Annotated in this window: 56 protein-coding genes and 2 pseudogenes (1 of these 58 cut by a window edge); 43 read left to right on the top strand and 15 right to left on the bottom strand. The window is 70.4% G+C overall.

Annotated elements, in window-relative coordinates; all coding sequences use genetic code 11:
* From MKW14_RS32220 to MKW14_RS32110, 23 genes are all read left to right on the top strand, one after another.
* On the top strand, positions 1-175 hold the final stretch of the coding sequence (locus tag MKW14_RS32220) for a homoserine dehydrogenase (RefSeq protein ID WP_240868680.1). 1,118 nt of this gene lie to the left of the window's left edge; 175 of the gene's 1,293 nt are visible here — the last part of the coding sequence; its start codon lies off the left edge, out of view; the stop codon is at positions 173-175.
* Between the two features lie 6 nt (positions 176-181).
* Positions 182-1,240: a threonine synthase gene (gene thrC, locus MKW14_RS32215; RefSeq protein ID WP_240868677.1), complete on the top strand. Its 1,059-nt coding sequence runs from the start codon at positions 182-184 to the stop codon at positions 1,238-1,240.
* A 283-nt stretch (positions 1,241-1,523) separates the two neighbouring features.
* On the top strand, positions 1,524-2,441 hold the full coding sequence (gene thrB, locus MKW14_RS32210) for a homoserine kinase (RefSeq protein ID WP_240868675.1): 918 nt from the start codon (positions 1,524-1,526) through the stop codon (positions 2,439-2,441).
* Positions 2,442-2,846: 405 nt separating this feature from the next.
* On the top strand, positions 2,847-4,868 hold the full coding sequence (gene rho / locus MKW14_RS32205) for a transcription termination factor Rho (protein ID WP_240868672.1): 2,022 nt from the start codon (positions 2,847-2,849) through the stop codon (positions 4,866-4,868).
* A gap of 136 nt (positions 4,869-5,004) precedes the next feature.
* Positions 5,005-6,810 (top strand): trypsin-like serine protease, encoded by a 1,806-nt coding sequence (locus MKW14_RS32200; protein WP_240868670.1) that lies wholly within the window; start codon positions 5,005-5,007, stop codon positions 6,808-6,810.
* A gap of 206 nt (positions 6,811-7,016) precedes the next feature.
* Positions 7,017-8,150, top strand: a complete 1,134-nt coding sequence (locus MKW14_RS32195; RefSeq protein ID WP_240868667.1) for an LCP family protein — start codon at positions 7,017-7,019, stop codon at positions 8,148-8,150.
* A 123-nt stretch (positions 8,151-8,273) separates the two neighbouring features.
* On the top strand, positions 8,274-8,498 hold the full coding sequence (gene rpmE / locus MKW14_RS32190; RefSeq protein WP_019753312.1) for a 50S ribosomal protein L31: 225 nt from the start codon (positions 8,274-8,276) through the stop codon (positions 8,496-8,498).
* Positions 8,499-8,607: 109 nt separating this feature from the next.
* Positions 8,608-9,684 (top strand): peptide chain release factor 1, encoded by a 1,077-nt coding sequence (gene prfA, locus MKW14_RS32185; RefSeq protein WP_240868664.1) that lies wholly within the window; start codon positions 8,608-8,610, stop codon positions 9,682-9,684.
* A 40-nt stretch (positions 9,685-9,724) separates the two neighbouring features.
* Entirely contained in the window at positions 9,725-10,570 is an 846-nt protein-coding gene (gene prmC / locus MKW14_RS32180) for a peptide chain release factor N(5)-glutamine methyltransferase (protein WP_240868662.1), read from the top strand.
* Between the two features lie 61 nt (positions 10,571-10,631).
* Complete coding sequence (locus MKW14_RS32175; protein WP_240868660.1) at positions 10,632-11,279, top strand: L-threonylcarbamoyladenylate synthase; 648 nt, start codon at positions 10,632-10,634, stop codon at positions 11,277-11,279.
* The gene (locus tag MKW14_RS32170) at positions 11,276-11,956 is read left to right on the top strand and encodes an arsenate reductase/protein-tyrosine-phosphatase family protein (protein ID WP_240868657.1); all 681 of its coding nucleotides are present in this window, start codon (positions 11,276-11,278) and stop codon (positions 11,954-11,956) included. Before MKW14_RS32175 ends, MKW14_RS32170 begins: the two co-directional genes overlap by 4 nt.
* A 70-nt stretch (positions 11,957-12,026) precedes the next feature.
* A complete protein-coding gene (glyA, locus tag MKW14_RS32165; protein ID WP_240868654.1) occupies positions 12,027-13,268 on the top strand; it encodes a serine hydroxymethyltransferase in 1,242 nt (413 codons plus the stop codon).
* 150 nt (positions 13,269-13,418) lie between these two features.
* Positions 13,419-14,771: an MraY family glycosyltransferase gene (locus tag MKW14_RS32160; RefSeq protein WP_240868652.1), complete on the top strand. Its 1,353-nt coding sequence runs from the start codon at positions 13,419-13,421 to the stop codon at positions 14,769-14,771.
* A gap of 300 nt (positions 14,772-15,071) precedes the next feature.
* Positions 15,072-15,509 (top strand): Cg1360 family ATP-synthase-associated protein, encoded by a 438-nt coding sequence (locus tag MKW14_RS32155; protein ID WP_240868649.1) that lies wholly within the window; start codon positions 15,072-15,074, stop codon positions 15,507-15,509.
* A gap of 225 nt (positions 15,510-15,734) precedes the next feature.
* Entirely contained in the window at positions 15,735-16,553 is an 819-nt protein-coding gene (atpB, locus tag MKW14_RS32150) for a F0F1 ATP synthase subunit A (protein ID WP_502628185.1), read from the top strand.
* Between the two features lie 76 nt (positions 16,554-16,629).
* Entirely contained in the window at positions 16,630-16,869 is a 240-nt protein-coding gene (atpE, locus tag MKW14_RS32145; protein ID WP_046591560.1) for an ATP synthase F0 subunit C, read from the top strand.
* Between the two features lie 39 nt (positions 16,870-16,908).
* Entirely contained in the window at positions 16,909-17,457 is a 549-nt protein-coding gene (locus MKW14_RS32140; protein WP_240868647.1) for a F0F1 ATP synthase subunit B, read from the top strand.
* A complete protein-coding gene (locus MKW14_RS32135) occupies positions 17,454-18,269 on the top strand; it encodes a F0F1 ATP synthase subunit delta (RefSeq protein ID WP_240868644.1) in 816 nt (271 codons plus the stop codon). Before MKW14_RS32140 ends, MKW14_RS32135 begins: the two co-directional genes overlap by 4 nt.
* Before the next feature lie 154 nt (positions 18,270-18,423).
* Entirely contained in the window at positions 18,424-20,013 is a 1,590-nt protein-coding gene (gene atpA / locus MKW14_RS32130) for a F0F1 ATP synthase subunit alpha (protein ID WP_240868643.1), read from the top strand.
* Between the two features lie 21 nt (positions 20,014-20,034).
* Positions 20,035-20,952: a F0F1 ATP synthase subunit gamma gene (locus MKW14_RS32125; RefSeq protein WP_240868641.1), complete on the top strand. Its 918-nt coding sequence runs from the start codon at positions 20,035-20,037 to the stop codon at positions 20,950-20,952.
* A complete protein-coding gene (gene atpD, locus MKW14_RS32120; protein WP_240868639.1) occupies positions 20,952-22,388 on the top strand; it encodes a F0F1 ATP synthase subunit beta in 1,437 nt (478 codons plus the stop codon). The genes MKW14_RS32125 and atpD overlap by 1 nt, the downstream gene beginning before the upstream one ends.
* A gap of 195 nt (positions 22,389-22,583) precedes the next feature.
* Positions 22,584-22,958: a F0F1 ATP synthase subunit epsilon gene (locus MKW14_RS32115; protein WP_240868637.1), complete on the top strand. Its 375-nt coding sequence runs from the start codon at positions 22,584-22,586 to the stop codon at positions 22,956-22,958.
* 152 nt (positions 22,959-23,110) lie between these two features.
* Positions 23,111-23,557 (top strand): DUF2550 domain-containing protein, encoded by a 447-nt coding sequence (locus tag MKW14_RS32110; protein ID WP_133044681.1) that lies wholly within the window; start codon positions 23,111-23,113, stop codon positions 23,555-23,557.
* An 18-nt stretch (positions 23,558-23,575) separates the two neighbouring features.
* On the opposite strand, the gene MKW14_RS32105 is transcribed toward MKW14_RS32110, so the two are convergent.
* Entirely contained in the window at positions 23,576-25,402 is a 1,827-nt protein-coding gene (locus tag MKW14_RS32105) for a glycosyl hydrolase family 18 protein (protein ID WP_240868634.1), read from the bottom strand.
* Positions 25,403-25,591: 189 nt separating this feature from the next.
* Between MKW14_RS32105 and MKW14_RS32100 the strand changes: the two genes are divergently transcribed.
* The 6 genes from MKW14_RS32100 to MKW14_RS32075 all read left to right on the top strand — a co-directional run bounded on the left by MKW14_RS32100 (position 25,592) and on the right by MKW14_RS32075 (position 29,044).
* On the top strand, positions 25,592-25,873 hold the full coding sequence (locus tag MKW14_RS32100; RefSeq protein WP_240868631.1) for a type II toxin-antitoxin system Phd/YefM family antitoxin: 282 nt from the start codon (positions 25,592-25,594) through the stop codon (positions 25,871-25,873).
* Positions 25,874-25,880: 7 nt separating this feature from the next.
* Positions 25,881-26,150 carry a type II toxin-antitoxin system RelE family toxin gene (locus MKW14_RS32095; RefSeq protein ID WP_240868630.1) on the top strand — a complete coding sequence of 90 codons (270 nt, stop codon included), beginning with the start codon at positions 25,881-25,883 and terminating at the stop codon, positions 26,148-26,150.
* Positions 26,151-26,216: 66 nt separating this feature from the next.
* The gene (locus MKW14_RS32090; RefSeq protein WP_240868625.1) at positions 26,217-26,903 is read left to right on the top strand and encodes a response regulator transcription factor; all 687 of its coding nucleotides are present in this window, start codon (positions 26,217-26,219) and stop codon (positions 26,901-26,903) included.
* 34 nt (positions 26,904-26,937) lie between these two features.
* Positions 26,938-28,401, top strand: a complete 1,464-nt coding sequence (locus MKW14_RS32085; RefSeq protein ID WP_240868623.1) for a sensor histidine kinase — start codon at positions 26,938-26,940, stop codon at positions 28,399-28,401.
* Between the two features lie 53 nt (positions 28,402-28,454).
* Positions 28,455-28,856, top strand: coding sequence for a hypothetical protein (locus MKW14_RS32080; protein ID WP_240868621.1), 402 nt, complete (start codon positions 28,455-28,457; stop codon positions 28,854-28,856).
* Complete coding sequence (locus MKW14_RS32075; protein WP_240868619.1) at positions 28,826-29,044, top strand: hypothetical protein; 219 nt, start codon at positions 28,826-28,828, stop codon at positions 29,042-29,044. Before MKW14_RS32080 ends, MKW14_RS32075 begins: the two co-directional genes overlap by 31 nt.
* Positions 29,045-29,153: 109 nt before the next feature.
* Here the strand turns inward: MKW14_RS32075 and MKW14_RS32070 are convergent, their stop codons facing one another.
* Positions 29,154-29,726 carry a cob(I)yrinic acid a,c-diamide adenosyltransferase gene (locus MKW14_RS32070; protein ID WP_240868617.1) on the bottom strand — a complete coding sequence of 191 codons (573 nt, stop codon included), beginning with the start codon at positions 29,724-29,726 and terminating at the stop codon, positions 29,154-29,156.
* Positions 29,727-29,871: 145 nt separating this feature from the next.
* On the opposite strand from MKW14_RS32070, the pseudogene MKW14_RS32065 reads away from it, so the two are divergent.
* The 4 genes and pseudogenes from MKW14_RS32065 to MKW14_RS32050 all read left to right on the top strand — a co-directional run.
* Positions 29,872-30,293: pseudogene (locus tag MKW14_RS32065) on the top strand (TetR/AcrR family transcriptional regulator); the annotation flags it as partial.
* Between the two features lie 136 nt (positions 30,294-30,429).
* A complete protein-coding gene (locus MKW14_RS32060) occupies positions 30,430-31,278 on the top strand; it encodes a 3-hydroxyacyl-CoA dehydrogenase family protein (RefSeq protein ID WP_240868615.1) in 849 nt (282 codons plus the stop codon).
* Between the two features lie 169 nt (positions 31,279-31,447).
* Positions 31,448-31,771, top strand: a complete 324-nt coding sequence (locus MKW14_RS32055) for an STAS domain-containing protein (protein WP_240868613.1) — start codon at positions 31,448-31,450, stop codon at positions 31,769-31,771.
* 252 nt (positions 31,772-32,023) lie between these two features.
* The gene (locus tag MKW14_RS32050) at positions 32,024-34,552 is read left to right on the top strand and encodes a P-loop NTPase family protein (protein ID WP_240868611.1); all 2,529 of its coding nucleotides are present in this window, start codon (positions 32,024-32,026) and stop codon (positions 34,550-34,552) included.
* 76 nt (positions 34,553-34,628) lie between these two features.
* On the opposite strand, the gene nucS is transcribed toward MKW14_RS32050, so the two are convergent.
* Complete coding sequence (gene nucS / locus MKW14_RS32045) at positions 34,629-35,300, bottom strand: endonuclease NucS (protein WP_133044690.1); 672 nt, start codon at positions 35,298-35,300, stop codon at positions 34,629-34,631.
* Positions 35,301-35,556: 256 nt separating this feature from the next.
* Here nucS and MKW14_RS32040 point away from each other — a divergent pair, with 256 nt between their 5' ends.
* The gene (locus tag MKW14_RS32040) at positions 35,557-35,949 is read left to right on the top strand and encodes an SCO5389 family protein (protein WP_208778005.1); all 393 of its coding nucleotides are present in this window, start codon (positions 35,557-35,559) and stop codon (positions 35,947-35,949) included.
* Between the two features lie 88 nt (positions 35,950-36,037).
* On the opposite strand, the gene MKW14_RS32035 is transcribed toward MKW14_RS32040, so the two are convergent.
* A complete protein-coding gene (locus tag MKW14_RS32035) occupies positions 36,038-37,066 on the bottom strand; it encodes an LLM class flavin-dependent oxidoreductase (RefSeq protein WP_240868608.1) in 1,029 nt (342 codons plus the stop codon).
* 222 nt (positions 37,067-37,288) lie between these two features.
* Between MKW14_RS32035 and MKW14_RS32030 the strand changes: the two genes are divergently transcribed.
* On the top strand, positions 37,289-37,630 hold the full coding sequence (locus MKW14_RS32030; RefSeq protein ID WP_240868606.1) for an Rv1322 family protein: 342 nt from the start codon (positions 37,289-37,291) through the stop codon (positions 37,628-37,630).
* Between the two features lie 36 nt (positions 37,631-37,666).
* On the opposite strand, the gene MKW14_RS32025 is transcribed toward MKW14_RS32030, so the two are convergent.
* The 7 genes from MKW14_RS32025 to mce all read right to left on the bottom strand — a co-directional run bounded on the left by MKW14_RS32025 (position 37,667) and on the right by mce (position 47,577).
* A complete protein-coding gene (locus tag MKW14_RS32025) occupies positions 37,667-38,542 on the bottom strand; it encodes an ABC transporter permease (RefSeq protein ID WP_240868604.1) in 876 nt (291 codons plus the stop codon).
* A complete protein-coding gene (locus MKW14_RS32020; RefSeq protein WP_240868602.1) occupies positions 38,539-39,873 on the bottom strand; it encodes an ABC transporter ATP-binding protein in 1,335 nt (444 codons plus the stop codon). The genes MKW14_RS32025 and MKW14_RS32020 overlap by 4 nt, the downstream gene beginning before the upstream one ends.
* Positions 39,874-40,009: 136 nt before the next feature.
* Entirely contained in the window at positions 40,010-40,780 is a 771-nt protein-coding gene (locus tag MKW14_RS32015) for an ABC transporter permease (protein WP_240868601.1), read from the bottom strand.
* Between the two features lie 2 nt (positions 40,781-40,782).
* Positions 40,783-41,736: an ABC transporter ATP-binding protein gene (locus MKW14_RS32010; protein WP_240868599.1), complete on the bottom strand. Its 954-nt coding sequence runs from the start codon at positions 41,734-41,736 to the stop codon at positions 40,783-40,785.
* A gap of 181 nt (positions 41,737-41,917) precedes the next feature.
* The gene (locus MKW14_RS32005; protein ID WP_133044698.1) at positions 41,918-42,853 is read right to left on the bottom strand and encodes a coiled-coil domain-containing protein; all 936 of its coding nucleotides are present in this window, start codon (positions 42,851-42,853) and stop codon (positions 41,918-41,920) included.
* A gap of 194 nt (positions 42,854-43,047) precedes the next feature.
* Positions 43,048-46,926, bottom strand: coding sequence for a polarized growth protein Scy (gene scy, locus MKW14_RS32000; RefSeq protein WP_240868597.1), 3,879 nt, complete (start codon positions 46,924-46,926; stop codon positions 43,048-43,050).
* Between the two features lie 210 nt (positions 46,927-47,136).
* Positions 47,137-47,577, bottom strand: coding sequence for a methylmalonyl-CoA epimerase (gene mce, locus MKW14_RS31995; RefSeq protein ID WP_058923120.1), 441 nt, complete (start codon positions 47,575-47,577; stop codon positions 47,137-47,139).
* Between the two features lie 180 nt (positions 47,578-47,757).
* Here mce and MKW14_RS31990 point away from each other — a divergent pair, with 180 nt between their 5' ends.
* The 3 genes and pseudogenes from MKW14_RS31990 to MKW14_RS31980 all read left to right on the top strand — a co-directional run.
* Positions 47,758-48,960: an acetyl-CoA C-acetyltransferase gene (locus MKW14_RS31990; protein WP_240868594.1), complete on the top strand. Its 1,203-nt coding sequence runs from the start codon at positions 47,758-47,760 to the stop codon at positions 48,958-48,960.
* Positions 48,961-49,021: 61 nt separating this feature from the next.
* A complete protein-coding gene (gene meaB, locus MKW14_RS31985; RefSeq protein WP_240868591.1) occupies positions 49,022-49,978 on the top strand; it encodes a methylmalonyl Co-A mutase-associated GTPase MeaB in 957 nt (318 codons plus the stop codon).
* A 111-nt stretch (positions 49,979-50,089) separates the two neighbouring features.
* A pseudogene (locus tag MKW14_RS31980) lies at positions 50,090-50,364 on the top strand (MFS transporter); the annotation flags it as partial.
* A gap of 271 nt (positions 50,365-50,635) precedes the next feature.
* Here the strand turns inward: MKW14_RS31980 and MKW14_RS31975 are convergent.
* The 4 genes from MKW14_RS31975 to MKW14_RS31960 form a co-directional block, all read right to left on the bottom strand.
* Positions 50,636-51,112: a MarR family winged helix-turn-helix transcriptional regulator gene (locus tag MKW14_RS31975; protein ID WP_240868589.1), complete on the bottom strand. Its 477-nt coding sequence runs from the start codon at positions 51,110-51,112 to the stop codon at positions 50,636-50,638.
* A gap of 92 nt (positions 51,113-51,204) precedes the next feature.
* Complete coding sequence (locus MKW14_RS31970; RefSeq protein ID WP_240868791.1) at positions 51,205-52,002, bottom strand: AIM24 family protein; 798 nt, start codon at positions 52,000-52,002, stop codon at positions 51,205-51,207.
* Positions 52,003-52,004: 2 nt separating this feature from the next.
* Positions 52,005-52,655 carry an AIM24 family protein gene (locus MKW14_RS31965; protein ID WP_240868789.1) on the bottom strand — a complete coding sequence of 217 codons (651 nt, stop codon included), beginning with the start codon at positions 52,653-52,655 and terminating at the stop codon, positions 52,005-52,007.
* Position 52,656: 1 nt separating this feature from the next.
* Positions 52,657-53,289, bottom strand: coding sequence for an AIM24 family protein (locus tag MKW14_RS31960; RefSeq protein ID WP_240868786.1), 633 nt, complete (start codon positions 53,287-53,289; stop codon positions 52,657-52,659).
* 182 nt (positions 53,290-53,471) lie between these two features.
* Here MKW14_RS31960 and MKW14_RS31955 point away from each other — a divergent pair, with 182 nt between their 5' ends.
* The 5 genes from MKW14_RS31955 to MKW14_RS31935 all read left to right on the top strand — a co-directional run bounded on the left by MKW14_RS31955 (position 53,472) and on the right by MKW14_RS31935 (position 56,313).
* On the top strand, positions 53,472-53,816 hold the full coding sequence (locus MKW14_RS31955) for a DUF3817 domain-containing protein (RefSeq protein ID WP_240868588.1): 345 nt from the start codon (positions 53,472-53,474) through the stop codon (positions 53,814-53,816).
* Positions 53,813-54,106: an MTH1187 family thiamine-binding protein gene (locus tag MKW14_RS31950; protein WP_240868586.1), complete on the top strand. Its 294-nt coding sequence runs from the start codon at positions 53,813-53,815 to the stop codon at positions 54,104-54,106. The genes MKW14_RS31955 and MKW14_RS31950 overlap by 4 nt, the downstream gene beginning before the upstream one ends.
* 142 nt (positions 54,107-54,248) lie before the next feature.
* Entirely contained in the window at positions 54,249-55,010 is a 762-nt protein-coding gene (locus tag MKW14_RS31945) for an SRPBCC family protein (protein WP_240868585.1), read from the top strand.
* Positions 55,007-55,687 (top strand): DUF4166 domain-containing protein, encoded by a 681-nt coding sequence (locus tag MKW14_RS31940; protein WP_240868580.1) that lies wholly within the window; start codon positions 55,007-55,009, stop codon positions 55,685-55,687. Before MKW14_RS31945 ends, MKW14_RS31940 begins: the two co-directional genes overlap by 4 nt.
* A complete protein-coding gene (locus tag MKW14_RS31935; protein WP_240868577.1) occupies positions 55,684-56,313 on the top strand; it encodes a TetR/AcrR family transcriptional regulator in 630 nt (209 codons plus the stop codon). Before MKW14_RS31940 ends, MKW14_RS31935 begins: the two co-directional genes overlap by 4 nt.
* Positions 56,314-56,572: the final 259 nt, after the last annotated feature.

Here is a 56,572-nt window from a genome sequence, read left to right as displayed (position 1 = left end):
CGAGCACGGGGTGTCGATCGACACCGTTCGGCAACAGGGCAAGGACGGCGAGGCCTCTCTCGTCGTCGTCACCCACCGCGCGTCCGACGCCTCCCTGTCCGGGACCGTCGAGGCGCTGCGCAAGCTCGACACCGTGCGGGGTGTCGCCAGCATCATGCGGGTTGAAGGAGAGTAACCAGCAATGACCCACCAGTGGCGCGGAATCATCGAGGAGTACCGGGACCGGCTGCCCGTCTCCGACACCACGCCGGTCGTGACGCTCCGCGAGGGCGGCACGCCCCTCGTGCCCGCGCAGGTGCTCTCCGAGCGCACGGGCTGCGAGGTCCACCTGAAGGTGGAGGGCGCGAACCCGACCGGGTCCTTCAAGGACCGCGGGATGACCATGGCCATCAGCAGGGCCAAGGAGGAGGGCGCGCAGGCAGTCATCTGTGCCTCCACGGGCAACACCTCCGCCTCCGCGGCCGCCTACGCCGTGCGCGCGGGCATGGTCTCGGCCGTGCTCGTGCCGCAGGGCAAGATCGCGCTGGGCAAGATGGGACAGGCGCTGGTGCACGGCGCCAAGATCCTCCAGGTCGACGGCAACTTCGACGACTGCCTCACCCTCGCCCGCTCGCTGAGCGACAACTACCCGGTGGCGCTGGTCAATTCGGTCAACCCGGTGCGCATCGAGGGACAGAAGACGGCCTCCTTCGAAATCGTCGACATGCTCGGCGACGCGCCCGACATCCACGTCCTGCCGGTCGGCAACGCGGGCAACATCACGGCCTACTGGAAGGGCTACACGGAGTACGCCGCCGACGGCGTGGCCAAGCGGAAGCCCCGGATGTGGGGCTTCCAGGCCTCCGGCTCAGCGCCCATCGTGCGCGGCGAGGTGGTCAAGGACCCGTCGACCATCGCCACCGCCATCCGCATCGGCAACCCCGCGTCCTGGCAGTACGCGCTCGCCGCGCGGGACGAGTCCGGCGGGGCCATCGACGAGGTGACGGACCGTGAGATCCTGCGCGCCTACCGGCTGTTGGCCTCCCAGGAGGGCGTCTTCGTGGAGCCCGCCTCCGCCGCCTCCGTGGCCGGTCTGCTGAAGGCCGCCGAGCAGGGCAAGGTCGACCCGGGCCAGACCATCGTGTGCACCGTCACCGGCAACGGCCTCAAGGACCCCGACTGGGCCGTCGCCGGCGCCCCGCAGCCGGTCACCGTCCCGGTCGACGCGGCCACCGCCGCGGAGCGCCTCGGCCTCGCCTGACCGGGGACCGACCAGGACCCCGACCGGGAACTCCTCAGCGACTCCGGGGGTTGTCCCTACGGGGGTGCACAGGGGGCTTACGACACGCATCGTGCGCCTCCTGTGCGCCCTATGTCGCCACAGAACCTTCCTTCGATAGGCTGTACCGAACCCGCCCGCCGCATATGCCCTCGCATCTGGCGGGTACCGCGCCGTCTCCACGGCCCGCAGGGTCTTCGTACGTCATCGAATGTCAATCGAATGCCATTCGACAATCACGCAGCTCAAGGAGAGTCGTCGAGCGATGGCCGGTCCAGCGTTCCGCGCCGCCGCCGTGCGGGTGCGCGTCCCCGCCACCAGCGCCAACCTCGGCCCGGGCTTCGACGCCCTGGGTCTGTCGCTGGGGCTCTACGACGACGTCGTCGTGCGGGTGGCCGACTCCGGGCTGCACATCGACATCGCCGGCGAGGGCAGCGAGACGCTGCCACGTGACGAAAACCACCTTCTCGTACGGTCCCTGCGCACCGCCTTCGATCTGCTGGGCGGACAGCCGCGCGGCCTGGAGATCGTGTGCGCCAACCGCATCCCGCACGGCCGCGGCCTGGGCTCCTCCTCCGCCGCCATCTGCGCCGGGATCGTCGCCGCGCGCGCCGTGACCATAGGCGGCGAGGCCCGGCTCGACGACACCGCGCTGCTGGAGCTCGCGACCGAGATCGAGGGCCACCCCGACAACGTGGCCCCCTGTCTGCTCGGCGGCTTCACCATCGCCTGGATGGAGGCGGGGGCCGCCCGGGCGATCAGGCTGGAGCCCGCCGATTCCATCGTTCCGGTGGTTTTCGTGCCCGGAAAGCCGGTCCTGACCGAGACCGCGCGCGGACTGCTCCCGCGCTCCGTGCCGCACGTCGACGCCGCCGCCAACGCGGGCCGGGCGGCCCTGCTCGTCGAGGCCCTGACCAGGCGCCCCGAGCTGCTGCTGCCCGCCACCGAGGACCGGCTGCACCAGGAGTACCGCGCCCCGGCCATGCCGGAGAGCGCCGCGCTGGTGGAGCGGCTGCGGGCCGACGGGGTCCCGGCGGTCATCTCCGGAGCCGGGCCCACGGTGCTGGCGCTGGTCGACGCCGACAGCGCCGACAAGGTGTCCCATCTGGCAGGCGAGGGGTGGGCCGCCAACCGGCTCGACCTCGACGCCCGGGGAGCGAGCGTGCTGCCGCTTGCGACCTGACACACGGTTGCCGGATTTCGAGAGGGGGAATGTTTGTTGGATCCGGTAGTGTTAACCTCAAGTCTGCACCCGACCCCACCATGGCGAGGTGCTTCGTGTCCCCGTCCGGGACAGACATTCTTCCGGGAGCCTCCCAAGCCGCACTGTGGTCCGTACGACGTACGTGGGCAGTACCTCGTACGCGGGCACTGAGCGACTTGCCGGGCACGCTCCGGAATCGGTGCGACCAGGTCATGTGACACCGGCACTCGGTGCCACGGCTTTGGGAAGCGCCATCCCAGATATCGCCTCCGCCATCTTTGGCGGACCACCGCCCCGGCGCGGTCCACACACCAAGGACCAAGCCGGAAGCACAACCGGTCGCCGAGCCAGAAGGCCGACGTCCGCTCCAGGGAAGGACCCTTCGTGAGCGACACCACCGATCTGATGGGCGCACGTGTCGAGGAGACCGCTGCCGCGCCCGCCACGGACGCCTCCGCGCCTGCCACCGGTGCCGGCTCCCGGCGGCGCCGCGGTACCGGCCTCGAGGGCATGGTGCTGGCCGAGCTGCAGCAGGTCGCCTCGGGCCTCGGTATCAGGGGCACCGCGCGGATGCGCAAGAGCCAGCTGATCGAGGTCATCAAGGAGGCGCAGGCGGGAGGTGGGGCCCCGGCTGCCAAGGCCGACGCCGCCGCCGAGACCAAGCCGAAGCGCCGGGCCACCTCCAAGGCCCGTACCGGCGACGACGCCGCTCCCGCCGCCGACAGGAAGTCGGCCGAGGCGCCCGCCGAGACGGCCGTGGCCCAGCAGCAGATCGAGATTCCCGGCCAGCCCGCGAGCGAGGACGCGCCCACCGAGCGCCGTCGTCGCCGGGCCACCGCCGAGGCCGGCGCCCCCGCGTCGAACAGCGCCGAGACCATCGTCGCCGAGGCCAAGAGCGAGCCGAAGGCCGAGAACCCGGCCCAGGCGCAGCCGCAGGGCGAGGCCAAGGGCGACGCCGGTGACGGCGAGGGCCGTGGCCGCCGCGACCGCAGGGACCGCGGCCGTGACCGCGGCGACCGGCAGGACCGCGGCGAGCGCGGGGACCGGCAGGACCGCGGTGACCGTCGCAAGGGCGACGACCAGCAGGGCCAGCGTCAGCAGCAGAACCAGCAGCAGGGCGGCGGCCGTCAGGACCGGGGCGCCGGTCCGCAGGACGACGACGACTTCGAGGGCGGCCGTCGTGGCCGCCGGGGCCGTTACCGGGACCGTCGTGGCCGTCGCGGCCGTGACGAGATGGGCGGCGCCGAGCCGCAGCTCGCCGAGGACGACGTCCTGATCCCGGTCGCGGGCATCCTGGACATCCTGGACAACTACGCCTTCATCCGGACCTCCGGCTACCTCCCGGGTCCCAACGACGTCTACGTCTCCCTCGCCCAGGTCCGCAAGAACGGCCTGCGCAAGGGCGACCACGTCACCGGTGCGGTCCGCCAGCCCAAGGAAGGCGAGCGGCGCGAGAAGTTCAACGCCCTGGTGCGGCTGGACTCCGTCAACGGCATGGCGCCCGAACACGGCCGTGGCCGCCCGGAGTTCAACAAGCTGACCCCGCTCTACCCGCAGGACCGCCTCCGTCTGGAGACGGACCCGGGCGTGCTGACGACCCGCATCATCGACCTCGTGTCGCCGATCGGTAAGGGCCAGCGCGGTCTGATCGTGGCCCCGCCGAAGACCGGCAAGACCATGATCATGCAGGCGATCGCCAACGCGATCACGCACAACAACCCCGAGTGCCACCTGATGGTCGTCCTGGTCGACGAGCGTCCGGAAGAGGTCACCGACATGCAGCGGTCGGTCAAGGGCGAGGTCATCTCCTCGACCTTCGACCGCCCGGCCGAGGACCACACCACGGTCGCCGAGCTCGCCATCGAGCGGGCGAAGCGTCTGGTGGAGCTGGGTCACGACGTGGTCGTGCTGCTCGACTCGATCACCCGTCTGGGCCGTGCGTACAACCTCGCCGCCCCGGCCTCCGGCCGCATCCTGTCCGGTGGTGTCGACTCGACCGCCCTGTACCCGCCGAAGCGCTTCTTCGGTGCGGCCCGCAACATCGAGGACGGCGGCTCGCTGACCATCCTCGCCACCGCGCTGGTGGACACGGGGTCCCGCATGGACGAGGTGATCTTCGAGGAGTTCAAGGGCACCGGCAACATGGAGCTCAAGCTCGACCGGAAGCTCGCCGACAAGCGCATCTTCCCGGCGGTGGACGTGGACGCGTCCGGCACCCGTAAGGAAGAGATCCTGCTCGGCAACGAGGAGCTGTCCGTCGTCTGGAAGCTGCGCCGGGTGCTGCACGCGCTCGACCAGCAGCAGGCGATCGAGCTGCTCCTCGACAAGATGAAGCAGACCAAGTCGAACGTCGAGTTCCTGATGCAGATCCAGAAGACGACGCCGACCCCCGGCAACGGAGACTGAGCGCTCCCCGCGCCCCTGAGGGTGTCAGGGCCGGCCCCCGTCACGAGAGTGACGGGGGCCGGCCCTTTGGCGCTGATAGGAGGGGGCGTGCTCGCAACGCCCCCTCCTGTCACTTGTGTCCCCTGGGGGAACCTCCTTGTCCACATCCCTGTCCGGCGGGCGTCACAGACGCCGGATTCGTTTCGGGCTGCCCGTCGCCGCCGCGGGCGTCGCCGCGGCCGTCGGGATCGCGCTGTCCACCGCGTCGGCGAACGCCGCGACCCCGGTGCCCACGCCCACCGCCAAGCCGGCCACCCGCTCCGTGCCGGTCGCCGAGCTGACCAAGCGCATCGCCGGCGCGCTCACCACCGAGCCCAGCGCCGCGAGGTCGTCCTACAGCGCGAGCACGACCGGCTCGACCGTCTCGCCGCAGGTCATCGGCGGCACCGACACCACCCTCACCACCGCGCCCTGGATGGCGCAGCTGTGGTACTACGACGACTCCGACAGCAGCAACGTCGTGAGCTTCTTCTGCGGCGGCACCGTCGTGGCGCCGACGAAGATCCTCACCGCCGCGCACTGCGTCAAGGACGAGAACGGCAAGGCCTACAACTGGAAGGCCTACGGCGCCGTCCTGACCGGCACCTCGCAGACCCCGACGACCGACAGCTCGGGCAACACCGACCTGCACGGCGGCACCGTCTCGCTGCCGCTGCGGCAGTGGAACCACCCGTCGTTCAGCCCGACGACCGTCAACAACGACATCGCCGTCCTCACCCTCGCCGCGCCGGTCACCGCCACGCCCCTGCGGATGACGACGTCCGGCGACACCGCCTCGTACGCCGGCGGCACCCCCGCCCGGCTCTACGGCTGGGGGCGCACCAGCTCCAGCAGCAGCGACATCTCCCAGACGCTGAAGTCGGCCGCGCTGACCATCCACGCCGACACCACCTGCTCCGCCGCCTGGGGCTCCCTTTACGTCAAGGGGCACATGATCTGCGCCGGCACGCAGAGCGGCACCGACAGCGGGACCAAGGCCTCCTGCAACGGTGACTCCGGCGGGCCGCTGGTCGTGAACAACCGGATCGTGGGCGTCGTCTCCTGGGGCGTCGAGAACTGTGTGAAGAAGGGCTACTACAGCGTCTTCACCAAGGTCAGCAGCTACGTCGGCGCCGCCTACGCGAACGTCGACGACACCAACCTCAGCTCCACGGACGGCAAGGCCGATCTGTTCGTGCGCAACTCCTCCACCAAGGAGGCGTTCGAGAAGGACTCCACCGGCTCCGCGTTCGCCGCCCGGGTCTCCCTGGGGTCGTACGACGGGGTCAACGTCGTCCTGCAGACCGATCTGAACCGGGACGGCTACCAGGACCTGGTGCTGCGCCAGAGCTCCACCGGCGACGTCTACTGGCTGCACTACGTGCCCTCCAGCGACTCCTGGGCCAGGACGAAGATCTTCAGCGGCTGGACGACCCGGACCCGGATCGTCACCCCGGGCGACGTCACCGGCGACTACCTGCCCGACCTGCTGTCCGTCGACTCCGGCGGCACGCTGTGGATCTACCCGGGCAAGGGCAACGGCACCTTCGCCGCCCGGGTGAAGGTCGGCGGTGGCTGGAACCAGTACGACGTCCTGCGGGGCAAGGGCGACTTCACCGGCGACGGCAAGGCCGACCTGCTCGCCCGCAACCGGAGCACCGGGGACCTGTACCTCTACAAGGGCACCGGAAAGTCCGGTACGGGTGCCTTCTCGGCCCGGACCAAGGTGCGCAGCGCCTGGACCGGCTACAACGCCTTCGACGCGATCGGGGACGTCAACGGCGACGGCCGGGCCGACTTCCTCGCCCGCACGCCCGGCGGCACCCTGTATCTCTACAAGGGCACCGGTAAGGCCACGAGCGAGATCTTTGCCACAAGAGTCTCGGTCGGTGGCGGTTTCCAGCAGTACGACCTCTTCGGCTGAAACCCCTGGTGACGGCGGTACGCCCGTCAACCTCAGTGACGCTCTGTGCCCAACCTTCCACGGGTTGGGCACAGTGCGTTGTGCAACCCTTTCCCGAGTTTCCCCGTCTGACCGGACGGAGCGACGATGGAGCGGTACCAGCCGCGCCGATCCAGGCCTGTCCCTGAAAGCAGGGGGTAACCGACCGTACGAGATTCGAGGAGCACATGTCAGCCGAGAGCACTCCGGACCCCGGTATACCGGGTGACACCGGGACCAACGGTCCGCGCCGTCGCGCCAAGGGGCGTCGCCGCAAACCGCGCAGCGAGCACCACAAGGCCCTGATCCTGATGGCCTGGACCGCCGCGGGGATCGTCGTGCTGGGCGGCACCGGAGCCGGCTACCTGTACTTCAAGCTCAACGGCAACATCAAGAGCGTCGACATCAACCAGGCCCTCGGCACCGACCGGCCGACCAAGGTCGCGGGCGGCTCCGAGAACATCCTGGTCCTCGGTTCGGACTCGCGCTCGGGGAGCAACAAGAAGCTCGGCGGCGGCGCCGACGACGGCAGCGCCCGCTCGGACACCGCGATGATCGTGCACGTCTACAAGGGCCACAAGAGCGCCGGCGTGGTCTCCATCCCCCGCGACACCCTCGTCGACCGCCCCGAGTGCACCGACACCAAGGGCCAGAAGCACGACGCCGCCTCCGGCGTGATGTTCAACTCCGCCTATTCCACGGGCGGGGCGGCCTGCGCGGTGAAGACCGTGGAGTCGCTCACCGGGCTGCGCATGGACCACTACCTCGAGGTCGACTTCCAGGGCTTCGAGAAGCTCATCGACGAACTCGGCGGTGTCCCCGTCACCACGACGAAGAACATCGACGACAAACAGAGCCACCTCGACCTCAAGGCCGGCACGCACACCCTCGACGGCAAGCAGGCCCTGGGCCTCGTCCGCACCCGGCACGGCGTCGGCGACGGCTCCGACCTCGGCCGCATCCAGCTCCAACAGGCGTTCATCAAGGCCCTGGTCGACCAGGTCAAGCACGTCGGCATCTTCACCAACCCCAAGAAGCTGTACGACCTCGCCGACACCGCCACCAAGTCCGTCACCACCGACTCCGACCTGGGCTCGGTCAACTCCCTGATGTCCTTCGCGAACGGTCTGAAGGGCATCGGCTCCTCGAAGATGCACATGGTGACGATGCCGGTCCGGTACGACCCGGCGAACCCCAACCGCGTCATCATCGAGAAGGCCAAGGCCCAGCAGGTCTGGGACGCCCTGCGCAAGGACCTGCCGATCCCGGCGAGCGCCACCAAGGACACGGCGTCCGGCGAAGCCCGGGGCGTCGTGGAATAGATCGCCCAGGCCCCCGGTTTTGGGGGATGGCCCCAGTCCTGGCAGACTGGTACGTCGGCTCCGGTTCACGCCTGTCGCATCCCGCGGCGGCGACCCGGCGCCCTCCCGGAACTAGGAGACACCTTGAAGCGCGACATCCACCCCGAGTACGTCGAGACGCAGGTCAGCTGCACCTGTGGCGCGTCGTTCACCACCCGCAGCACGATCTCCAGCGGCACCATCCGCGCCGAGGTCTGCTCCGAGTGCCACCCGTTCTACACGGGCAAGCAGAAGATCCTCGACACCGGTGGCCGTGTGGCCCGCTTCGAGGCCCGCTTCGGCAAGGCTGCGGCCGGCTCCAAGAAGTAGCGAGCTCCAATCCGCCGGTCCACGGCCGCGCCCTTCCACAGGCGCGCCGGGACCGGCGTTTTTGGTCGCCCGCCTTCCCCTTTTCGTTCGCAGTATCAGGAGCCCAGAGATGTTCGAGGCCGTCGAGGACCTCGTCGGTGAGCACGCCGACCTGGAGAAGAAGCTCGCCGATCCGTCGGTCCACTCCGACCAGGCCAACGCGCGCAAGCTGAACAAGCGGTACGCCGAGCTCACCCCGATCGTCGCCACGTACCGCTCCTGGAAGCAGACCGGCGACGACATCGAGACCGCCCGTGAACTCGCCGCCGACGACCCGGACTTCGCCGCAGAGGTCAAGGAGCTGGAGAAGACGCGCGAGGAACTCACCGAGAAGCTGCGGCTGCTGCTCGTCCCGCGCGACCCGAGCGACGACAAGGACGTCATCCTGGAGATCAAGGCGGGCGCGGGCGGCGACGAGTCGGCCCTGTTCGCCGGCGACCTCCTGCGGATGTACCTGCGCTACGCCGAGCGCGTCGGCTGGAAGACCGAGATCATCGACGCCACCGAGTCCGAGCTGGGCGGCTACAAGGACGTCCAGGTCGCCGTGAAGACCAAGGGCGGCCAGGGCGCCACCGAGCCCGGGCAGGGCGTCTGGGCGCGGCTGAAGTACGAGGGCGGTGTGCACCGCGTGCAGCGCGTGCCGGCGACCGAGTCCCAGGGCCGTATCCACACCTCCGCCGCCGGTGTGCTGGTCACGCCCGAGGCCGAGGAGGTCGACGTCGAGATCAACCCCAACGACCTCCGCATCGACGTCTACCGCTCCTCCGGCCCCGGCGGCCAGTCCGTCAACACGACCGACTCCGCCGTGCGCATCACGCACATCCCCACCGGAGTCGTCGCCTCCTGCCAGAACGAGAAGAGCCAGCTGCAGAACAAGGAGCAGGCGATGCGTATCCTGCGCTCCAGGCTGCTCGCAGCGGCGCAGGAGGAGGCGGAGAAGGAGGCCGCCGACGCCCGCCGTAGCCAGGTCCGCACCGTCGACCGCTCCGAGAAGATCCGCACGTACAACTTCCCGGAGAACCGCCTCTCGGACCACCGCGTCGGCTTCAAGGCGTACAACCTGGACCAGGTCCTGGACGGCGACCTCGACGCGGTGATCCAGGCCTGCGTCGACGCGGACTCGGCGGCGAAGCTGGCGGCCGCCTAAGAGGTACCGACGCACGACCCAGTACGACACGGAGGAATGCGTGAACCTGCTGCTCGCAGAGGTGGCACAGGCCACCCAGCGGCTGGCCGACGCCGGCGTGCCCTCGCCGCGCAACGACGCGGAGGAGCTCGCCGCGTTCGTGCACGGCGTGAAGCGGGGCGCGCTGCACTCCGTCAAGGACGCGGACTTCGACGCCCGGTACTGGGAGGTCATCGCCCGGCGCGAGCAGCGCGAGCCGTTGCAGCACATCACCGGGCGGGCCTACTTCCGCTACCTCGAACTCCACGTCGGGCCGGGCGTGTTCGTGCCGCGGCCGGAGACCGAGTCCGTGGTCGGGTGGGCCATAGACGCCGTACGCGCGATGGACGTCGTCGAGCCGACCATCGTCGACCTGTGCACCGGCTCCGGCGCCATCGCGCTCGCCCTCGCCCAGGAGGTCCCGCGCTCCAAGGTGCACGCCGTGGAGCTCTCCGAGGACGCCCTGGTCTGGACCCGCAAGAACGTCGAGGGCTCGCGGGTCGACCTGCGGCAGGGCAACGCGCTGGACGCCTTTCCCGACCTCGACGGACAGGTCGACCTGGTCATCTCCAACCCGCCGTACATCCCGCTGACCGAATGGGAGTACGTCGCCCCCGAGGCGCGGGACTACGATCCCGAACTCGCCCTGTTCTCCGGTGAGGACGGCCTCGACCTCATCCGCGGTCTGGAACGGACCGCACACCGGCTCCTGCGCCCCGGCGGGGTGGTCGTCGTCGAACACGCCGACACCCAGGGCGGCCAGGTGCCGTGGATCTTCACCGAGGAGCGGGGCTGGGCCGACGCGGCCGACCACCCCGACCTCAACAACCGCCCCCGGTTCGCCACGGCCCGCAAGGCACTGCCGTGAGCACCGCCCAGAGAGCTTGTCTGGATCCCAGGAACACGTTGTACGAGGAGGCCCGCTAGATATGGCACGGCGATACGACACCAACGACGCGACCGACCGCACGACCGGTCTGCGTGAGGCCGCGTCCGCCGTCCGCCGTGGCGAGCTGGTCGTCCTCCCGACCGACACGGTGTACGGCATCGGCGCGGACGCGTTCTCCTCGGAGGCCGTCGCCGATCTGCTGGAGGCCAAGGGGCGGGGCCGCAACATGCCCACGCCCGTCCTCATCGGCTCCCCGAACACCCTGCACGGCCTCGTCACGGACTTCTCCGAGCCGGCCTGGGAGCTCGTCGACGCGTTCTGGCCGGGCGCGCTGACGATCGTCGCCAAGCACCAGCCGTCGCTGCAGTGGAACCTGGGGGACACCCGGGGCACCGTGGCCGTCCGCATGCCGCTGCACCCGGTCGCCATCGAGCTGCTGACCGAGGTCGGCCCCATGGCGGTGTCCTCGGCGAACCTGACCGGGCACCCGGCGCCGGAGGACTGCGACGCCGCGCAGGAGATGCTCGGCGACTCGGTCTCCGTCTACCTCGACGGCGGCCCCACCCCCGGCAACGTCCCGTCCTCCATCGTCGACGTCACCGGCCCGGTACCGGTGCTGCTCCGCGAGGGCGCGCTGTCCCCGGAGGAGCTCCGCAAGGTCGTCCCCGACCTCGAGGTGGCGAATTGACAGCCCCTGACGCGGGGCGTGGCATAGGCAACGGGGAAATCGCCGCGGAGATCACGACGACGTTCGTGGGGCTTCCGCGTGATGTCTTCCGGATCCTCCACGTCAGCACCGGCAACGTGTGCCGCTCGCCCATCACCGAGCGGCTGACGCGGCATTACGTGAAACAGCGGCTCGGGATCCTGGGCAGTGCGCTGATCGTGGAGAGCGCGGGGACCTGGGGTCACGAGGGCGCGCCCATGGAGGCCAACGCGGAAGCCGTGCTGGCCGAGTTCGGCGCGGACGCCTCCGGGTTCACGGGCCGGGAGCTGCTGGACGAGCACGTGATCATGGCGGATCTGGTCCTGACGGCCACCCGCGACCACCGCGCCCAGGTCATCTCGATGGGCCACTCGGCCGGCCTGCGCACCTTCACGCTGAAGGAGTTCACCCGTCTGGTGCGCGCGATAGACCCGGCCACGCTGCCTCCGCTGGAGGAGGGCGTGGTCGTCCGCGCGCGTGCCCTGGTCCGCGCCGCGGCCGCTCTACGCGGGTGGCTGCTCGCGCCCACCGCCGAGGCGGACGAGGTCTACGACCCCTACGGCGCACCCCTGACGTTCTTCCGGTCGATCGGCGACGAGATACACCAGGCGCTGGATCCGGTCGTCACGGCGCTCACGGGTGTCCCCGCGAGGATGTAAGAACCGAGCACCCCACAGGTCCCAGGCCTACATTGGTCGTACGTCATCGCCGACGCCCCCGGAGCCCACCATGCCGGTCACCCACACCCTCGATGCCGCCGACGTCCTGCGGCGGCAGGACCCCGAGCTGGCCGAGATCCTGCTCGGGGAACTCGACCGGCAGTCGACGACGCTGCAACTCGTCGCCGCCGAGAACTTCTGCTCCCCGGCCGTGCTGGCCGCGCTCGGGTCGCCGCTGGCCAACAAGTACGCCGAGGGATATCCGGGCGCCCGGCACCACGGCGGCTGCGAGATCGTCGACGTCGCCGAACGGCTCGCCGTCGACCGGGCCAAGGCGCTGTTCCGGGCCGAGCACGCCAACGTCCAGTCGCATTCCGGGTCCAGCGCCGTACTGGCCGCGTACGCGGCCCTGCTGCGCCCCGGTGACACCGTCCTCGCCCTCGGCCTCCCGTACGGCGGCCACCTCACCCACGGCTCACCCGCGAACTTCTCCGGCCGCTGGTTCGACTTCGTCGGCTACGGCGTGGACGCGGAGACCGGGCTCATCGACTACGACCAGGTGCGGACGCTCGCCCGCAACCACCGGCCCAAGGCGATCGTGTGCGGCTCCATCGCCTACCCCCGGCACATCGACTACGCCCTCTTCCGCGAGGTCGCCGACGAGGTGGGCGCGTATCTCATCGCCGACGCCGCGCACCCCATGGGGCTCGTCGCCGGGGGAGCGGCGCCCAGCCCGGTGCCGTACGCCGACATCGTCTGCGCGACCACGCACAAGGTGCTGCGCGGGCCGCGCGGCGGGATGATCCTGTGCGGCGCCGAGCTGGCCGAGCGCGTCGACCGGGCGGTGTTCCCCTTCACCCAGGGCGGCGCGCAGATGCACACCATCGCCGCGAAGGCCGTCGCGTTCGGCGAGGCGGCGACCCCCGACTTCACCGCGTACGCCCGTCAGGTGGTCGCCAACGCGAGGGTCCTCGCGGCCGGGCTGGCCGCCGAGGGGCTGGTGGTGACGACCGGAGGGACGGACACGCACCTGATCACCGCCGATCCCGCGCCGCTCGGCGTCGACGGCCGCGGCGCGCGGGGCCGGCTCGCGGCGGCCGGGATGGTGCTGGACTGCTGCGCCCTGCCGCACGGCGACGCGCGCGGACTGAGGCTCGGCACGGCGGCCGTGACCACGCAGGGCATGGGCGAGGAGGAGATGGGCCTTATTGCCGGTTTGTTCGGGAACGTGCTGCGCGGCGAGGTCGAAAGTCAGAGGGCGCGTGATCATGTGCGCGAGCTGACCGGTAGATTCCCGCCGTATTCGCGCTGAGCGGGGGTAGGCGCAGCTGCGTACACCTGGTTGCAACCTGAGGACACAGACACACGTGCAACCATCGTCGCTACCCGGCAGTCCCCACAGTTATGCGCACATCGCTAGGGTGTGGGGCTGAGATGGCCAGCGAGACCTGTGGGGAAGCCCGTGCGTGAATACCTGCTGACGCTCTGCGTCACGGCCGCGGTGACGTATCTGCTGACAGGGCCGGTACGGAAGTTCGCGATCGTGGCCGGAGCGATGCCGGAGATCAGGGCCCGTGACGTGCACCGGGAACCGACTCCGCGGCTCGGCGGTATCGCGATGTTCTTCGGGCTGTGCGCCGGTCTGCTCGTCGCGGACCATCTGACCAACCTCAACGAGGTCTTCGAGAAGTCGAACGAGCCGCGGGCGCTGCTCTCCGGCGCCGCGCTGATCTGGCTGATCGGCGTCCTGGACGACAAGTTCGAGATCGACGCCCTGATCAAGCTCGGCGGCCAGATGATCGCGGCCGGCGTGATGGTCATGCAGGGCCTGACGATCCTGTGGCTGCCCATCCCGGGCGTCGGCAACGTGGCGCTGACCCAGTGGCAGGGCACCCTGCTGACGGTCGCCCTCGTCGTCATCACGATCAACGCGGTGAACTTCGTCGACGGTCTCGACGGCCTCGCCTCCGGCATGGTGTGCATCGCGGCCGCCGCGTTCTTCCTGTACGCCTACCGCATCTGGTACTCGTACGGCGTCGAGGCCGCCGCCCCGGCCACGCTGTTCTCGGCGATCCTGATGGGCATGTGCATCGGCTTCCTGCCGCACAACATGCATCCGGCGCGGATCTTCATGGGCGACTCCGGCTCGATGCTGATCGGGCTCGTCCTGGCCGCCGGCGCGATCTCCATCACGGGACAGGTCGACCCGGACGCGCTGAAGCTGTTCGTCGGCTCCGAGAAGGCGGCCGTGCACCAGACGGTGCCGGTCTACATCCCGCTGCTGCTGCCGCTGACGATCATCGCGGTGCCCACCGCCGACCTGGTCCTCGCGATCGTGCGCCGCACCTGGCGCGGTCAGTCGCCCTTCGCCGCCGACCGCGGCCATCTGCACCACCGGCTGCTGGAGATCGGCCACTCGCACAGCCGGGCCGTGCTGATCATGTACTTCTGGTCGGCGCTGATCGCCTTCGGGGCGCTCGCCTACTCGGTCAACTCCGCGTCAATGTGGATCGTGCTCGGCATCGTGTTCCTCAGCGCGATCGGTCTCGTGCTGCTTCTGCTGCCGCGCTTCACGCCGCGTGCCCCGCGGTGGGCCGAGGCCTTCCTGCCGCCCCGCTACCGGCGGCGCCGCGCGCTGGCCCGTGCCGCCTCTACGCCCGTACAGGAAGCGGGAGTTGGGGTGGCGGACGAGTCCGCGCCGGCCCCGGAGCCCTGCCCTCCGGTCGTGGCGGGCGTGGCGGGGGTCAACGGAGCGACGGCGCTGGGCGCCCGTCCGCAGCTGCTCGACAGGGGAAAGGCCGGAACGTCCCGCTGACGTCGGCAAGGTAAGAATCTGACTAGAGCATTGCCAAGTCGTGGGGGAATAAAGCCTCCCAATACCAGACAAGCCACCCCGGATTCTGCACAGACGCGCACTCTCACTCTCATGTGTGACGGCGAGCACACGTCTTGGTAAAGACCGCATCAAATAGTTTGTGATACGGTTCACGAGAACCCGGGGTAGAGCCGAAGGACCGTGATGCGACGGTCCATTGGCCGCGAGTTCCCCTCTCGGCCCGGGACTACGCTCGTCCATGACGACACCCTGCCCCCCTGCGAAAGCGGAGTTGCCGCCATGCCGTCCAATGACGCCCGGAACCTGGCGCCGATCGCCGTACCCACGGCGGCCGCCGGCGTGGTCGCCGTCGCCGTCAGCGCGGCCGTGGCCGGAGGCAAGGGAGCGATCGGCGCGGCCGTCGGTGTGCTGCTCGCGATGCTCTTCATGGGGATCGGTCTCTACGTCCTGCAGTGGACGGCAAAAACGCTCCCGCACCTGTTCCAGGCCATGGGGCTGATGCTCTATGTCGCCCAACTCCTGCTGCTCATGATCTTCGTGGCCCTCTTCAAGGGCACCTCCCTCTTCAACGGCAAGGCGTTCGCGCTCTCGCTCGTCGTCGCGACCGTCGTGTGGATGGCCACCCAGGCACGTGCGCACATGAAGTCCAAGATCTTCTACGTCGATCCGGACTCCGCGAAGAGCGAGCGGCCCGAGAAGACGGGCCACCCGTCGTGAGGGGTAGGGCCGGGATAAGGACGCGCGAGATCTCCTGCTATCGTCCGGTGCCAACTGCGGCATCGCGGGCGCGGGCATCCGAGCTGACGCCTGCAGCAACGCGAGGCTCGAAGCCCCCCAGCCGCCCCCACATCCGTAACACCAGTCCGGTGCCGACCCGCGGCTGCGCGCCGCGCCGACACAACGAGGTTGCCGTACCCATGCGTCACGCCGAAGGAGCCCGTGGTGAGTGCTGACCAGACCCAGCTCGCCTTTGACTGGAGTTGTCGGATCATGTCCGACAACGGGTGTGGCTTCCCGGCTCCGGGCCTGCACTCGTTCCTGTTCAAGCCCCTGTTCACGGTGGGCGGGTTCGAGTTCAACAAGGTGATGCTGCTCGCCCTGATCACCTCCGCGGTCGTCGTGATCTTCTTCTCGGCGGCCTTCGGCAAGGCCAAGGTGATCCCGGGCAAGCTCCAGATGGTCGGCGAGGCCGGCTACGACTTCGTCCGCCGCGGCATCGTCTACGAGACCCTCGGCAAGCGCGACGGCGAGAAGTACGTCCCGCTGATGGTCTCGCTGTTCTTCTTCATCTGGATCGCGAACATCTGGTCGGTGATCCCGCTGGCCCAGTTCCCGGTCTCGTCGATCATCGCCTACCCGGCCGTGCTCGCCGCGGTCGTGTACCTGACCTGGCTGCCGCTGACCTTCAAGAAGCACGGTTTCGCCGGCGGCTTCAAGAACATCACCGGTTACGACGCCTCGCTCGGCGCGGTGCTGCCGCTCGTGGTCGTCATCGAGTTCTTCTCGAACGTCATCGTCCGCCCGTTCACGCACGCGGTCCGACTCTTCGCCAACATGTTCGCCGGTCACCTGCTGCTGGTGATGTTCACCGTCGCCAGCTGGTACCTGCTCAACAGCTGGCTGATCCCCGGCGCCGCGGTCTCCTTCGTGATGACCATCGTGATGGTGATGTTCGAGCTCTTCGTCCAGGCCGTCCAGGCGTACGTGTTCGTGCTGCTGGCCTGCTCCTACGTTCAGGGCGCTCTCGCCGAGCACCACTGAGCACCGTCCGCACCACCCCCACCAGTCGTCCGGTGGCCAACCCCCACCGGTCCGTAAAAGAGAAGGAAGAAACGGCATGTCCGCTGCCATCGACCTCGCCGCCGGCGTCTCCGGTTCCCTCGGCTCCATCGGTTACGGCCTCGCGGCCATCGGCCCCGGCATCGGTATCGGCATCATCTTCGGTAACGGCACCCAGGCCCTGGCCCGTCAGCCCGAGGCGGCCGGTCTGATCCGCGCCAACCAGATCCTGGGCTTCGCCTTCTGTGAGGCGCTCGCCCTCATCGGCATCGTTATGCCGTTCGTGTTCGGTCAGTAAGACCTCTTACTCCGACACGTATCGACGAAAGGCACTGATGTGATCGCCAACCTGGTTCAGCTGGCGGCCGAGGAGAAGCAGAACCCCCTCGTCCCGCCGGGCCCCGAACTGCTTGTCGGCGCCATCGCCTTCGCCATCGTGTTCTTCTTCTTCTGGAAGAAGCTGCTCCCGAACATCAACAAGGTTCTGGAGGAGCGCCGCGAGGCGATCGAAGGTGGCATCGAGAAGGCCGAGGCGGCTCAGGTCGAGGCCCAGAGCGTTCTCGAGCAGTACAAGGCCCAGCTCGCCGAGGCCCGGCACGAGGCCGCGCGTCTGCGCCAGGAGGCGCAGGAGCAGGGTGCCGCCCTCATCGCCGAGATGCGCGCCGAGGGCCAGCGGCAGCGCGAGGAGATCGTCGCCGCCGGTCACGCGCAGATCGAGGCCGACCGCAAGGCCGCCGCGTCCGCGCTGCGGCAGGACGTCGGTCACCTCGCGACCGAACTGGCCGGCAAGCTCGTCGGCGAGTCCCTCGAGGACCACGCCCGCCAGAGCCGTGTCATCGACCGCTTCCTCGACGAGCTCGAGGAGAAGGCCGAGGCCACCCGATGAACGGAGCGAGCCGCGAGGCCCTGGCAGCCGCACGCGAGCGTCTCGACGCGCTGACGGACTCCACGTCCGCCGACGCGACGAAGCTCGCCGACGAGCTGGCCGCCGTCACCGCGCTGCTCGACCGCGAGGTGTCGCTGCGTCGGGTCCTGACCGACCCGGCGCAGGCCGGTGAGGCCAAGGCCGAGCTGGCCCAGCGGCTGCTCGGCGGGCAGGTCGGCGGCCAGAGCGTCGACCTCGTCTCCGGCATGGTGCGCTCCCGCTGGTCGCAGTCGCGCGACCTGGTGGACGCGCTGGAGGAGCTGGCCAACACCGCCGAGCTCACCGCCGCGCAGAAGCGTGGTGCGCTCGACGACGTCGAGGACGAGCTGTTCCGCTTCGGGCGGATCGTCTCCTCCAACACCGAGCTGCGCGCCGCGCTCACCGACCGCGCCGCGACCACCGCCGCCAAGATCGAGCTGCTGCACCGGCTGCTCGGCGGCCGGGCCGTCGCGTCGACAGAGCGTCTTGTGACGCGCCTTGTGACCGCGCCGCGGGGACGTAGCCTGGAGTCGGGACTGGAGTCCCTGTCCAAGCTCGCCGCCGAGCGCCGGGAGCGCCTGGTCGCCGTGGTCACCTCGGCGGTGCCGCTGAGCGACACGCAGAAGCAGCGCCTGGGCGCCGCTCTCGCGAAGCTCTACGGCCACACGATGCACCTCAACATCGACGTCGACCCCGAGGTCGTCGGCGGCATCCGGGTGCAGGTCGGCGACGAGGTCATCAACGGCTCGATCGCGGACCGCATCGCGGACGCCGGCCGCCGCCTGGCGGGCTGAGCAGCAACTTCATAAGCAGAACAGCAGTACAGCAATACAGCAGTACGTACCTACGGCCCGGTTGGGTCGTGCAGAGGATTCACCTTCTTTGAGGGGGAGTCCCCATCCCCCCAAGTTGAAACTTCGGGCCCAACAAGGAGAGCAGGGAACCCAGATGGCGGAGCTCACGATCCGGCCGGAGGAGATCCGGGACGCGCTGGAGAACTTCGTCCAGTCGTACAAGCCGGACGCGGCCTCGCGCGAGGAGGTCGGTACGGTCACCCTTGCCGGCGACGGCATCGCGAAGGTCGAGGGCCTGCCCTCGGCCATGGCCAACGAACTGCTGAAGTTCGAGGACGGCACCCTCGGCCTCGCGCTGAACCTGGAAGAGCGCGAGATCGGCGCCATCGTCCTCGGTGAGTTCAGCGGTATCGAGGAGGGGCAGCCGGTGCAGCGCACCGGTGAGGTGCTCTCCGTGGCCGTCGGCGAGGGCTACCTCGGCCGCGTCGTCGACCCGCTCGGCAACCCGATCGACGGCCTCGGCGAGATCGAGACGTCCGGCCGCCGCGCCCTCGAGCTGCAGGCTCCGGGCGTCATGGCCCGTAAGTCGGTGCACGAGCCGATGGAGACCGGCTACAAGGCCGTCGACGCGATGACCCCGATCGGCCGTGGCCAGCGTCAGCTGATCATCGGCGACCGCCAGACCGGCAAGACCGCCCTGGCCGTCGACACGATCATCAACCAGCGTGACAACTGGCGCTCGGGCGACCCGAAGAAGCAGGTCCGCTGCGTCTACGTCGCCATCGGCCAGAAGGGCTCGACCATCGCCTCCGTGCGTGGCGCCCTCGACGAGGCCGGCGCGCTGGAGTACACGACCATCGTCGCCGCCCCGGCGTCCGACCCGGCCGGCTTCAAGTACCTTGCGCCGTACACCGGTTCGGCCATCGGTCAGCAGTGGATGTACGAGGGCAAGCACGTCCTCATCATCTTCGACGACCTGTCGAAGCAGGCCGACGCCTACCGCGCCGTGTCGCTGCTGCTGCGCCGTCCGCCGGGCCGTGAGGCCTACCCGGGTGACGTCTTCTACCTGCACTCCCGTCTGCTGGAGCGCTGCGCGAAGCTCTCCGACGACATGGGCGCCGGCTCGATGACGGGTCTGCCCATCGTCGAGACCAAGGCCAACGACGTCTCGGCGTTCATCCCGACCAACGTCATCTCCATCACCGACGGCCAGTGCTTCCTGGAGTCGGACCTGTTCAACGCCGGTCAGCGGCCCGCGCTGAACGTCGGTATCTCCGTCTCCCGAGTCGGTGGTTCCGCGCAGCACAAGGCGATGAAGCAGGTCTCCGGCCGCCTCCGTCTCGACCTCGCCCAGTACCGCGAGCTGGAGGCCTTCGCCGCCTTCGGTTCCGACCTGGACGCCGCGTCGAAGTCCCAGCTGGAGCGTGGTCAGCGACTGGTCGAGCTGCTCAAGCAGCCGCAGTACCAGCCGATGCCGACCGAGAACCAGGTCGTCTCCGTCTGGGCCGGCACCACCGGCAAGATGGACGACGTCCCGGTCGCCGACATCCGTCGCTTCGAGAAGGAGCTGCTCGAGTACCTGCACCGCAAGGAGCAGGGCCTCATGACCTCCATCAAGGAGGGCGGCAAGATGTCGGACGACACCCTCACCGCTGTCGCCGACGCGATCGCCGAGTTCAAGAAGCAGTTCGAGACCTCGGACGGCAAGCTTCTCGGCGAGGACGCCCCGGCCGCGGCCAAGTGACGTAAGGAAGGGACCTGACTCATGGGAGCCCAGCTCCGGGTCTACAAGCGTCGCATCCGATCCGTCACCGCGACCAAGAAGATCACCAAGGCGATGGAGATGATCGCCGCCTCGCGTGTCGTCAAGGCGCAGCGCAAGGTGGCGGCCTCCACGCCGTACGCGACCGAGCTCACCCGCGCGGTCACGGCGGTCGGTACCGGCTCGAACACCAAGCACCCGCTGACCACCCAGGCCGAGACGGTCACGCGGTCCGCGGTGCTGCTCCTGACGAGCGACCGTGGTCTCGCCGGCGCCTTCAACTCCAACGCCATCAAGGTGGCGGAGCAGCTGACCGAGCGTCTCGAGGCCGAGGGCAAGGAGGTCGACACGTACATCGTCGGCCGCCGCGGTCTGGCTCACTACAACTTCCGCGAGCGCAAGGTCGTGGAGTCGTGGGCGGGCTTCACCGACGAGCCCACGTACGCGGACGCCAAGAAGGTCGCGGGTCCGCTGATCGAGGCCATCGAGACGGAGACGGCCGAGGGCGGCGTGGATGAACTCCACATCGTCTTCACCGAGTTCGTGTCGATGATGACGCAGACGGCCCTCGACGACCGTCTGCTCCCGCTCAGCCTCGAAGAGGTGGCGAAGGAGGCAGCCCCCAAGGGCGAGATCCTTCCGCTGTACGACTTCGAGCCGTCGGCCGAGGACGTCCTCGACGCCCTGCTGCCGCGCTACGTCGAGAGCCGTATCTACAACGCGCTGCTCCAGTCGGCTGCCTCCAAGCACGCCGCCACGCGCCGCGCGATGAAGTCGGCCACCGACAACGCGGGAGAGCTCATCACCACGCTCTCCCGACTTGCCAACGCGGCCCGCCAGGCCGAAATCACCCAGGAAATCAGCGAGATCGTCGGTGGCTCCGCAGCCCTGGCCGACGCGACCGCGGGGAGTGACCGCTAATGACCGCCACTGTTGAGACCGCGACGGCCACGGGCCGCGTCGCCCGGGTCATCGGCCCGGTCGTCGACGTGGAGTTCCCCGTCGACGCGATGCCGGACATCTACAACGCTCTGCACGTCGAGGTCGCCGACCCGGCGAACGAGGGCGAGAAGAAGACGCTGACCCTGGAGGTCGCCCAGCACCTGGGTGACGGCCTGGTCCGCACCATCTCCATGCAGCCCACCGACGGTCTGGTCCGCCAGGCCGCCGTCACCGACACCGGCACGGGCATCACCGTCCCGGTCGGCGACTTCACCAAGGGCAAGGTGTTCAACACCCTCGGTGAGGTGCTGAACGTCGACGAGCAGTACGAGGGCGAGCGCTGGTCCATCCACCGCAAGGCCCCGAACTTCGACGAGCTCGAGTCGAAGACCGAGATGTTCGAGACCGGCGTCAAGGTCATCGACCTCCTCACCCCGTACGTCAAGGGTGGAAAGATCGGCCTGTTCGGTGGCGCCGGCGTCGGCAAGACGGTGCTCATCCAGGAGATGATCTACCGCGTCGCCAACAACCACGACGGTGTCTCCGTGTTCGCCGGTGTCGGTGAGCGCACCCGTGAGGGCAACGACCTCATCGAGGAGATGGCCGACTCGGGCGTCATCGACAAGACCGCGCTGGTCTTCGGTCAGATGGACGAGCCCCCGGGCACCCGTCTGCGCGTGGCCCTCGCGGGTCTGACCATGGCGGAGTACTTCCGCGATGTGCAGAAGCAGGACGTGCTGTTCTTCATCGACAACATCTTCCGCTTCACGCAGGCCGGTTCCGAGGTGTCGACCCTGCTCGGCCGTATGCCCTCCGCGGTGGGCTACCAGCCGAACCTGGCCGACGAGATGGGTCTCCTCCAGGAGCGCATCACCTCGACCCGTGGTCACTCGATCACCTCGATGCAGGCGATCTACGTCCCCGCGGACGACCTGACCGACCCGGCCCCGGCCACCACCTTCGCCCACCTCGACGCGACGACGGTGCTCTCCCGTCCGATCTCCGAGAAGGGCATCTACCCGGCCGTGGACCCGCTGGACTCCACGTCCCGCATCCTGGACCCGCGCTACATCGCGGCGGACCACTACGAGACCGCGATGCGCGTCAAGACGGTCCTCCAGAAGTACAAGGACCTCCAGGACATCATCGCGATCCTCGGTATCGACGAGCTCGGCGAGGAGGACAAGCTCGTCGTCCACCGTGCCCGTCGCGTGGAGCGCTTCCTGTCCCAGAACACCCACGTCGCCAAGCAGTTCACCGGCGTCGACGGGTCGGACGTCCCGCTGGACGAGTCGATCGCGGCCTTCAACGCGATCATCGACGGCGACTACGACCACTTCCCGGAGCAGGCGTTCTTCCTGTGCGGTGGCATCGAGGACCTCAAGGCCAACGCCAAGGAGCTGGGCGTCTCCTGAACTCCCTGAGTTCATCTGAGGGGGCGGGTGCGTCCCGCCCCCTCAGTCACGCCCACTGCTGCATCGCCTGGGGGACGCCCCCCGGACCCCCGGCAGAGTCCCGGGGAGGGCGCCGACACATTGGTGCGCGGGGCCCTACTAGACTTGTTCGCAACACCCGGCACGAGAAGCCGGGTGGTGACCCGAGGAGCCACCTTGGCTGCTGAGCTGCACGTCGCGCTGGTCGCGGCCGACCGAGAGGTCTGGTCCGGCGAGGCCACCCTGGTCGTCGCGCGCACCACGTCCGGCGACATCGGCGTCATGCCCGGTCACCAGCCGCTGCTCGGTGTGCTGGAGTCGGGCCCGGTGACCATCCGTACGAGTGAAGGTGGAACGGTCGTCGCCGCGGTGCACGGCGGTTTCATCTCGTTCGCGGACGACAAGCTGTCGCTGCTGGCCGAGATCGCCGAGCTGTCGGACGAGATCGACGTCCAGCGCGTGGAGCGGGAGCTGGAGCGCGCGAAGGCGGAGGGCGACGCCGCCGCCGAGCGCCGCGCGGACGTACGACTGCGTGCGGCGGCGACGAGCTGACCCCGCTCGGAGCTGTATGACGTCACTCAGCCGCGATCGGAACCGGAGCAATCCGGAGCCGGTCGCGGCTGAGGCAGATATGGATGATTTTTCCGTTCCGTGACCTAAATTTACCCGTGGTCGGTACCTAGGAGACGAGGAGGTCGGTGTCGATGGTCCTCGCTCTGACTGTGTGCGGAGTCGTCGTGGCCCTGGTGGTGCTGGGGCTGTTCGTCTTCGGGCTGCGCCGCAGACTGATCCAGCGCTCCGGGGGCACCTTCGACTGTTCGCTGCGCTGGGACGTCCCCGAGAAACCCGACGCCAGCGGAAAAGGCTGGAGCTACGGTGTCGCCCGCTACAACGGCGACCGCATCGAGTGGTACCGCGTCTTCTCCTACGCCTACCGTCCCCGCCGTCTGCTGGAGCGCGCCGCGATCGAGGTCGCTGGCCGCCGCCTGCCCGAGGGCGAGGAGGAACTGGCCCTTCTCTCCGACGCCGTCGTCCTCACCTGTCTGCACCGGGGTACCCGCCTCGAACTCGCCATGAGCGAGGACGCGCTGACCGGTTTCCTCGCGTGGCTGGAGGCAGCCCCGCCCGGTCAGCGAGTCAACGTCGCCTAGCTTCTTCGGTCAACTCCTTTACGACAGGCCGCTGTTGATGGCGCTCACCAGCTCTCCGTTGCTGGTGTCGCCGCTGAACTCCCAGAAGAACGCGCCCCCCAGACCCTGGGACTTGGCCCAGCTCATCTTCCCGGCGATCGTCGACGGGGTGTCGTAGGACCACCAGTTGCTGCCGCAGTGGGCGTACGCCGTGCCGGCGACGGTGCCGGTGACCGGGCAGGAGGTCTTGAGGACCTTGTAGTCCTCGATGCCCTGCTCGTAGGTCCCGGCCGCGGATCCGGTGGCCGTGCCGCCGGGCGCGTCCTGGGTCACGCCCGTCCAGCCGCGGCCGTAGAAGCCGATGCCGATGAGCAGTTTCGAGGCGGGGACCCCGATCGCCTTGTACTTGGCGATCGCGTCGGCCGTGGTGAACCCGGCCTTCGGGATGCCGGAGTACGAGGTGAGCGGGGAGTGCGGGGCCGTCGGGCCCTGGGCGTCCCACGCGCCGAAGAAGTCGTACGTCATCACGTTGTACCAGTTGACGTAGTTCGCGGCGCCCGCGTAGTCGGCGGCCTCGATCTTGCCGCCGGCCGAGCCGTCGGCGGTGACGGCCGCGGTGACCAGTTTGCTCGTGCCGAACTTGGCGCGCAGCGCGGCCATCACGTTCTTGAAGGCCGCGGCCCCGCTGGTGTCGCAGGACAGGCCGCAGGCGTTCGGGTACTCCCAGTCGATGTCGATGCCGTCGAACACGTCCGCCCAGCGCGGGTCGTTGACGAGGTTGTAGCAGGAGTCGGCGAACGCGGCGGGGTTGGCCGCGGCCTGGGCGAAGCCGCCGGACCAGGTCCAGCCGCCGAAGGACCACAGCACCTTGATGTTGGGGTACTTGGCCTTCAGCTCGCGCAACTGGTTGAAGTTGCCCCGCAGCGGCTGGTCCCAGGTGTCGGCGACCCCGCTGACGGACTGGTCGGCGGTGAACGCCTTGTCGTAGTCGGCGTAGGAGTCGCCGATCGCGCACTGGCCACCCGTCACGTTGCCGAAGGCGTAGTTGATGTGCGTGATCTTCGCCGCCGAGCCCGACGTCACCAGGTTCTTGACGTTGTAGTTGCGGCCGTAGATGCCCCACTCGGTGAAGTAGCCGAGTCTGACCTTGTCGCCGGTGGTCGGGGGAGTGGTGGTACCGCCGGTGGTGTGGACCGCGACCGCGCCGCTGGCCGGGCCGGTCTGGTCGGCGGTGTCGCGGGCCTGCACGGTGTAGGAGTAGTCGCTGCCGGCGGTGAGGCCGGTGTCGGTGTAGCTGGTGGCGGTGACCGTGGAGACGACCTTGCCGTCGCGCAGGACGTCGTAGTTCTTGACGCCCTTGTCGTCGGTGGCCGCGCTCCAGCTCAGTTTCACCGAGGTGTCGGTGATCGAGGACGCCGTCGGGGTGCCGGGCGCGGAGGGCGGGTTGTCGCCGGGGACGCTGGTCCCGCCGTCACAACTTCCGCCGTTCAGCGTGCAGTTGCTCGGTGAGCCGGATCCGGTGCCGTTGAAGCCGAAGGAGACGGAGACGCCGGGGGCGAGGGTGCCGTTGTAGGACTTGTTCTTGGCCGTCCAGTGGGTGCCGGAGCTGGTGACGTCGGCGTCCCAGGCCGAGGTGACGGAGGTGCCGGAGGGGAAGTCCCAGGCGATGGTCCAGGAACTGATGGACGTGGAGCCGGTGTTGGTGACCGTCCATTTGCCCTCGAAGCCGGTGCCCCAGTCCTGGGTCTTGGCGTAGGTGGCCGTCGCGGTGCTCGCGGCCTGGGCGGGGGCGGCGAGGCCGACCAGTCCGGCCAGCGGGAGCAACAGGGTCGCGAACCCTGCCGCGGCTCGGTGTCTGAAGCGCATGTCGCGCCTCCTTAGGGGGAGTTGGGGCGTGACTGAGCCTTCACGCCCACGGTGCCGCGAGAATAGAAAGGTCTGGACCACGGGTCAAGAGGTCTGGACCACTCTCGGTAGACGGCCACTGGATCCCCTGATCAGGTGGCGGGCGACGGTCCGTGTACCCGTGTACACGGACACGGGTACACTTGTGAGATGGACGACTCCGCATCCGTATCCGTCCGCGAAGCCCGGGCGAACCTGGCGCGGCTCCTCGACCACGCGGAAGAGGGGGAGCCCACCGTCATCACGCGCGGTGGCACGCCGGTGGCCGCGATCGTGCCCATAGAGGAGTACAACGCCTTGGAGGCGGCGGCGGACGAGTTGCTCGCACGCAAGGCGCTGCAGACTCTCGCCGAGGAGGGCGACGCACCGCGCGCCACGCTGGCAGACGTGATCGCGGACATCTTCGGCCCGCCCAAGCCGGACGTCGCATGAAGGTCGCATGAAGTACGCCTTCGAGTTCACCGCCGCCGCCCGCCGTCAGTTCAACGCCATTGATCAGACGACCGCCCTGCTTGTCCTCCACGTGCTCAGCCGGCTCGGCGACGATCCGTACCGCGACGACGCGGACGTCGAGAAGCTGTCGGGCCATGACGACCTGTACCGGCTCCGCGTGGGCTCGTACCGGATCGCCTACGTGATCGAGGACGGCAGGCTGGTCATCCTCGTGGTCGAGGTCGGGCACCGGCGGGAGATCTACCGTCGCCTCTGAGCCACCGCTGCCGCCCGACCGGTTCAGGACCGTACCCTGACCAGGCGGTGAGCGAGGGAGGGGTGTATGAGCGAGGCGGAACGTTCCGGGGCCGTGCTGGTGGTGGACGACGACGCGGCCATCCGGCGCTCGCTGGAACGCGGGCTCAGGCTGAGTGGCTTCCGGGTCCGCACGGCGGACGGCGGCCGGGAGGCGCTGGCCACGGTCCGGGAGGCGCCGCCCGACGTCCTCGTCCTCGACGTGTCGATGCCCGGAATGAGCGGCATCGAGGTGTGCGAACGGCTCCGCGCGGACGGGCTGGACCTGCCCGTGCTGATGCTCTCCGCGCTCGACGAGACCGCCGACCGTATCGCCGGGCTCCAGGCGGGCGGCGACGACTACCTGGTCAAGCCGTTCGCCCTGCAGGAACTGGTGCTGCGGCTGCGCGCCCTGCTGCGCCGCCGGCCGCCCGCGGGGGAGGTGCTCCGGGTCGCCGGTCTGGTCATCGACCCGGGCGCCCGCACCGCCGAACGGGACGGGCGGCCACTGGAGCTGACCCGCCGCGAGTTCGAGCTGCTGGAGGTGCTCGCCCGCAACGCCGGGCTCGTCCTCACCCGCGACCAGCTGCTGGAACGGGTGTGGGGCTACGACTTCGACGTGCGCACCGACGCCGTGGACACCTTCGTCAGCTATCTGAGGCGCAAGCTGGAGGCCGACGGCCGGCCCCGGCTGGTGCACACCGTGCGCGGCGTCGGCTTCGTGCTGAGGGACTGAGGGACTGAGGAACTGAGGGACTGAGGAACGAACGGTGAGGCTCTCCACCCGTATCGGGCTCGCGGTCGGCGTCACCGTGCCGCTGCTCGTCCTGGCCTCCGGCTGGCTGCTGCTCCGGCTGGTCACCCACGATCTGCACAGCGCCGAGGACGACCATCTGCGCGCGCGTGCCACCGCCGTCGCCCCCGACGCCCGCGCCCTGCTGCGGGCCACCGCGAACAACCGGCCCAGGGCGGCCGACACCCGCGAACGGCGGCTGTTCAGCGCCGCCCTCGACGTCGGCGTACGCGTCACCGGCCCGGACGGCACCTTCAGCGGCGGCCCGCAGCCGGATGCCTCGGTGCCGTTGCCCGAGGGCACAAAGGGTCCCGTCACCGTGCGGGACGGCGGCGAGAGCTGGCGTGCGCTGTCCCGGACGATCACCACCCCGCGCGGCCCGGGCACCCTCTGGGTCTTCTCGCCCAACGCCGCCGACCAGGCCCAACTCCGCCTGGTACGACGCCGGGTGGCGGTCACGACGCTGCTCGCCGTCCCGCTCTCCGGCCTGCTCGCCTGGGCCGTCGCCACCGGCGCGACCGGGCCGCTGCGGCGCCTTGGCCGTCGTACCGCCGGACTCGACCCGCGCACCAGCACCGCCCGGCTGTCCGACGAGCCGAGCGGGGTCACCGAGGTCGACGAACTCGCGGCCACCCTGCGCACGGTCCTCGCCCGTTACGACGAACAGGCCGCCCGTACCGCCGAGGCGCTGGACACCGCCCGCTCCTTCTCCTCGGCCGCCGCGCACGAACTGCGCACCCCGCTGATGAGCATGGGCACCAACCTCGACATCCTCGCCGCCCACCCCGACCTGCCCGAACCCGACCGCACCGAGGTCCTCGCCGACCTGCGCGCCGAGCACGCCCGGCTGCTGAACCTGCTCGTCATGCTGCGCGAGCTGGGCCGCGGTGACCTGGTGGAGGCGGAGGCATTCAAGGCCGTGGACGTCTCCGAGGCGGCCGACGCCGCGGTGGCCGAGGCCCGGCGACGCGCCCCGGACGCCCGGATCACCCTGGCCGCGGAACCCGGGCCGACGGTCCACGGCTGGGAACCGGGCCTGCGCCTGCTGCTGGACAACCTGCTGGCCAACGCCCTCGCCCACGGACGCGACGCGACCGGCCGGGCGACGGTGACGGTCGGCGTGCGGCGCGCGGGCGACCAGGTCGTCGTCACCGTCGACGACACCGGCCCCGGGGTGCCTGCCGAGGCCCGCGCCCGGATCTTCGAGCGCTTCCGGCGTGGGCCCGACAGCTCCGGCTCCGGGCTCGGTCTGACCCTCGTGGCCCAGCAGACGGCCCTGCACGGCGGGAGCGTCACGGTCGAGGACGGGCCCTCGGGCGGGGGCGCCCGCTTCGAGGTGCGGCTGCCCTCCACCGGCGGCCCGCTTCCCGCCCACCGCGACTGGCTGATCGACACAGCCGGGACAAACCGGTCACAGAGTTTCCCCAAAGACGCTCCCTAGCCTCCCCGGCGGGCGGACGGACGAAGGGGGCCGTCCGCGGAACGGAGGCTGAGATGTACGTACGACGACGCCGGCGCACGCTCCTCACCGGGGCGGCCGTGGCGGCGCTCCTGGCGGCGACCACGGGAGCGGCCGCGGCCGACAGCACCCCCGCGCCCGCCGCCACGCCGACCGGCGATGGCGCGCGGGCCCTGTGCAAGCGGGCCCCGAAGATCGACCACCGGATCGACCGGGCCCTGAAGCGGCTGAACGCGGGCGCCGGTCAGCGCGGCTCGATCGCCCGGCTGCAGCAGCGGGTGGACAACGCGAAGAGCGCCGGGCACTCCGAGATCGCCACCTACCTCCAGGACCGGCTGACCTTCCGCACGTCCCTGGTGACGACGCTGGAGCAGCGCCAGAAGGACCTGGCCGAGGTGGAGAACTGGTGCAAGGACAACGACTCGGGCTCGAGCTGATGCGGCCGAAGGCCGCGGCCGCCGCGGTCGCGCTCCTGATCGCGCTGACCGCGGGCTGCGCCCACGACGCCGGTACGCCCCGGAAGGCCGCCGCCACTCCTTCCGGCTACGCGGAGATGCGGCAGAAGCTGTCCGCCGCCGAGTCCGCCCTGGCCCGGGCCGACAAGGACGCGGCGCAGGACCACTGAGAGGGGAAGAGGCGGGGAGCGCCCTGACCCGGCAGCGCTCCCCGCCCTGCAGCCGGCTCAACGTCCCCCGCCCGGCACCCGGCTCAACGTCCCCCGTCAGGCACTCGGCTCAGCGCTCCCCGCCGGGCACCCACAGCACATCGCCCGTCGCCTTGTTCGCCGTGCGGGCCAGGATGAAGAGGAGGTCGGAGAGGCGGTTGAGGTAGGTCGCCGTGAGGGGGTTCATCGCCTCGGCGTGGGCCTCCAGGGCCGCCCAGGTGGAGCGCTCGGCCCGGCGGACGACCGTGCAGGCCTGGTGGAGCAGGGCCGCGCCGGGGGTGCCGCCCGGGAGGATGAAGGAGCGCAGCTTCTCCAGCCGCTCGTTGAAGCGGTCGCAGTCCGCCTCGAGCTTGTCGATGTAGAACTGCTCGACCCGGAGGGGAGGGAACTCCGGATTCTCCACCACCGGCGTCGACAGATCCGCGCCCACGTCGAACAGGTCGTTCTGGACACGGGTGAGGACCTTGACGACCTCCTCCTCCAGACCGCCCAGCGCGATCGCCGTACCGATCACCGCGTTCGCCTCGTTGGCGTCGGCGTACGCGGCGATCCGCAGATCGGTCTTGGCGACCCGGCTCATGTCACCGAGGTTGGTGGTGCCCTTGTCGCCGGTCTTCGTATAGATGCGCGTCAGATTGACCATGTGGCCAGCGTAATTACGCTCCGGCCGTCCGGAACACGCGTGTGCCGACTGTCACGGCGAGCGCCGAGCAGCCGACGGCCACGAAGGTGCGGGCCAGTCCGGCCGCGCTGATGACTGCTGCCATGCCCGCCAGAAAGACAGAGTCCTCTTTCTCGACCGCGGGGCGGGCGTCCGTGACCGGCTGTCGCGCTGGGTGCGCGGCCGGGACGAGGGGGAGTCGGCCGCCGCCGCGGTCCTGCGGGAACTGCGCGACGAGATCGAGGCGGTGTCGGCGCGGGTCGGCCTGATGGAGGGGTACGACCGTTTGAGGCGGGTCGTTCACGACGTACCCACCCTCCGGTCCCGGCTGTGGAGCCTCCGGCAGGAGATCGGGAAGACCCGCTGCCGACCCTGATCGCGGGTCAGATCACCCGGGTTCACCAGACCGTGACGGGCGTCATCGCCCATGAGATGGTCAAGGGGCGCAATCCATGCGAAGTGTCACGAGAGGTACTGGTCCTCCTCCACGACATCGAGGAGCTGTTGAGTGAGAGGATGCTCAACTACGCCGTCCGGGGCCCTGAATGACCCCTGCCGGTGTGATGTCCGTCAGATGAGACGTGACGCGCATTACTAACCCGTCACACAGCCGGTCATCGGCGCTAGGGTCCGCCGGAGAGGCAACCTGAACAGGGTTCAAGGCGTTTCAAAGGGGAGTCGCACAGTGGCACGGAAGCTTGCCGTCATCGGTGCCGGCCTGATGGGTTCCGGTATCGCCCAGGTCTCCGCTCAGGCGGGCTGGGACGTCGTCCTGCGCGACGTCACCGACGAGGCACTGAACCGTGCCGTCGGCGGCATCCAGGCGTCGTACGACAAGTTCGTCGGCAAGGGCAAGCTGGAGGCGCACGACGCCGACGCCGCCCTCGCCCGGATCACCACGACCACCGACCTGGACGCCGCCGCCGACGCCGACGTCGTGGTGGAGGCGGTCTTCGAGAAGCTGGAGGTGAAGCACGAGATCTTCCGCACGCTGGACAAGCTCGTGCGCGAGGACGCCGTGCTCGCCTCCAACACCTCCGCCATCCCGATCACCAAGATCGCGGCGGCCACCGAACGCCCCGAGCGGGTCGTCGGCGTCCACTTCTTCTCGCCGGTGCCGATGATGCAGCTCGTCGAGCTGGTCCGCGGTTACAAGACGAGCGACGAAACCCTCGCCACCGCGCGGGAGTTCGCCGAGTCCGTCGGCAAGACCTGCATCGTCGTCAACCGCGACGTGGCCGGCTTCGTGACGACCCGTCTCATCTCGGCGCTGGTCGTCGAGGCCACCAAGCTGTACGAATCCGGCGTGGCGAGCGCCGAGGACATCGACCTCGCCTGCAAGCTGGGCTTCGGCCACGCGATGGGCCCGCTGGCCACGGCGGACCTGACCGGGGTCGACATCCTGCTGCACGCCACCAGCAACATCTACACCGAGTCGCAGGACGAGAAGTTCGCGCCGCCGGAGCTGATGCGCCGGATGGTTGACGCCGGTGACATCGGGCGCAAGAGCGGGCAGGGCTTCTACACGTACTGAAACAGCGGTACGTCCAGCCACTGAAACCGCACAAACCCCGGGAGTCTCACTCCTGAGGGTGAATTCGGTATCGGTTCGCTTACAGACGGCAACCAGTTCGCCGCAGAAGCAGTCAGACGATGCACAGTCACCGTCACGGAGTACGCCACCGCACTCACGGGGAGCGCATATGTACATCAGGGGCGACCACGCCGAGCTGGTCGTCGGGGGCCGCCTCGACGTCCGCAGCGCGGCGGACGCCCGTACGGTCCTGCACTCGGCCGTCGACGACGGAGTCGGCGACCTGGTGCTCGACCTGTCCGAACTGGACTCCTGGGACGCCACCGGACTCGGGGTGATCATGGGCGTCCACCGGCGGGCCGGCCGCTGCGGCCGGCGCCTGGTGCTGCGCGAGGTACCCCTGCAGATGCAGCGCCTGCTGGTGGCCACCCGGCTGCACCGGATCCTGGCGATCGAGGGCGGCATCGGGGTGGAGTCACTGCCCCGGGTGTGACGGTCGACGTGCGGGGGCACCCGGACGCCTCGGTTCCGCAAACGCACGACACGTGCAATCCTCACCGGACTGTGACGTCTCGGGCGGCGCGGTACCCCGGGCTGTCGGAGATACTGAGCGAAGGTTTAGGGTTCGGTCGCCCGCCACCCCGAGAACCCTCGAGCGGGCACCGGACCAGAAGCGACAGCGAGGTGTGCGGCAAGGCCGGGAGGGGCTGTATCGGCACACGAGCGCTTTTGGGGGGCTTGACCTATGGACCCGAACAACCGGGGACCCGAGGAGTACGGCCATGACGGCGACGGCGGTTCGCCGCGCCCGCGCCCGCCCAGGGACTCCCTCACATCCGACTTCGGACAGCCGGCGCCCGTGCTCGCGCGCACGGTGCAGCTGGTCACCGGCGACTATCTGCTCACCGTCAACCCCGTCGACGGCAGCGAGATAGAGATCTGCCCGCCCGGGGAACGCCCGGGCCGGCCCGAGAAGCTCACCCCGGCCGAGCGCGCCGAGGTGGCCCGCGCCGCCAAGGCACCCGTCCCGCCCGGACCGGCCCTGCCCGTGCTGCCGTTGCTGGAACGCCAGGACGACCGCGAGCGCCTGGTCCGCCTGCTCGCCCGCGGCCGCTCGGTACGCCTCACCGGCCCGGCCGGCTCCGGCCGCACCGCCCTGCTCGACCTGGTCGCCGAGGACTGCTCGGACCTCGCCCCCGACGGCGTCGTCCGCCTCAGCGGCTTCCACCGCACCGCCGACGAACTGCTCCACGACCTCTTCTACAGCGTCTACAACGCCCCCCTGCACCGCCCGGGACGGGACGAACTCCTCGGATACGTCCGTGACATCGGCGCGGTCGTCGTCCTGGACGACATCGAGTTCGGCGGCGCCGCCCTCGACGAACTGCTCGACGCGACGCCCGAGTGCGCCTTCGTGATCGGCGCCACGCCCGATGTGCCCGCCCCGTCCGCCGACTCCGCCGTCGAGGAGGTCTTCCTCGGCGGTCTCCAGCGCGCGGGCGGCGTGGACATCATCGAGCGCACCGTCGGCCGGGCGCTCACCGAGGAGGAGGCCAACTGGGCCGGCGACCTCTGGTTCGAGTCCGAGGGCCTGCCGTTGCGCTTCGTCCAGGCCGGCGCCCTGCTGCGCCAGCGCGACCAGCAGCGGGCCGGTGCCGGCGCCGTCGACGAGTTCGGCGTCTTCGCCGACGCGCTGCCCGTCGACGCGCCCTTCGAGACCCCGTTCGGCCTCGACGAGAGCGACGACCTGCCGCTGCCCTCGCTCGGCGAGGCCGCCGCGCCCGCGCCGCTGCTCGCCTCCCGGCTCAGCGACTCCGCCCGCGCCACCCTGCGGTTCGCCGTCGCGCTCGGCGGCGAGATCCCGCACCAGGCCCACCTGCCCGCCCTCGTCGGCGACACCCACGCGGACGCGGCCCTCGGCGAACTGGCCTCCTGCGGGCTCGTCTCACCGGTCGGCTCCCGCTACCGCCTCGCGGCCGGTGTGCTGCAGCAGCTGGAGGCCGCCGGGTACGGCGACGACATCGAGGCCCGCGCGCTGACCGCCGCCCAGCACTACGCCTGGTGGGCCGGGCATCCCTCGGTCACCCCGGAGCGCGTGTGCGCCGAGGCCGACGCCCTGCTCGCCGCCCTCACCGTCCTCGTGCCGGCGACGACCCCGCCCGGCGAGGGCGAGGAGGCCGTCACCGTCCAGCTGGCCCGTACGGCCGCGCCCGCCTTCGCGGCCGGGCTGCACTGGAGCGCCTGGGACCGCGCCCTGCGCTCCGGCACCGAGGCCGCCCGGCTGGCCGGAGAGGTCGCCGAACAGGCCTACTTCCAGCATGAGCTGGGCGTCCTCGCGATCTGCGGCGGGGACTTCGAGCGGGCCCGCACCGAGCTGGAGACCTCCCTCGGACTGCGCGGCGCGATCTCCGACAAGCGCGGCACGGTCGCCGGCCGCCGCGCCCTCGCCCTGGTCGCCGACCGGACCGGCACGGCGCCGGGGTTCATGGCGACCGCGGGGGAGGAGGTGCCGGACGCGCGCTACGAGGAGTCCCAGTCGCCGCCGGGCGGGGTGCCGGCCGCCTTCGGAGCGGTCGCGGCCCTGCCGCCGCCGACCGGCGAGACCTCGACGATCGTCGTCAACCGCGCCACGCCGGGCCCGGGGACACCGCCCAAGGCCCACCGCGCCGGCATCCGCGGGCTCGCCCGGCGCAACCTCGTCGCGGCGGGCGCCGGCGCCCTGCTGGTGGCGGTGCTCGGCACGGTGGTGACGCTGGGCGCGACCTCCAACAACGACGCCAACAACCCCTCCGACAAGGTCGGCGTCAACCCGTCCGCGAGCCAGGGCGTGGACGACGGCTCCCTGGGCGCGGACACCCCGAAGAACGGCAAGGGCACCGGCTCCGGCGACACGGGCACGGCGACGAGCCGCCCGGGCCCCGACGGCACGTACGGCACCTCGGACGACCCGACCCCGCCGGCCGGCGGCAACACTCCGTCGGACAACCCGAGCGGGACGAAGGGGTCGGGGAGCGGCTCGTCCACGTCGCCTTCGCACTCGGCGACTTCGCGGCCGCCGTCTTCGAGCCCGCCACCCACCAGGTCGGCGTCGCCTTCACCGTCCCAGTCGTCGCCGTCGCCGTCCGCTTCGACGTCGGAGTCGCCGACGGACACCCCGACCACGTCCAACTCCGCCAGCGGCCCCGCCTCCAGCGCCCCCGCCTCGTCGAGCGCCCCGGCCGTCACGAGCAGCGGCGCCGGCACGCCGAGCGGTTCCGCGGGCTCGGTGATCTGAGGCCGGACAGCACACCGAGAGGGCCGGGTTCGTACGGACGAACCCGGCCCCCTCGGTCGTACAGGAACCCTCGGACTCAGAACAGCCGCAGCTTGTCGTCCTCGATGCCCCGCAGGGCGTCGTAGTCCAGGACCGCGCAGCCGATGCCGCGGTCCGTCGCGAGGACGCGGGCCTGGGGCTTGATCTCCTGGGCCGCGAAGATGCCGCGGACCGGGGCGAGATGGGGGTCGCGGTTCAGCAGCTCGAGGTAGCGCGTGAGCTGCTCCACGCCGTCGATCTCACCGCGCCGCTTGATCTCGACGGCGACGGTCTGACCCTCGGAGTCCCGGCACAGGATGTCGACGGGCCCGATGGCCGTCATGTACTCGCGGCGGATGAGGGTGTAGCCGTCGCCCAGGGTCTCGATGCGGTCGGCGAGCAGTTCCTGAAGGTGTGCTTCCACGCCGTCCTTGATCAGGCCGGGATCCACGCCCAGTTCGTGCGAGGAGTCGTGGAGGATCTCCTCCATCGTGATGATCAGCTTCTCGCCGGCCTTGTTGACGACGGTCCACACGCCTTCCTCCTCGCCGCTGCCCTCCTTCAGCGTGCACGGCGGAGACATCCAGTTCAGGGGCTTGTAGGCACGGTCGTCCGCGTGGATCGAGACGCTGCCGTCCGCCTTCACCAGGATCAGGCGGGGCGCCGAGGGGAGATGGGCGGTGAGCCGGCCCGCGTAGTCGACGGAGCATCGGGCAATGACGAGACGCATGGTCGGCAACGCTACTCGACGGGTGCCTGTGCGCGCGATTCGCCCCGGAAGTACCGGGTCAACCCCTGTTCATTTATGGCCGGTTGTGTGCCTAAAGAGACCGCCGCATGTACGCATTCTGCTGGTGCCGTCACCGTCCGTTGCATACCGTAGTGAACGGGAGGTCGCGATGCGTATACAGCGCGTGTTCGAAGTCGCGGACTCCCTTATCTGTCCGGCAACCCCCGTCCATCACGGGGGTGCGAGAGGAGAACCCATGTCGCTCGACGTCTCACCGGCCCTACTCGAACAGGCCGAGCGAGGCGAGGTCGACGAAGCAGCTTTCGTCGACTGCGTCCGGACCTCCCTGCCCTACGCATGGGAGATGATCAGCTCCCTGGTGGCCCAGCTGAAGGTGGACGGTGGCCAGTTCGCCGACAACCAGACGCCCCCGCCGGACGAGCAGGCACGCGGTCAGCTGCTGCGTGCGCTCGCGAGTGACGCGATACGCGGCGCCCTGCAGCGGCACTTCGGTGTGCGGCTGGCCTTCCAGAACTGCCACCGGGTGGCGGTGTTCCCGTTGGACTCGTCCGTCGACGAGACGCTGGCCCGCTTCACCTCGGTGCGCAGTCAGTTGCTCAACCAGTCCCCGGAGTTCCGGGACTGCTGAGCGGTACGGCGCAGGCTTGCCGCTCCATACGCGGGAGGTGCATCAGTACTGGGGCGGCAAGCTCCGCGCAGGACAGCACAGTTCGAGATCAGCCGAGGTGGGGCAGGACCTCGGCGCCCAGCCGCCGTACGTTCTCCTCGGTGGCCGCCAGATCGCCGGAGCCCTCGACCAGCAGGGCGAAGCGGGAGATGCCGGTCCGCTCACTGGTCGCCGCGAGCCGGTCGACGCACAGTCGCGCGGTGCCCACCGGGTGCAGTCCGCAGAGCAGTTCGGTGTAGGCCAGCGGGTCGCGCATCTGCCGGGCCCGCCCGTCCACCGTGACATGGGCCTCCAGTCCCTGTCGCAGCCAGCCCGGCATCGCCTTCGTCAGCGCCTCCACCGCGTCCGTGCGCCGGTCCGCGATCTGGCAGACGCCGGCCGAGACATGGGGCGCGGCCAGGACCCGCTCCGGCGCATGCCCGGCAGCGCGCGCCGACTGCCGCCACAGCGCGACCATCTCGGCCTTCTCCTCGTCGCCCACGTGCATCCCGAGCAGCATCGGCAGTCCGCGCTCGGCCGCCAGCCGCACACTCGCCGGTGAGGTGCAGGCGACGACCACCTCGGGGCCCGGCTCGTCCGACAGCGACTCCGACGGCCTCGGCACCACGGCCACCTCACGGAAGCCGAAGCGCTCCCCGGCGGCCCCGACCGAGGGTTCCCGCAGCCAGCGCACCAGCAGATCGAGTGATTCCGGGAACCCCTTCTCGTACGCCGCGAGGCCGGAACCGAAGACCTCCAGGTCGACCCACGGGCCGCCGCGTCCCACACCCAGCGAGAAGCGGCCGCCGGAGGCGATGTGCAGCAGTGCGGCCTGCTCGCCGAGCGCCACCGGGTGGGCGGTGGGCAGCACGCTGACCGCCGTGCCGACCCGGAGCCGGCTGGTGCGGCCCAGCAGCAGAGCCGCCAGGGTGATCGCCGACGGGCAGGTCCCGTACGGCACGAAGTGGTGCTCGGCCAGCCAGACCGAGTCCAGACCGGCCTCCTCGGCGACCTCGGCCGAGCGGATCGCGCGGTGCAGCGCCTCCCCGTGACCCTGGCCCGGGAACTGGGCCGCCAACACGAACGTTCCTACGTGCATTGCCTTTTCCTGCTTCCTTGGCTCCGACGCGGAGCTCCCCCACCCGGCATAACCGTCCGACACGTGCCGAGGACACGGCCTGGCGAAGAGATTTGCGGATTGTCTGCAGAATGGGTGGCCGCAGTGGGGACTTGCGGGGGTTGGTCCCCTACGCCTACCCCTGTCCCGGCCCCGTAGGCTGGAGTCGGCCCCTGCTTCCTGTATAGCCCCGTGAGGTGTTCCGTGTCCCCGCGTCGCAACCGACCCAAGGGCGCTGATCCGGCGTCCTCCTCCGGCCGGAGCGCCGAGGACGACCGCCCGGGTCGTTACGGCGGCTGGCAGTCGACGGAGAGCTGGCAGGGCGAGGAGTGGAGCGTGCGCCATGTGGCGGGCGCGAGCGCGCAGGGCAAGACGTACCGCTGCCCGGGCTGCGACCAGCTCATCGCCTCCGGCGTCCCGCACGTGGTGGCCTGGCCGGAGCACGCGGGCGTCGACGACCGGCGGCACTGGCACAAGGCCTGCTGGAACGCGAAGGACCGCCGCACCACGCGGGTGCGGCGGTCCCGTAACGCGCCGAAGTTCTGAAGGCCGAAGGTCCGGGCCAGGGGCTCGTGCGCCGGACTACACGTCGCGCTGCCGCAGCAGCCACACCGCGCCGGCGAAGGCGGCCGCGGTCACGCCCAGGGCGATCCACAGCGGGTCCCAGCCGGTGGGGCCGTCGTTGGTGAGGGACGTGGTGTAGAAGACGCTCATCTGGCTCGGGATCGAGTAGTTGAACAGGGCGTCGCGCAGTCCGCTCAGGGACTCCGAGAACATGAACAGGGCGAGCACCAGCGGGGCCAGCACGAGGCCGATCATGATGGTGATGGCGCCCGCCGAGTGCCGGATGACGGAGCCGAGGACGAGCGAGAGCAGGCCGAGCAGCGCGACGTACAGCGAGATGCCGAGCGTGCCCTTCAGCCACTCCTGGGTGGAGGGGGACTTGGCCCCGCTGAGGATGGAGACGTCCGCGAGGGCGACGAGCAGCACGGACACGAAGGTCACCGAGAAGGCGACGGCGAAGAACACGATGGCCTTCGCCGCGAGCACCCGGCTGCGGGAGGGGCAGGCCGTCATCGTCGTCCGGATCATTCCGGTGCCGTACTCGGAGGCGGTGGTCAGCACGCCGAGCGTGATGATGCAGATGCTGCCGAGCAGCAGGCCGAACACGCCGAAGGACAGCGGGTTGTCGCTGGCCAGGCTGCCCTCGGAGGCGTTGGCCTCGACCAGCGCGGCGACCAGCAGGCCGATCCCGACGACCAGTACGAGGAACACGCCGAGCGTCCACATCGTGGAGCGCACCGACCTGATTTTCGTCCACTCCGAGGCGATCGCGTGCCCGAGATGCGTGCGCACGACGGGGATCGGCGAGGTGTAACCGCCGTACGGCGAACCGGCCACGGCACCCTGCCAGTCGGGTGCGGCGGCCTGCGGCATCGGGGGCTGCGGGGTGCTCATCGTGCGTCCTCGGGCTTGGTCAGGTCGGCGGGAGCGGGGGACGGGGCGGCCGGGGCGGGGGCCGGGGCGGCGTCCTGCGGCACGGACGGCTGCGCGGCGTCCGTCGGCTGGGCGGGCGGCTGTGGTGGTGCCGGAGCCGTGGAGGCGGCGGTCGGGCCCTGCTGTGGCGCCTGGGACGGCTGAGGCGACGGCTGGGCGTACGGGTTGGGCGGGCCGGCTGTCGGGGCGCCCGGGGCGCCGTACGGGCCCGCAGGAGGCTGTCCCGGGCCGCCGTATGGGCCCGGCATCGCGAAGGGCTGCCCGCCGTGTCCGGGCGGCGGTGGGGCGTACCAGCCGGGCTGGCCCTGGCCGGGGACCGGGACCGGGGGCCGGGCGCCGGGCGGGAGGGGCTGCATCAGGCCCTCCTTCTGGTCGATGGTCGAGCGGTAGTCGACCGCGCCCTGCGTCATCCGCATGTACGCCTCCTCCAGCGAGGCCTGATGCGGGGACAGTTCCCACAGCCGTACGTCGGCGTCGTGCGCGATGTCGCTGATGCGGGGGAGCGGCAGTCCCGTGATCCTGAGCGCGCCGTCCTGCTCCGGCAGCACGTGCCCGCCCGCCTCGGTCAGCGCGGACGTCAGCTTCTCGCGCAGCTGCGGCTCGGTGTCCGGCGTCCGCACCCGCGCGAAGTCGGCGGAGTTCGCGGAGATGAAGTCCTTCACGCTCATGTCGGCGAGCAGCTGCCCGCGCCCGATGACGATGAGGTGGTCGGCGGTCAGCGCCATCTCGCTCATCAGGTGCGAGGAGACGAAGACCGTACGGCCCTCCGCCGCGAGCGCCTTCATCAGGTTGCGCACCCACAGGATGCCCTCGGGGTCGAGGCCGTTGACCGGCTCGTCGAAGAGCAGCACCTGCGGGTCGCCGAGCAGCGCGGCGGCGATGCCGAGCCGCTGCCCCATGCCGAGCGAGAAGCCCTTGGACCGCCGCTTCGCCACGTCCTGCAGGCCGACCACGCCGAGCACCTCGTCGACCCGGCGGGCCGGGATGCCGGACAGCTGGGCGAGGCACAGCAGGTGGTTGCGGGCCGAGCGGCCGCCGTGCACGGCCTTGGCGTCCAGCAGCGCGCCCACCTGACGGGGGGCGTTCGGCAGCTTGGGGTACGGGTAGCCGCCGATCGTCACCTGCCCCGCCGTGGGGTTGTCCAGCCCGAGGATCATCCGCATCGTCGTCGACTTGCCGGAGCCGTTGGGCCCCAGGAAGCCGGTGACGGCCCCGGGCCGCACCTGGAACGAAAGGTTGTACACAGCGGTCTTGTCGCCGTACCGCTTGGTCAGGCCGACAGCCTCGATCATGCTCCGCACCCATCGAAAGGTTCAGGACAGCGGGGCACACGCCCCCGTAAGGGTTAGGAGGATATCGAGGCGCTGACGGTTCCGCTCAAGAGGAAGTAAAAGACCGGCCGCCGAGCCGGCCCGCGAACGGTCCCGGTCAGGCGTCCCGCCGCTTCAGCAGGACGTACCCGCCGGCGAGCGCGGCCACCACCCACAGCGCCATGATCCCGAGCCCGCCCCAGGGCCCGTACGGCGTGTCGTCGTCGATCCTCGGCACCACCTGCATGATCTTGCTGCCCGCCTGGTCGGGCAGGTACCGGCCGACCTTCTTGGTCGCCGACACGTTCCCCAGGATGTTGGAGATCAGGAAGAAGAACGGCATCAGGATGCCGAGGGACAGCATCGGCGAGCGCAGCATCGCCGCGACGCCCATCGAGAACACCGCGATGAGGGTCATGTAGATCCCGCCGCCGATCACCGCGCGCAGCACGTGCGGGTCGCCGATCGAGGTCCGGTGCGGGCCGAGCATCGCCTGGCCGAGGAAGAACGCGACGAAGCTGGTGACCATGCCGACGGCCAGCGCGAGCCCGGTCGCCACCGCGATCTTGCTGAACAGGAAGGCGCCGCGCTGCGGTACCGCGGCCAGCGAGGTGCGGATCATGCCGGTGCTGTACTCGTTGGAGACGACCAGCACCCCGAACACGATCATCGCGAGCTGACCGAGGGTCATGCCGGCGAAGCTGATGAAGGTCGGGTCGAAGGAGAGCCGGTCCTTCGCGCTCATGTTGTCGAACTCGTTCTTCGACAGCGCCGAGATCAGCATGCCGAGGGCGACGGTGACGACCACCGCGAGGGAGAGCGTCCACACGGTCGAGGCCACCGAGCGGATCTTGGTCCACTCGGACCGTACGACCTGGATCGCGGCCATGCTCAGCTCCTGTTCCAGCCCTCGCCCCACGGCCGGGGCTGCTCGACGGGCGTGTCGGTGTGTGCGTGGTACTCGACCGACTCGGCGGTCAGCTGCATGAACGCCTCCTCCAGGGAGGCCTGCTGGGGGCTCAGCTCGTGCAGCACGATCTGGTGTTGCGCGGCCAGCTCGCCGATGTACTCGGCCTTGCCGCCGTCCACCTCCAGCGCCCCTCCGGACTCGACGACCGTCACCCCCGCCTGGTGCAGGACGTCCAGCAACCGCTCGCGCTGCGGGGTGCGGACGCGGACGTACGACCGCGAGTTGCGCTCGATGAAGTCGGCCATGGACGTGTCGGCGAGCAGCCGCCCCTGCCCGATGACCACGAGGTGGTCGGCGGTCAGCGCCATCTCGCTCATCAGATGGCTCGACACGAAGACCGTGCGCCCCTGCCCCGCGAGGGATTTCATCAGGTTGCGGATCCAGTGGATGCCCTCGGGGTCGAGCCCGTTGACCGGCTCGTCGAACATCAGGATCCGTGGATCGCCCAGCAGCGCGCCCGCGATGCCGAGCCGCTGGCCCATGCCCAGCGAGAACCCCTTGGCCTTCTTCTTCGCGACCGCGGTGAGACCGACGGTGTCCAGCACTTCGGCCACCCGGCTCTTCGGGATGCCGTTGCTCTGGGCGAGGCAGAGCAGGTGGTTGTAGGCGCTGCGGCCGCCGTGCATGGCCTTGGCGTCCAGCAGGGCGCCGATGTAGGTCAGCGGGTCCTTGAGGCGGTCGTAGTGCTTGCCGTCGATCCGCACGTCGCCGGCGGTCGGCCGGTCGAGCCCCAGCATCATCCGCATCGTCGTCGACTTGCCGGCGCCGTTGGGCCCGAGGAACCCGGTCACGATGCCGGGTCTGACGGTGAAGGTGAGGTTGTCGACCGCCACTTTCTCGCCGTACCGCTTGGTCAGCCCCTCGAGCTCGATCATGCGGCCACGTTAGGACGCCGGTTGGGCCACTGCCACCCGGACGGGCAAACAGAGGGCGACGACGCAGGCAACAACATCCGGGCGCACGTACTCGTCGACCGGGTCGGCGTGCCCTGGCCCCGGCATGCCAGAGGCCCGTACCTCCGGGGGAGACGGTACGGGCCTCTGCGGGTGCTGCTGGTCAGCGGGACTGCTGGGCCGGGACTCCGCGGGAGATCGGCTCGTCCTCGGCCGGCGAACCGGCGGCGGCCACGGCCGCACCGGTCAGCGTCGCGAGCATCTCGCGGACGTTCGTCAGCTGGGCGTTGATGCTGTCGCGGCGGTTGGTCAGCGCGGCCAGCTCACGCTCGGATTCCGAACGGATCCGGTCGGCCTTGGCGTTGGCGTCGGCCACGATGTCCTCGGCCTGGCGCTGGGCGGTCTCCACCGTCTGGCGGGCGCGGCGCTCGGCGTCGGTGCGCAGCTTCTCGGCCTCCAGGCGCAGCTGCTCGGCGCGGTGCTCGATCTCCGCGAGACGCTTCTCGGCCTTCTGCTGACGCGAGGCCAGGTCGCGCTCGGACTGCTCCCGGCGCTTGGCCAGGTTCGTCTCGAAGTCGGCGGCGGCCTGCGCGGCCTTGGCGCGGGTCTCCTCGAAGAGGGCGTCCGCCTCCTCACGCTTGGACTGCGCGTCCTTCTGCGCCTCGGAACGCAGCTGCGAGGCGTCACTCTTGGCCTTCTCGACGATCCGGACGCCTTCGTCCTCGGCCTTGGCCTTGCGCTCCGCCGCGAACGATTCCGCGTCGTTGCGGACCTGCTGGGCCGCCGACTCGGCGAGCTCGCGGTGCTGCTCGGCAGCGCGCCGGGCCTCCTCGCGCAGATCCTTGGCCTCTTCCTCGGCGAGGCGCAGGATCTTCTCGACACGCGCGCCGAGACCGGCGTACGACGGCTCGGCGTCGCTTACCTGGGCCTGGGCGTTCTGCGTCTCGAGGTGGAGCTCCTCGATGCGCTTTTCCAGAGCGGTGATGCGGGCGAGAGCGCTGTCACGGTCGGAGACGAGCTTGGAGATGCGTTCGTCCACCTGAGCGCGGTCGTACCCACGCCGCACAAGCTCGAAGCCGTAGGGGGAAGTGTCGCTCATGGGGTTCCTGTCAAATGAGACCGGTGAGGTGATAGGGGGAATCCTAGGGGCCGAAGCGGTGTGTCATCGAGCGGATACGTGTTTGATCTGGAGAATGACACCCCTTTTGAGTGGCTAACCTTGGGACGGCTTGCCAAAAACTTGGTCAAAGGCCCCAGACCGCACACGAATTGACCCGTCGATCAGCTGTCCGACTAGCCGTCCGACGGCTTACCCGAACGAGGTCCGCCGACCACCGCGCCCGCCTTGACGCCACCGTCCTTGCCCCCGGCGGGGGCCTCGAAGGACTCCAACGCCTCCAGCACGTCCTGGACCCGGGAGATCTCCGCGTTGATGTCCTCGCGCCGGCGCACCAGGATCTCCAGCTCGCGCTTGCCCTCCTCGACCGTGGCCTTGGCCTCGCGGATCGCCTCGGCCTTCAGCTCCTCGGCCTCCCGGATGAGCGCCGCCTTCTTCTGCTCGGCCTCCTTCAGCAGGCCCTCGGCCTTCTTCACCGCGGCGATACGGACCTTGCCCGCCTCGGAGTTGGCCTCCGAGACCAGCTCCTTGGCCTTCGCCTGCGCCTTGGCCAGTTGCTCCTCGGCGGCCTTGATGAGCGCGTCGCAGCGGTCGCCGGTCGACTTCATCGTCTCTGCGGCCTCGCGGCGGGCCCGCGTGTGCAGCGCCTCGATCTCACCCGTGATGCGGTCGCGCAGCTCCTCCGCGCGCTCACGGATCTGGGTGGCGTCCCGGCGCGCGCCGACGAGCAGCTCGTCCGCGTCCGTACGGGCCTGCTCCACCAGCGAGTTGCCCTCGACCGTCGCCTCGGAGACCAGCCGGTCGGCCTCCGTGCGGGCCGCGCCCACCATCGAGTCGGCCTGCGCCTCCGCGTCGGCGGTGGTCTTGTGGGCCTGCTGCTGCGCCTCCGTCAGCAGCTTGTCCGCCTCGGCCGTGGTCTCCGTGATGAGCGTGTCGACCTGCTCGGCCACGTCCTGGCGCCGCTTGTTGGCCTCCCTGCGCACCTCGTCGAGCGTCCGCTCGGCCTCCTCGCGCGCGGAGTTGACGAGCCGTTCGGCCTCCGCCGCCGCCTCGGACCTGACCCGCTCGGACTCGCTGCGGATCCGCTCCGCGTGCTGCTGGGCCGCCCCGACCGTCTCCGCGGCCTCGGCGCGCAGCCGCTCCGCGTCCCCGGTGGCCTCCGCGAGCAGGTTCTCCGCCGCGGCGACCGCCTCGGCCCGCACCCGCTCGGCCTCCGCGACCGTGTCATTGCGCAGCCGGTCGGTGTCCCGGACCGTCTCCGTGGTGAGCCGCTCCGCCTCGTTGCGGGCCTCGGTGATCAGGGCGTCGGCCTGCGTCGCCGCGTCCGAGCGGATGCGGTTGGCGTCCTCACGGGCGTCCGCCCGGGTGCGCGCGGCCGCCTGCTCGGCCTCGGCGAGGGCGTCGGAAGCCTCCGTACGCACCCGCTGGGCGTGCTCCGCCGTCTCCGAGCGCAGCCGCTCCGCCTCCGCGATCGCCTCGCCGACGGTCCGCTCGGCCAGCGCCTTCGCGGCGTCCGTCTCCTCGGCCGCCTCGCGCCGGACGCGGCTCGCGTCCTCGCTGGCCCGCTCCCGCTCGGCGTACGCGTCGGCGCGGACCCGGTCCGCCTCCTCCTGCGCTTCGCGCCGGGTGCGGTCGGCCACGTGCTCGGCGGCGCTGCGCAGCCCGGTGATCTCCTCCTGGGCCTGCTCGTGCAGCCCGGCCACCGAGTCCCGTACCTGCTGGGCGTGCTGCTCGGCCGCCGACACCATCTCGTTCGCGCGCCGGTCGGCCTCCTCGACCAGCCGGACCGCCTCGGCCTGCGCCTCCTCGACCCGGTTGCGGGCGGAGGCCAGCAGTTCCTCGCTCTGTTCGCGGGCCCGCTCACGCTCCTGGTCGGCCTCGGCCCGCGCGGCCCCGAGGGTGTCCTCGGCCTCGCGCCGGCGCCGGTTGGCCTCCTCCTGCGCGGCGGCCAGCGTCTCCGAGGCCTCCGCGCCCAGCCGCTCGGCCGCGGCCAGCGCCTCGGCCCGCATCCGGTCCGCGGCGTCCTGCGCCTCCGACTTCAGCCGCTCCGCCTCGGCCGCCGCCTCCGAACGCAGCCGTACGGCGATGGCCTCGCCCTCGGCACGCGAGGCGGACGCGTCCGACGCGGCCTCGTCGCGCAGGCGTTCGGCCTCCGCCTCCGCCTGCTGCTGCAGCGTACGGATGCGCTCGGCGGCGTCGGCGCGCAGCCGCTCCGTCTCCTCGACGGCCTCACGGCGGATCCGGGAGGCCTCCTCCCGCGCGTCGGTCAGCGCCTGCTCGGCGGCGGCGAGGCGCTCCTCGGCCTCCGTGTGCAGCCGCGTCAGCTCGTCGGCGGCCTCCGCCCGGCGGGCCTCTATCGCCCGCTCGGTCTCCTCGCGCAGCTCCAGCGCGGCCCGCTCGGCGTCGGCCTTGATGCCCTCGGCCTGCTCGACGACCTCCTCGCGGTGCCGCTCGGCCTCCTGGCGGGTGCGCTGCAGGGTCTCCTCGGCCTGCCGGCGCAGCGTGGTCGCCCGCTCGATGGCCTCCGTACGGACCTTCTCGCTGTCCGTGGTGGCCTTCTGGCGCAGCTCGTCCGCGTCCTGCCGGGCCTTCGACAGCAGCTCCTCGGCGGTCTTGGCCGCCTCCTCGATCTGCGCCACGGCCTCCTTGCGGGCCTCCGCGCGGATCTTCTCGCCCTCCGCGACCGCGTCGGCGCGCAGCTGCTCGGCCTCGCCGCGCAGCCGGCGGGCCTCCTCCTGCAGCTCGACCGTCTTGGCGCGGTACTCCTTGGTGTCGTCCTTGGCGGCGCCCTTGAGCTGCTCGGCCAGGTCGTGCGCCTCGGCGCGCAGCCGGTCCGCCTCGGCCTCGGCCTCGGAACGGATCCGCTCGGCCTCCTCGGCCGCCGCCTTGGTGGTGTTCCGCGCGTCCTCCTGCGCCCTGTTGAGGACGTCCTCGGCCGTCTTGGCCGCCTTGGACAGCTGGGTCGCGCTCTCCTCGGCGGTGATCGTCCGGGCCTTCTCGGAGGCCTCGGCGACGATCCGCTCGGCCTCGGCGCGGGCGTCCGCGACGGCCTGCTCGGCGTCCGCCTTGGTGGCCTCCGCCTCCTTGGTGGCCTCGCTGACCAGCCGGGCGACCTGCTCCTTCGCCGTGCGCGTGCGCTGCTCGTTGGCCGACTCGGCGCTCGCCAGGGCCTTCTCGGCCTGTGCGGTGGCCTCGGTGACCAGCTTGTCGGCCTCGGCCTGCGCCTTGCGCAGCGCCTCCTCGGCCTCCTGCATGCGCTGCTCGGCGCCCCGGCTCAGCTCCTGCGCCTGCCGGCGGGCGCTGTCCGACTCGGTGGCGGTCGACGAACGCAGCTGCTCGGCGTGGTCGGTGGCCTCCTGGGCCTGCGTGGAGGCGGCGTTGAGCAGCCGCTCGGCGTCCGTGCGGGCCCGGCGCAGGATCTGCTCGGCCTCCGCGCGGGCCGCCTCGGCGTCGGTCTGCAGCCGCTCGCGGGCCTCCCGGGTCAGCCGCTCGGCCTCCGTGCGGGCGGCCGCCATCGCCTGCTCGGCCTCGGCACGGGACTCCTCCAGCAGCCGGCGCGCCTGGGACTCCGTACGGGCGCGCAGCTGTTCCGCCCACGCCACGTTCTCGTTGACGTGCGACTCGACGGTCTGCCGGCGCTCCGCGAGTTCCTGGTCCAGCTGCTGACGGCGGGTGACCGCCTCCTGGTGCAACTCCGCCTGCAGCCGCGCGGCCTGCTCGGCGTGCTCCTGCAGGATGCGCTGGGTCTGCGCCCTCGCCTGGCTCAGCTCGCGCTCGGCGTCCTGGCGCAGCTGGTCGGCCTGGATCTGGGCGTTGCGCAGCAACTGCTCGGCCTGGTAGCCGAGGTCGCCGCCGCCGAAGTCGGGGCGGGACATGATGGTGCGGCGCGCCTCGTGCAGCTTGGCGCGCAGCACCTCGACCTGGTAGCCGAGGTCCTCGGCGTGCTGGATCGCCTTCTCCCGCTCGGTCTTCAGCCGATCCATCTCGGCCTCGAACCGAGAGAGGTGGTCGACGTCAGCCGCCGGCTCTCGCTCCTGGCGTTCGTAGCCCCGCACTGCGCGGTCCCATCCGTCCCCTGGTCGCAGGTCTGCCCATACGAGCTCCGTCCTCCGCCGAACGGGGCCCCCGGGGAATGGTGTCAGATCAACGGCGGAGCATGGGCTGCTGCCCCGACGCTCGCCCCCCGAAACCCGGACCCCGGCGTGCGGCCACCCCTCGCTTCGGGAGCGACCGCCCCCAACCCTACCGGCCCTTATGTACGGGGGTCAGTGCTCAGGTGACTCAACAGGCGCCGAAGTGACCAGTTCTGTCAGTACGCCATGGCAATCCTTGGGGTGCAGAAACGTGATCCGTGACCCCATGGAGCCACGTCGCGGCTCTTCGTACAGCACCCGCACGCCCTTGTCCTTGATGTCGGCGGCGTCGGCGTCCACGTCCGCGGTGCCGAAGGCGATGTGGTGGACACCCTCGCCGTTCTTGTCGAGCCACTTCGCGACGGTCGAGTCCGGCCGCGTCGGCTCCAGAAGCTGCAGGTAGGAGGCGCCGCCGTCGGAGGTACCGTTGATCTTGAGCATGGCCTCGCGGACGCCCTGCTCCTCGTTGACCTCGGAGTGGAACACCTCGAAGCCGTACGTGGCCCGGTAGAACTCGACGGTCTTGTCGAGGTCGAAGCAGGCGATCCCGATGTGGTCGATTCGCGTCAGCATGTTTGTCAGTGCAGCGCTCTTCGGATGGTTACGCAACGTGCGCGCGATCACACCGACGGCCCGATGACGGCACGGAGTGCCACTCAGTACCTTGGAAGTACACCCTCATCTGGGGGGATCCCCCAGACCCCCCAACTCGTTCACTCCTCGGCAGTGCAGCCGGTAAGGGGATCGCAGCTCATGTCTGGATCGAACAGCACGACCTCGGTGATCGTCGCGGGCGCCCGTACGCCCATGGGGCGCTTGCTGGGCTCGCTGAAGTCCTTCTCCGGAGCCGACCTCGGCGGCTTCGCGATCAAGGCCGCCCTCGACCGTGCGGGGATCGGCGGCGACCAGGTGCAGTACGTCATCATGGGCCAGGTGCTCCAGGCCGGGGCGGGGCAGATCCCGGCACGCCAGGCCGCCGTGAAGGCGGGCATCCCGATGAACGTCCCGGCGCTCACCGTCAACAAGGTGTGTCTGTCCGGCCTCGACGCCATCGCGCTCGCCGACCAGCTGATCCGCGCCGGCGAGTTCGACGTGATCGTCGCGGGCGGCCAGGAGTCCATGACCAACGCCCCGCACCTGCTGCCGAAGTCCCGCGAGGGCTTCAAGTACGGCGCGATCGAGATGCTCGACGCCATGGCGTACGACGGTCTGACCGACCCCTGGGAGAACATCCCGATGGGCCAGTCCACCGAGAAGCACAACACCCGCCTCGGCATCCAGCGGCCCGAGCAGGACGAGATCGCCGCCCTGTCCCACCAGCGCGCCGCCGCCGCCCAGAAGAACGGCGTCTTCGAGGCCGAGATCACCCCGGTCGAGATCCCGCAGCGCAAGGGCGAGCCGGTCGTCTTCAGCAAGGACGAGGGCATCCGCGCCGACACCACGGCCGAGTCCCTGGGCAAGCTGCGCCCGGCGTTCGCCAAGGACGGCACGATCACCGCCGGCACCTCCTCGCAGATCTCCGACGGTGCGGCGGCCGTGGTCGTGATGAGCAAGGCCAAGGCGCAGGAGCTGGGCCTCGAGTGGATCGCCGAGATCGGCGCCCACGGCAACGTCGCAGGCCCCGACAACAGCCTGCAGTCCCAGCCGTCCAACGCGATCCTGCACGCCCTGAAGAAGGAGGGCCTGGAGGTCGGGGACCTGGACCTCATCGAGATCAACGAGGCCTTCGCGGCTGTCGCGGTCCAGTCAATGAAGGACCTCGGCGTGTCCACGGAAAAGGTGAACGTCAACGGCGGGGCGATCGCCCTGGGCCACCCCATCGGCATGTCCGGCGCCCGGCTCGTCCTGCACCTGGCCCTGGAGCTCAAGCGGCGGGGCGGCGGTGTCGGCGCGGCCGCGCTGTGCGGCGGCGGCGGTCAGGGTGACGCGCTGATCGTCCGGGTACCCAAGGCCTGAGACCCTCCTCCGTACGCGTCTGTCGTACGTGCCTCTCTGAACGGATCTGAACGGAGCTGTGATGCAGGACGTCTCCACACTCGTCGCCCAGGCGAGGGAGGGCCGGCCGCGTGCCGTGGCCCGGCTGATCTCCCTGGTGGAGGGGGCGTCCCCGCAGTTGCGGGAGGTCATGGAGACCCTGGCCCCGCTGACGGGCAACGCGTACGTGGTCGGTCTGACCGGCTCGCCCGGCGTGGGCAAGTCGACCTCCACGTCCGCGCTCGTCACCGCGTACCGCAAGCAGGGCAGGCGGGTCGGCGTCCTGGCCGTCGACCCGTCGTCCCCGTTCTCCGGCGGCGCCCTGCTCGGCGACCGCGTCCGGATGTCGGAGCACGCCTCCGACCCCGGCGTCTACATCCGCTCCATGGCCACCCGTGGCCATCTCGGCGGCCTCGCCTGGGCCGCCCCGCAGGCGATCCGCGTACTGGACGCGGCGGGCTGCGACGTGATCCTCGTCGAGACGGTGGGCGTGGGCCAGTCGGAGGTCGAGATCGCCTCCCAGGCGGACACGTCGGTGGTGCTGCTGGCCCCCGGCATGGGCGACGGCATCCAGGCGGCGAAGGCCGGGATCCTGGAGATCGGCGACGTGTACGTCGTCAACAAGGCCGACCGCGACGGCGCCGACGCCACCGCCCGGGAACTGAACCACATGCTGGGCCTCGGCGAGTCCCGCGGGCCCGGCGACTGGCGCCCGCCGATCGTCAAGACGGTCGCCGCCCGCGCGGAGGGCGTCGACGAGGTGGTGGAGGCGCTGGAGAAGCACCGCGCGTGGATGGAGGAGCGGGGTGTGCTGGCCGAGCGCCGGCTGGCCCGCGCCGCCCGCGAGGTGGAGACCATCGCCGTGACCACCCTCCGCGAACGCATCGGCGACCTGCACGGCGACCGCCGGCTCAGCGCGCTGGCGGAACGGATCGTCGGCGGCGACCTGGACCCCTACCGCGCCGCGGACGAGCTGGTGGCGGGCCTGACGCAGAGCTGACCCGGGCTCGAAAATCCCCTGGCGACCACAGCCCCCCGCTGTTGAGTTGCCCGCGTGCTCCTCCTCTTGGCATAGGGCCCGCGCCGACCGTGACGCACGGTCCGCGCGGCGATCAGGCGTCCCCTTTCCGCCTCGTCGAGTCGAGGAACTCCCGTGTCGTCGTATGCCGTCGTCCTCCGCGTCCCGCATGCCCGCCGCACCTTCGCCTTCGCCCTGCTGGGCCGGCTGTCGTACGGCGTCGTCCCCCTGTCCGTGATGCTCGCCGTGACCCGGGCCACCGGGTCCTACGCGGTGGCGGCACCGTCATGGCCCTCTTCAGCGGCACCAGCGTCTTCCTGTCCCCCGCGAGGGCGGCCCTGATCGACCGATACGGCCCCCGCGGCGCTCCTGACCGCCCTGGCCACGTCGAGGGGCGCCGCCCGGGCCCGGCGAGGCACGCCCCGCACGCTGCCGCAGCGGGACGCCGAGGAGAGCACGTCCGCCGTGTGATGCTCCGCGAGACGCCGACGGGCGGAACCCCGCGCGCGGCCGCCGAGCGCGCCCCGCATGCTGCCGCAGCGGGACGCCGAGGAGAGCACGTCCGCCGTGTGACGCTCCGCGAGACGCACGGCAGGCGGGACCCCGCACGCGGGTCCCGCCTGCCGTGCGTCCCGTCGGTCAGGGGCGCCCGCGCTGCCCGCGCAGGTGTTCCGCGATGGGTTTCAGGGCCTTGGCGAGTTCCGACAGGGCCTCGGGGGACAGCAGGTCGATGAAGTGCCGCCGCACGGACGCCACATGATGGGGCGAGACCTTCTGCATCGTCTCCAGGCCGTGCTCGGTCAGCACCGCGTAGAGGCCGCGCCGGTCGGACTCGCAGTTCTCACGCCGGACCAGGTTCGCGTTCTCCATACGGGTGATCTGGTGGGAGAGGCGGCTCTTGGACTGGAGGGTGGCGGACGCGAGGTCGCTCATCCGCATCCGTACGTCCTCCGACTCGGACAGGTTCACCAGGATCTCGTAGTCGTTCATCGTCAGTCCGAAGGGCTGAAGGTCCCTCTCGAGCTGGTACGTCAACAGCCTGTTGACCTCCAGGTGGGTGCGCCAGGCGCACTGCTCCGCATCGGTCAGCCAGCGTGTGGCCGTCTCGGTCTCCATGAATGAAGTCTACCTAAAAAGTTGAAAGGCGAACTAGTGAGGGTAATGTGGCGCCGTGCACACGTTCGACGTCACACTCCGCAGACTACCGCTCACAGCCCGAAGCGACGCTGAAGGTCACCCAGCTGTCCGGGAAGGCGCGGTGCCCCCGCCTGCTGTGACGGGCCCGTGAAGCCCCCGCCGGCACCGGGTACCCCCGGCTCGTGCGGAACCGCTCCCGTGGCCTGCTCGGCCATCAGGGTCTCGGACGACTGGAGCAGGACCGTGCCCGCCCCGACGAACTCGAACTGGTGCTCCTCCCCGGAGGCCCCGCCCAGGCCCGTCATCGCACGTAGACCGCCCATTACGCCCGTCATGTAGCCGTGGCCGTAGTGATGGCACGGCGACGGGCAGTCGGCCCACCCGACGAGCGCCTGCGGGTCCACCCGGATCGGGGGTTCCATGAACACCACCGGACCGTTAGACGCCGCCACGAACTTTCCGGTTCCGATGAGCGTGAGAAAGCCCGGGACGATCGACTGCTTGAGCGCGAGACTTGGCTGAAAAGCGAGGAGGTTGCCCGAGCGAATGGTCAGATTGCCGTCGTCCAGGTCGTAGGAATTGACGTCGAAGGCCCGGTCGGCGAGGAGCATCTTGCCCGAGCCATCGGCCACGACCCAGTCGCTCGCGTGCAAAGGCGAATGGAAGGACGTACGGACAAGCCGGTCCAGCCGGCCGTGCCCGACGCCGTTGAACTCCATCTGCCCGTAGTAGGCGATCATCTTCCCCTTCTGCAGGAACCACTGGCTCCCCTTGAGCTCCACGCAGAAGGTGTACTTGTTGACGTTGTCGTCGACCGGCAGTGTCATCGGGTCGTAGACCGTCGGGCCGCCGCCCGGAGCCCCGTACATGCTCACAGCTTCTCCTCCGAGGCCTGGACGTAGACCACGCCGTTGCCGCTGAGCTCCAGCTGGAAGGCCTCGCCGGAGCCCCGGCCCACCATGTCGCGCCAGCCCAGGGCCGTCGACAGCTTGTTGCGGACGTCGCCGTGGTGGGCGACGTAGGCCTGCGGGTCGACGTGCACGGTACGCCCCGGGGTGATCGGCACCTCGAAGACGCCGCCGTGGGCCATCACCGCGACCGAGCCGACGCCCTGCAGGGTGGTCGTGAACAGCCCCTGGCCGGTGACCTGGCCCCGCACCATCCCCATGACCCCGCCCTGTGAGCCCATGAACATCGTCCCCTGGCGGAGCGTGCCCTCGAAGGCCAGCAGCCGGTCCGCCTCCACGTACAGCGTGTCGCCGGTGAGGTTGATGACCTGCACATGGTGGCCCCCGTGCCCGAACATCACCGTGCCGTTGCCCTCGACGCTCATCAGGGGTGTGGCCTCATTGGCGATCCGCCGCCCGATCATCGACATGACCCCGCCCTGCCCACCCTGGATGTTGGGCGTGAAGGACACATCCCCCTTGTAGGCGAGCATGGCGCCCCGCTGACTGAACAACCGTTGTCCGGGCAGGACCGTCGCCTCGACCATCTTGGAGTTGATCTCACGGAAGGCCACGTCACACATCCCCCGCGATCGTGTTCCGCTCACTCGGCTGCACATACACCAGCCCGTCCCCCTCGAACCTGATCTGGAAGGCCTCTCCGCCGCCCTCCCCGAGGAACGTGCGGAACGTCACACCCGACTGGAAGGACTGCCGCAGGTTCCCCTGGTGCGCGATGTAGGCGCCCGGGTCGACGATCAGCGGGTACTGCGCGCTCACCCGCAGCACCACGGCCGGCCCGTCCGACATGATCGCCGCCTGCCCGTGCCCCTCGACGGTGGTCGTGAACAGCCCGTTCCCCTGCGAGGCCCCACGCAGCCCCGTGAAGGTCGTGCCCGTCCTCAGCCCCGCGTCCGTGGCGAGCAGATTGCTCGACTCCACGAACAGCTTGTCCCCTTGCAACCGCACGAGGTTGATCTCGGACGCCCGGTCGGCGAACCAGCAGGTCCCCTGCCCCCGCACCTCCATCACCGTCATCTGCTCACCGGTGAGCCGCCGCGTCACCATGCCCCGCAGGCCCTCACCCCCACCACTCAGCTTCTTGAAGGCCATCTGCCCGTCGTACGCGACCATCGAGCCGTTCTTCGCCTTCACGGCGTCCCCGGTCATGTCGACGGCGAGCACCTTGCTGCCCTGAAGTCGAAACATCGCCACGCTGCGAAGGTAGCGGCAGCGCGGGTGGACGGAACAGATCCCAAGGGTGGAGAGCGTCCCTGACGCCACCCCTAGGGGGACCCGCCGACCCACGTCCGTCCGACCGTTTGTCACAATGGGCCAACGCTTGTGCTTCCGTTCACAAAGAGCGGCCCGTCTCCCACCGAAGGTGACCCGTGGACCTCAAGACCGCCACCGCCCTCCGCCGCCTGCGGCTCGTCTCGGCCCCCGAGGCCGTGTCCTTCCTGCTCCTGCTGGTCTGCTCGGTGCTGAAGCGGACCACGGACTTCAACGCGGTGCCGGTCATGGGCATGGTCCACGGCGTCCTGTTCATCCTGTACGTGATCTTCTGGGCCGACGCCTGGAACCGCACGAAGTGGGACAAGAAGACTGCAGGGCTCTACTTCCTCCTCTCGGTCCTGCCGACCGGCGGCTTCTTCGCCGAGCGCAAGCTGAAGCGGGCCGCCGAGGATGCGGTGATCGCCTCCCGCGCCCGCAACGAGGGGATCGTGAACGCGTGATCGTCGCCTTCTCCGTGACCCCGCTGGGCGTGGGCGAGGACGTAGGCGAGTACGTGGCCGACGCCGTCCGGATCGTCCGCGAATCGGGCCTCCCGAACCGCACCGACGCCATGTTCACCTCGATAGAAGGCGACTGGGACGAGGTCATGGACGTCGTCAAGCGCGCGGTCGCCGCCGTCGAGGCGAGAGCGCCGCGCGTCTCCCTCGTCCTCAAGGCGGACATCCGCCCCGGCGTGACGGACGGCCTCACCTCCAAGGTGGAGACGGTGGAGCGGCACCTCGCCCAGTAGCGCGTCCGCGTCCTGAACCCCGGCCCGCGCGGGCCGGGGTTTTCTTGTCCCTCGCTGTTGAGCGATCGCTCAAACAGCTGGTACTTTCCTGCCAGGCAGTTTGAGCAGTCGCTCAAATGACAGGCTGACCTGGGGGATTTGCATGAGCCACACCGGGCTCTACATAGAGGCACGCATCCACGCCGACCTCGACGACCTCTGGACCCGCACACAGGACCCCGCCCAGCATCAGCGCTGGGACCTCCGCTTCACCGAGATCACCCACCTCCCCCGTGAGGAGGGTGAGCCGCAGCGCTTCCGGTACGCCACGCGCATAGGGCCGTTCCTCACGGTCGCCGGAACCGGGGTCTCGGCCGGCGAGCGCGAACGCCCGGACGGCACCCGCACCTCCGCCCTCCGCTTCTCCTCGCCGCACCCCCTCTCCCTCCTCGCCGAGGGCAGCGGCTACTGGCGCTACGTCCCCGACGGCGACGGCGTCCGCTTCCTCACGGGCTACGACTACCGCCCGCGGTGGGGCCGCCTGGGCACCACCGCCGACCGCCTCCTCTTCCGCCCCCTGATGGGCTGGGCGACGGCCTGGTCCTTCGACCGCCTGCGCCTGTGGCTGGAACGCGGCATCACCCCGGAGCGAGCCCTGGCCAACTGGCTGACGGAACTACTGATCCGCGCCCTCGTGATCACAACGGCCTGCACAGCCCTCGCCCCCGCCGCCTCCCTCCCCCTCTTCGGCCCCTTCACGGCGTCACTGGCCTACCTCTGCCCGCTCCTCCTCACCGTCGCCGTCTGCGTGGCCCTCTTCAAGGCGCCCCTGCCCTGCACCCCGGCTGCCCGCCGCTGCCTGCGCACCCCGCCCACCCGCATTCGGGCGCCCCGCGTCCTGCGCACCCTGGAGAACCCGCGATGACCTCGATCTTCCGCACCGTGATGGGCGCAGACTTCGACCGCCTCCACCCCCAGCTCCAACGCCGTTTCTCCGTCGGCCTGACCAGCGGCGAGGCCTGCACGGGCCGGGGAGTGATGGACCGCGTCTGGCACGGCGGAGCCTTCGTCCGCCCCTTCCTCGCCCTCGGCGCCACCCGCAACATCCTGATCCCGACCCCCGGCCGCAGCGTCCCTTTCACGATCGAGAACGTCCCGTACACGGACACCTTCGGCCGTGAGACGGTGACCTTCGTGCGCACCTTCGACCTGCCGGGCCGCCCCCGCCGCTTCGACGCCCAGATGGTGCTCAGCCCCAAGGGTGACCGCATCCTCGACTACCTCGGCACCCACCAGCACCTGGCCAGCGAACTCCACTTCCACGCCGAGCCCGACGGCTCCCTCCTCATCCGCTCCGGCGAACACCGCTTCCGCGAGGGCCCCATGGACCTACGGGTGCCCGAACTGATCGGTGCCACAGCGGAGGTCCGAGAGTCGTACGACGACACGACCCGCCGCTTCCGCATCCAAGTCCGCGTGGTCAACCGCTACTTCGGCCCCCTCTTCGGCTACGAGGGTTCCTTCCGGGCGACGTATACGAACATCCGCACCTGCGGCGTCCGCCCCGGTCTGCGCCCCCTCCGCGAGGAGTCCCGCGCATGAGCCCCGAAACCACCAAGACCAAACTCCTGGAAGGCGCCCTACGCGTCCTGACCCACCAGGGCATCGCCAAAACATCGGCCCGCACCATCGCGACCGAGGCCGGAGTCAACCAGGCCCTCGTCTTCTACCACTTCGGCTCGGTCGACGAACTCCTCGCCCAGGCATGCACCTACGGCGCCGAACAGACAGTGGCCCGCTACCGCACCCGCCTGGCCGAGGTCGGCTCCCTCTCCGAACTGCTCACCGTCGGACGCCAGATGCACGAGGAGGAACGCGCCCACGGCCACGTGGCCCTCCTCGGCCAACTCCTGGCCGGCGCCCAGACCCACCCCACGCTCGGCCCCGCCACCGCGGCCGGCCTCCACCTCTGGATCGACGAAATAGAGAAGGTCCTCACCCGGGTCCTGGCCCAGACCCCCTTCGGCGAGTTCACCGACCCCCGGGGCCTGGCCCGCGCCGTGGCGGCATCCTTCGTAGGCATCGAGCTGTACGAAGGCGTGGACGAAACCGGCGCACACGCGGCCCTGGACGCCCTGGAACACCTCGGCTCCCTCATCGCCGCGCTGGAAGACCTGGGCCCGGTCGCCCAACGCGCGGTCCGCCTCCACCTACGCCGACGGACCTGAGGTCGCAGACGGGGGTGCCTGGTCCTGCCGTAGAGCGGCAGCCGGCCCGCCGCGGCCGCTCGCGCAGTTCCCCGCGCCCCTGGGGGGCGCACCGCAGCCGCCCACGGCGAGAAGGGGACGGGGCGGGGGGTGCCCGCCCGCAGCGTCGGGGGTCAGACACCGAGCACACCCCCATCGGGGAGCACCGCCCGACCGAGGACGGACACCCCCCGCCCCCGCCCCCCCCCCCCCCCCCACCCCAGGCGCGAACCCCCCCCCC

This window comes from Streptomyces gilvus, from assembly GCF_022513565.1.
GTDB classification, from domain to species: domain Bacteria; phylum Actinomycetota; class Actinomycetes; order Streptomycetales; family Streptomycetaceae; genus Streptomyces; species Streptomyces gilvus.
Note: the sequence above shows the minus strand (reverse complement) of the source record. Positions and strands in the feature narration are given on the sequence as shown.

Coding starts and splice junctions, on each gene's coding strand:
- MKW14_RS31945 (WP_240868585.1), top strand. CDS start 54,249: ATGAGCCACACCGGGCTCTACATAGAGGCACGCATCCACGCCGACCTC.
- MKW14_RS32080 (WP_240868621.1), top strand. CDS start 28,455: ATGTACGTACGACGACGCCGGCGCACGCTCCTCACCGGGGCGGCCGTG.
- MKW14_RS32020 (WP_240868602.1), bottom strand. CDS start 39,873: ATGATCGAGGCTGTCGGCCTGACCAAGCGGTACGGCGACAAGACCGCT.
- MKW14_RS32110 (WP_133044681.1), top strand. CDS start 23,111: ATGGTCCTCGCTCTGACTGTGTGCGGAGTCGTCGTGGCCCTGGTGGTG.
- MKW14_RS32040 (WP_208778005.1), top strand. CDS start 35,557: ATGTCGCTCGACGTCTCACCGGCCCTACTCGAACAGGCCGAGCGAGGC.
- MKW14_RS32175 (WP_240868660.1), top strand. CDS start 10,632: ATGGCACGGCGATACGACACCAACGACGCGACCGACCGCACGACCGGT.
- MKW14_RS31960 (WP_240868786.1), bottom strand. CDS start 53,289: ATGTTTCGACTTCAGGGCAGCAAGGTGCTCGCCGTCGACATGACCGGG.
- MKW14_RS32135 (WP_240868644.1), top strand. CDS start 17,454: ATGAACGGAGCGAGCCGCGAGGCCCTGGCAGCCGCACGCGAGCGTCTC.
- MKW14_RS32105 (WP_240868634.1), bottom strand. CDS start 25,402: ATGCGCTTCAGACACCGAGCCGCGGCAGGGTTCGCGACCCTGTTGCTC.
- MKW14_RS31940 (WP_240868580.1), top strand. CDS start 55,007: ATGACCTCGATCTTCCGCACCGTGATGGGCGCAGACTTCGACCGCCTC.
- glyA (WP_240868654.1), top strand. CDS start 12,027: ATGCCGGTCACCCACACCCTCGATGCCGCCGACGTCCTGCGGCGGCAG.
- prfA (WP_240868664.1), top strand. CDS start 8,608: ATGTTCGAGGCCGTCGAGGACCTCGTCGGTGAGCACGCCGACCTGGAG.
- MKW14_RS31990 (WP_240868594.1), top strand. CDS start 47,758: ATGTCTGGATCGAACAGCACGACCTCGGTGATCGTCGCGGGCGCCCGT.
- MKW14_RS32025 (WP_240868604.1), bottom strand. CDS start 38,542: ATGAGCACCCCGCAGCCCCCGATGCCGCAGGCCGCCGCACCCGACTGG.
- MKW14_RS32195 (WP_240868667.1), top strand. CDS start 7,017: ATGTCAGCCGAGAGCACTCCGGACCCCGGTATACCGGGTGACACCGGG.
- MKW14_RS32155 (WP_240868649.1), top strand. CDS start 15,072: ATGCCGTCCAATGACGCCCGGAACCTGGCGCCGATCGCCGTACCCACG.
- atpE (WP_046591560.1), top strand. CDS start 16,630: ATGTCCGCTGCCATCGACCTCGCCGCCGGCGTCTCCGGTTCCCTCGGC.
- meaB (WP_240868591.1), top strand. CDS start 49,022: ATGCAGGACGTCTCCACACTCGTCGCCCAGGCGAGGGAGGGCCGGCCG.
- MKW14_RS32100 (WP_240868631.1), top strand. CDS start 25,592: ATGGACGACTCCGCATCCGTATCCGTCCGCGAAGCCCGGGCGAACCTG.
- MKW14_RS31975 (WP_240868589.1), bottom strand. CDS start 51,112: ATGGAGACCGAGACGGCCACACGCTGGCTGACCGATGCGGAGCAGTGC.
- MKW14_RS31970 (WP_240868791.1), bottom strand. CDS start 52,002: ATGTACGGGGCTCCGGGCGGCGGCCCGACGGTCTACGACCCGATGACA.
- MKW14_RS32050 (WP_240868611.1), top strand. CDS start 32,024: ATGGACCCGAACAACCGGGGACCCGAGGAGTACGGCCATGACGGCGAC.
- MKW14_RS32125 (WP_240868641.1), top strand. CDS start 20,035: ATGGGAGCCCAGCTCCGGGTCTACAAGCGTCGCATCCGATCCGTCACC.
- atpD (WP_240868639.1), top strand. CDS start 20,952: ATGACCGCCACTGTTGAGACCGCGACGGCCACGGGCCGCGTCGCCCGG.
- thrB (WP_240868675.1), top strand. CDS start 1,524: ATGGCCGGTCCAGCGTTCCGCGCCGCCGCCGTGCGGGTGCGCGTCCCC.
- nucS (WP_133044690.1), bottom strand. CDS start 35,300: ATGCGTCTCGTCATTGCCCGATGCTCCGTCGACTACGCGGGCCGGCTC.
- mce (WP_058923120.1), bottom strand. CDS start 47,577: ATGCTGACGCGAATCGACCACATCGGGATCGCCTGCTTCGACCTCGAC.
- MKW14_RS32055 (WP_240868613.1), top strand. CDS start 31,448: ATGTACATCAGGGGCGACCACGCCGAGCTGGTCGTCGGGGGCCGCCTC.
- MKW14_RS32095 (WP_240868630.1), top strand. CDS start 25,881: ATGAAGTACGCCTTCGAGTTCACCGCCGCCGCCCGCCGTCAGTTCAAC.
- MKW14_RS32090 (WP_240868625.1), top strand. CDS start 26,217: ATGAGCGAGGCGGAACGTTCCGGGGCCGTGCTGGTGGTGGACGACGAC.
- atpA (WP_240868643.1), top strand. CDS start 18,424: ATGGCGGAGCTCACGATCCGGCCGGAGGAGATCCGGGACGCGCTGGAG.
- MKW14_RS32070 (WP_240868617.1), bottom strand. CDS start 29,726: ATGGTCAATCTGACGCGCATCTATACGAAGACCGGCGACAAGGGCACC.
- MKW14_RS32010 (WP_240868599.1), bottom strand. CDS start 41,736: ATGATCGAGCTCGAGGGGCTGACCAAGCGGTACGGCGAGAAAGTGGCG.
- MKW14_RS31935 (WP_240868577.1), top strand. CDS start 55,684: ATGAGCCCCGAAACCACCAAGACCAAACTCCTGGAAGGCGCCCTACGC.
- MKW14_RS32005 (WP_133044698.1), bottom strand. CDS start 42,853: ATGAGCGACACTTCCCCCTACGGCTTCGAGCTTGTGCGGCGTGGGTAC.
- thrC (WP_240868677.1), top strand. CDS start 182: ATGACCCACCAGTGGCGCGGAATCATCGAGGAGTACCGGGACCGGCTG.
- MKW14_RS32015 (WP_240868601.1), bottom strand. CDS start 40,780: ATGGCCGCGATCCAGGTCGTACGGTCCGAGTGGACCAAGATCCGCTCG.
- MKW14_RS32035 (WP_240868608.1), bottom strand. CDS start 37,066: ATGCACGTAGGAACGTTCGTGTTGGCGGCCCAGTTCCCGGGCCAGGGT.